The 54,175-nt window shown below is 70.4% G+C and carries 47 protein-coding genes and 1 pseudogene; 15 read left to right on the top strand and 33 right to left on the bottom strand.

From position 1 onward, the window contains the following. The 16 genes from OP79_RS38515 to OP79_RS38445 all read right to left on the bottom strand — a co-directional run. A partial coding sequence (locus tag OP79_RS38515) for a flavodoxin-dependent (E)-4-hydroxy-3-methylbut-2-enyl-diphosphate synthase (protein WP_033327216.1) occupies positions 1-384 on the bottom strand: 384 nt, incomplete at its 3' end. A 4-nt stretch (positions 385-388) separates the two neighbouring features. Continuing rightward, positions 389-1,411 carry an adenosyl-hopene transferase HpnH gene (hpnH, locus tag OP79_RS38510; RefSeq protein ID WP_033327214.1) on the bottom strand — a complete coding sequence of 341 codons (1,023 nt, stop codon included), beginning with the start codon at positions 1,409-1,411 and terminating at the stop codon, positions 389-391. Positions 1,412-1,416: 5 nt separating this feature from the next. After that, positions 1,417-2,061, bottom strand: a complete 645-nt coding sequence (locus tag OP79_RS38505; RefSeq protein WP_033327212.1) for a 5'-methylthioadenosine/S-adenosylhomocysteine nucleosidase family protein — start codon at positions 2,059-2,061, stop codon at positions 1,417-1,419. Beyond that, positions 2,061-4,067, bottom strand: coding sequence for a squalene--hopene cyclase (gene shc, locus OP79_RS38500; RefSeq protein ID WP_033327210.1), 2,007 nt, complete (start codon positions 4,065-4,067; stop codon positions 2,061-2,063). Before shc ends, OP79_RS38505 begins: the two co-directional genes overlap by 1 nt. Before the next feature lie 112 nt (positions 4,068-4,179). Beyond that, entirely contained in the window at positions 4,180-5,253 is a 1,074-nt protein-coding gene (locus OP79_RS38495; protein ID WP_078492273.1) for a polyprenyl synthetase family protein, read from the bottom strand. 59 nt (positions 5,254-5,312) lie between these two features. Further along, positions 5,313-6,749, bottom strand: coding sequence for a hydroxysqualene dehydroxylase HpnE (gene hpnE, locus OP79_RS38490; RefSeq protein WP_033327206.1), 1,437 nt, complete (start codon positions 6,747-6,749; stop codon positions 5,313-5,315). After that, positions 6,746-6,886, bottom strand: a complete 141-nt coding sequence (locus tag OP79_RS58675; RefSeq protein WP_352368468.1) for a DUF6380 family protein — start codon at positions 6,884-6,886, stop codon at positions 6,746-6,748. The genes hpnE and OP79_RS58675 overlap by 4 nt, the downstream gene beginning before the upstream one ends. Then, the gene (hpnD, locus tag OP79_RS38485; protein WP_033327204.1) at positions 6,886-7,836 is read right to left on the bottom strand and encodes a presqualene diphosphate synthase HpnD; all 951 of its coding nucleotides are present in this window, start codon (positions 7,834-7,836) and stop codon (positions 6,886-6,888) included. The genes OP79_RS58675 and hpnD overlap by 1 nt, the downstream gene beginning before the upstream one ends. Further along, on the bottom strand, positions 7,833-8,735 hold the full coding sequence (hpnC, locus tag OP79_RS38480) for a squalene synthase HpnC (RefSeq protein ID WP_033327202.1): 903 nt from the start codon (positions 8,733-8,735) through the stop codon (positions 7,833-7,835). The genes hpnD and hpnC overlap by 4 nt, the downstream gene beginning before the upstream one ends. A 402-nt stretch (positions 8,736-9,137) precedes the next feature. Then, a complete protein-coding gene (locus tag OP79_RS38475; protein WP_033327200.1) occupies positions 9,138-9,920 on the bottom strand; it encodes an ABC transporter ATP-binding protein in 783 nt (260 codons plus the stop codon). Further along, on the bottom strand, positions 9,913-10,851 hold the full coding sequence (locus tag OP79_RS38470) for an ABC transporter permease (protein ID WP_033327198.1): 939 nt from the start codon (positions 10,849-10,851) through the stop codon (positions 9,913-9,915). Before OP79_RS38470 ends, OP79_RS38475 begins: the two co-directional genes overlap by 8 nt. A gap of 96 nt (positions 10,852-10,947) precedes the next feature. Continuing rightward, positions 10,948-11,832 carry a glycosyltransferase family 2 protein gene (locus OP79_RS38465; protein WP_078492272.1) on the bottom strand — a complete coding sequence of 295 codons (885 nt, stop codon included), beginning with the start codon at positions 11,830-11,832 and terminating at the stop codon, positions 10,948-10,950. Then, entirely contained in the window at positions 11,829-12,608 is a 780-nt protein-coding gene (locus tag OP79_RS38460; RefSeq protein ID WP_211270940.1) for a CDP-alcohol phosphatidyltransferase family protein, read from the bottom strand. Before OP79_RS38460 ends, OP79_RS38465 begins: the two co-directional genes overlap by 4 nt. Beyond that, entirely contained in the window at positions 12,586-13,647 is a 1,062-nt protein-coding gene (locus tag OP79_RS38455; protein WP_033327192.1) for an iron-containing alcohol dehydrogenase family protein, read from the bottom strand. Before OP79_RS38455 ends, OP79_RS38460 begins: the two co-directional genes overlap by 23 nt. Next, positions 13,635-14,387, bottom strand: coding sequence for a phosphocholine cytidylyltransferase family protein (locus OP79_RS38450; RefSeq protein WP_033327190.1), 753 nt, complete (start codon positions 14,385-14,387; stop codon positions 13,635-13,637). Before OP79_RS38450 ends, OP79_RS38455 begins: the two co-directional genes overlap by 13 nt. Beyond that, positions 14,384-16,192: a DUF5941 domain-containing protein gene (locus OP79_RS38445; RefSeq protein ID WP_033327188.1), complete on the bottom strand. Its 1,809-nt coding sequence runs from the start codon at positions 16,190-16,192 to the stop codon at positions 14,384-14,386. Before OP79_RS38445 ends, OP79_RS38450 begins: the two co-directional genes overlap by 4 nt. A gap of 291 nt (positions 16,193-16,483) precedes the next feature. Here OP79_RS38445 and galE point away from each other — a divergent pair, with 291 nt between their 5' ends. Next, positions 16,484-17,455 carry a UDP-glucose 4-epimerase GalE gene (galE, locus tag OP79_RS38440; RefSeq protein ID WP_033327186.1) on the top strand — a complete coding sequence of 324 codons (972 nt, stop codon included), beginning with the start codon at positions 16,484-16,486 and terminating at the stop codon, positions 17,453-17,455. 282 nt (positions 17,456-17,737) lie between these two features. Beyond that, positions 17,738-18,331: an isopentenyl-diphosphate Delta-isomerase gene (idi, locus tag OP79_RS38435; protein WP_033327184.1), complete on the top strand. Its 594-nt coding sequence runs from the start codon at positions 17,738-17,740 to the stop codon at positions 18,329-18,331. Here idi and OP79_RS38430 read toward each other — a convergent pair whose 3' ends face one another. Next, a complete protein-coding gene (locus tag OP79_RS38430; RefSeq protein WP_051745278.1) occupies positions 18,332-18,835 on the bottom strand; it encodes an ATP-binding protein in 504 nt (167 codons plus the stop codon). Positions 18,836-19,047: 212 nt separating this feature from the next. On the opposite strand from OP79_RS38430, the gene OP79_RS38425 reads away from it, so the two are divergent. Further along, complete coding sequence (locus OP79_RS38425; protein ID WP_033327180.1) at positions 19,048-19,797, top strand: enoyl-CoA hydratase/isomerase family protein; 750 nt, start codon at positions 19,048-19,050, stop codon at positions 19,795-19,797. A 1-nt stretch (position 19,798) separates the two neighbouring features. Here the strand turns inward: OP79_RS38425 and OP79_RS38420 are convergent, their stop codons facing one another. Together OP79_RS38420 and OP79_RS38415 are read right to left on the bottom strand one after the other, a co-directional pair. Then, positions 19,799-20,434: a DJ-1/PfpI family protein gene (locus tag OP79_RS38420; protein ID WP_033327178.1), complete on the bottom strand. Its 636-nt coding sequence runs from the start codon at positions 20,432-20,434 to the stop codon at positions 19,799-19,801. A gap of 112 nt (positions 20,435-20,546) precedes the next feature. Continuing rightward, on the bottom strand, positions 20,547-21,506 hold the full coding sequence (locus OP79_RS38415) for a GlxA family transcriptional regulator (RefSeq protein ID WP_033327176.1): 960 nt from the start codon (positions 21,504-21,506) through the stop codon (positions 20,547-20,549). A 150-nt stretch (positions 21,507-21,656) separates the two neighbouring features. Here OP79_RS38415 and OP79_RS38410 point away from each other — a divergent pair, with 150 nt between their 5' ends. From OP79_RS38410 to OP79_RS38405, 3 genes are all read left to right on the top strand, one after another. Then, positions 21,657-22,523: an SCO6745 family protein gene (locus OP79_RS38410; RefSeq protein ID WP_033327174.1), complete on the top strand. Its 867-nt coding sequence runs from the start codon at positions 21,657-21,659 to the stop codon at positions 22,521-22,523. A gap of 101 nt (positions 22,524-22,624) precedes the next feature. Further along, the gene (locus OP79_RS56195; protein WP_169786241.1) at positions 22,625-22,768 is read left to right on the top strand and encodes an LPFR motif small protein; all 144 of its coding nucleotides are present in this window, start codon (positions 22,625-22,627) and stop codon (positions 22,766-22,768) included. Between the two features lie 139 nt (positions 22,769-22,907). Then, the gene (locus OP79_RS38405) at positions 22,908-25,298 is read left to right on the top strand and encodes a Tex family protein (protein ID WP_033327173.1); all 2,391 of its coding nucleotides are present in this window, start codon (positions 22,908-22,910) and stop codon (positions 25,296-25,298) included. A gap of 70 nt (positions 25,299-25,368) precedes the next feature. Here OP79_RS38405 and OP79_RS38400 read toward each other — a convergent pair whose 3' ends face one another. The 3 genes from OP79_RS38400 to OP79_RS38390 all read right to left on the bottom strand — a co-directional run bounded on the left by OP79_RS38400 (position 25,369) and on the right by OP79_RS38390 (position 28,675). After that, entirely contained in the window at positions 25,369-25,761 is a 393-nt protein-coding gene (locus OP79_RS38400; protein WP_051745276.1) for a hypothetical protein, read from the bottom strand. A gap of 146 nt (positions 25,762-25,907) precedes the next feature. Continuing rightward, on the bottom strand, positions 25,908-27,548 hold the full coding sequence (locus OP79_RS38395; RefSeq protein WP_033327171.1) for an ABC-F family ATP-binding cassette domain-containing protein: 1,641 nt from the start codon (positions 27,546-27,548) through the stop codon (positions 25,908-25,910). A 107-nt stretch (positions 27,549-27,655) separates the two neighbouring features. Further along, on the bottom strand, positions 27,656-28,675 hold the full coding sequence (locus OP79_RS38390; protein WP_033327168.1) for a hypothetical protein: 1,020 nt from the start codon (positions 28,673-28,675) through the stop codon (positions 27,656-27,658). 66 nt (positions 28,676-28,741) lie between these two features. On the opposite strand from OP79_RS38390, the gene OP79_RS38385 reads away from it, so the two are divergent. Next, positions 28,742-29,689, top strand: coding sequence for an FAD-dependent oxidoreductase (locus OP79_RS38385; protein WP_033327166.1), 948 nt, complete (start codon positions 28,742-28,744; stop codon positions 29,687-29,689). Between the two features lie 140 nt (positions 29,690-29,829). Here OP79_RS38385 and OP79_RS38380 read toward each other — a convergent pair whose 3' ends face one another. Together OP79_RS38380 and OP79_RS38375 are read right to left on the bottom strand one after the other, a co-directional pair. Beyond that, the gene (locus tag OP79_RS38380; RefSeq protein WP_033327225.1) at positions 29,830-31,539 is read right to left on the bottom strand and encodes a BCCT family transporter; all 1,710 of its coding nucleotides are present in this window, start codon (positions 31,537-31,539) and stop codon (positions 29,830-29,832) included. A gap of 91 nt (positions 31,540-31,630) precedes the next feature. Beyond that, the gene (locus tag OP79_RS38375; protein WP_033327164.1) at positions 31,631-33,592 is read right to left on the bottom strand and encodes a Xaa-Pro dipeptidyl-peptidase; all 1,962 of its coding nucleotides are present in this window, start codon (positions 33,590-33,592) and stop codon (positions 31,631-31,633) included. 81 nt (positions 33,593-33,673) lie between these two features. Between OP79_RS38375 and OP79_RS38370 the strand changes: the two are divergent. Then, positions 33,674-34,490: pseudogene (locus OP79_RS38370) on the top strand (MerR family transcriptional regulator). A 51-nt stretch (positions 34,491-34,541) separates the two neighbouring features. On the opposite strand, the gene OP79_RS38365 reads toward OP79_RS38370, so the two are convergent. From OP79_RS38365 to OP79_RS38350, 4 genes are all read right to left on the bottom strand, one after another. Further along, positions 34,542-36,710, bottom strand: coding sequence for a 3-hydroxyacyl-CoA dehydrogenase NAD-binding domain-containing protein (locus OP79_RS38365; RefSeq protein WP_033327160.1), 2,169 nt, complete (start codon positions 36,708-36,710; stop codon positions 34,542-34,544). 58 nt (positions 36,711-36,768) lie between these two features. Beyond that, the gene (locus OP79_RS38360; RefSeq protein WP_033327158.1) at positions 36,769-37,983 is read right to left on the bottom strand and encodes an acetyl-CoA C-acetyltransferase; all 1,215 of its coding nucleotides are present in this window, start codon (positions 37,981-37,983) and stop codon (positions 36,769-36,771) included. A 75-nt stretch (positions 37,984-38,058) separates the two neighbouring features. Beyond that, the gene (locus OP79_RS38355) at positions 38,059-39,198 is read right to left on the bottom strand and encodes a CaiB/BaiF CoA transferase family protein (RefSeq protein ID WP_033327156.1); all 1,140 of its coding nucleotides are present in this window, start codon (positions 39,196-39,198) and stop codon (positions 38,059-38,061) included. A 137-nt stretch (positions 39,199-39,335) separates the two neighbouring features. Beyond that, positions 39,336-39,758, bottom strand: a complete 423-nt coding sequence (locus OP79_RS38350; protein WP_033327154.1) for an MmcQ/YjbR family DNA-binding protein — start codon at positions 39,756-39,758, stop codon at positions 39,336-39,338. 72 nt (positions 39,759-39,830) lie between these two features. On the opposite strand from OP79_RS38350, the gene OP79_RS38345 reads away from it, so the two are divergent. Next, positions 39,831-41,021 (top strand): saccharopine dehydrogenase family protein, encoded by a 1,191-nt coding sequence (locus OP79_RS38345; RefSeq protein ID WP_033327152.1) that lies wholly within the window; start codon positions 39,831-39,833, stop codon positions 41,019-41,021. A gap of 5 nt (positions 41,022-41,026) precedes the next feature. Here OP79_RS38345 and mmpA read toward each other — a convergent pair whose 3' ends face one another. The 4 genes from mmpA to OP79_RS38325 all read right to left on the bottom strand — a co-directional run bounded on the left by mmpA (position 41,027) and on the right by OP79_RS38325 (position 43,436). Then, positions 41,027-41,167: a morphogenic membrane protein MmpA gene (gene mmpA / locus OP79_RS56190; protein WP_169786240.1), complete on the bottom strand. Its 141-nt coding sequence runs from the start codon at positions 41,165-41,167 to the stop codon at positions 41,027-41,029. Between the two features lie 62 nt (positions 41,168-41,229). Then, the gene (locus OP79_RS38335) at positions 41,230-41,925 is read right to left on the bottom strand and encodes an endonuclease V (protein WP_033327148.1); all 696 of its coding nucleotides are present in this window, start codon (positions 41,923-41,925) and stop codon (positions 41,230-41,232) included. Positions 41,926-41,983: 58 nt separating this feature from the next. Beyond that, entirely contained in the window at positions 41,984-42,298 is a 315-nt protein-coding gene (locus OP79_RS38330) for a hypothetical protein (protein WP_033327146.1), read from the bottom strand. A gap of 76 nt (positions 42,299-42,374) precedes the next feature. Beyond that, on the bottom strand, positions 42,375-43,436 hold the full coding sequence (locus OP79_RS38325) for a WD40/YVTN/BNR-like repeat-containing protein (protein WP_106972585.1): 1,062 nt from the start codon (positions 43,434-43,436) through the stop codon (positions 42,375-42,377). Between the two features lie 239 nt (positions 43,437-43,675). Here OP79_RS38325 and ssgD point away from each other — a divergent pair, with 239 nt between their 5' ends. From ssgD to OP79_RS38300, 5 genes are all read left to right on the top strand, one after another. Then, positions 43,676-44,086 carry a spore wall synthesis regulator SsgD gene (ssgD, locus tag OP79_RS38320; protein ID WP_033327144.1) on the top strand — a complete coding sequence of 137 codons (411 nt, stop codon included), beginning with the start codon at positions 43,676-43,678 and terminating at the stop codon, positions 44,084-44,086. Positions 44,087-44,450: 364 nt separating this feature from the next. After that, positions 44,451-46,082 (top strand): ABC-F family ATP-binding cassette domain-containing protein, encoded by a 1,632-nt coding sequence (locus OP79_RS38315; protein WP_033327142.1) that lies wholly within the window; start codon positions 44,451-44,453, stop codon positions 46,080-46,082. Positions 46,083-46,092: 10 nt separating this feature from the next. Further along, positions 46,093-48,390 (top strand): ATP-binding cassette domain-containing protein, encoded by a 2,298-nt coding sequence (locus OP79_RS38310; protein WP_033327140.1) that lies wholly within the window; start codon positions 46,093-46,095, stop codon positions 48,388-48,390. 123 nt (positions 48,391-48,513) lie between these two features. Next, the gene (gene ddaH, locus OP79_RS38305) at positions 48,514-49,290 is read left to right on the top strand and encodes a dimethylargininase (protein ID WP_033327139.1); all 777 of its coding nucleotides are present in this window, start codon (positions 48,514-48,516) and stop codon (positions 49,288-49,290) included. Between the two features lie 206 nt (positions 49,291-49,496). Beyond that, complete coding sequence (locus tag OP79_RS38300; RefSeq protein WP_033327137.1) at positions 49,497-50,477, top strand: acyl-ACP desaturase; 981 nt, start codon at positions 49,497-49,499, stop codon at positions 50,475-50,477. Positions 50,478-50,523: 46 nt separating this feature from the next. On the opposite strand, the gene OP79_RS57410 is transcribed toward OP79_RS38300, so the two are convergent. After that, positions 50,524-52,275: a hypothetical protein gene (locus OP79_RS57410; RefSeq protein WP_051745274.1), complete on the bottom strand. Its 1,752-nt coding sequence runs from the start codon at positions 52,273-52,275 to the stop codon at positions 50,524-50,526. Positions 52,276-52,470: 195 nt separating this feature from the next. Here OP79_RS57410 and OP79_RS38290 point away from each other — a divergent pair. Further along, a partial coding sequence (locus tag OP79_RS38290) for a zinc ribbon domain-containing protein (protein WP_051745272.1) occupies positions 52,471-54,175 on the top strand: 1,705 nt, incomplete at its 3' end.

Raw genomic sequence — 54,175 nt, 5'->3', positions numbered from 1 at the left:
CTTGTCGTCGAACTGCTTGATGTTGCCGGGGTTGACGCGGACGGCCGCACAGCCCGCCTCGATCGCCGCGAACACGTACTTCGGCTGGAAATGGATGTCCGCGATCACCGGGATCTGCGACTTCCGCGCGATGGTCGCGAGGGCGTCCGCGTCATCCTGCGTCGGACAGGCCACCCGGACGATCTGGCAGCCCGACGCCGTCAGCTCGGCGATCTGCTGCAACGTGGCACCGATGTCCGAGGTACGCGTCGTCGTCATCGACTGCACCGACACCGGCGCGCTTCCCCCGACCGCCACCGGCCCGACCTGGATCTGCCGCGAGACACGGCGCTTCGCGATCGGTCGGACCGGCAACTCGGGGACCCCCAAGGAAATGGCGGTCATGGCGTCACCCGCGGTTTCCGGAGACGGTCTCACGGGCGGCCCGCAGCGACTCCTTGAGGGAGCCCATGGTGGCCATGACGGCGGTCGGCTCGTAGCCGCAGTGCGCCATGCAGTTGGCGCAGCGCGGGTCCTTGCCCCGGCCGTAGGCGTCCCAGTCGGTGTCCTCGATGAGTTGCTTGTACGTCGTGACGTACCCGTCGGCCATCAGATAGCAGGGCTTCTGCCAGCCGAACAGCGAGTAGTTGGGGATCGCCCACGCCGTGCACGGGAAGTCGACCTTGCCCTCGAGGAAGTCGAGGAACAGGGGCGAGTGGTTGAGCCGCCAGCGCAGCCGGTTGCCGCCCGCGAAGGCCTTCTTGAACAGTTCGCGGGTCTGCTCGACGCCGAGGAAGTGCTCCTGGTCGGGCGCCTTCTCGTAGGCGTACGCGGGCGAGATCATCATCTCGTCGACCTTCAGGTCGTCGTTGAGGAAGTTGAGCACCTCGATGATGGTCTGCGGGGTGTCGGTGTTGAAGAAGGTCGAGTTGGTGGTGACCCGGAAGCCGCGCTTCTTGGCCTCCTTTATGGCCGCCACGGCCTCGTCGAACACACCCTCCTTCGCGACGGACTCGTCGTGCCGCTCGCGCAGACCGTCGATGTGCACGGCGAACGCGAAGAACGGCGAGGGCTTGAACTTGTCCATCTTCTTGCGCAGCAGCATGGCGTTGGTGCACAAGAAGACGTACTTCTTCCTGGCCACCAGTTGCCGCACGATCTCGTCGATGTGCGGGTGCATCAGGGGTTCGCCGCCGGCGATGGACACCATCGGCGCCCCGGATTCGAGCACCGCCCCCACGGCCTGCGCCACCGGCATGCGCTGCTTGAGCACTCCGGCCGGGTGCTGGATCTTGCCGCAGCCCTCGCACTTCAGATTGCAGGCGTACAGCGGTTCCAGCTCGACGATCAGCGGAAACTTGTCCCGCTTGCGCAGCTTCTGTTCGAAGAGATATGTCGCGACCTTGATGGTCTGGCGGAGTGGCATGGCCATCTGGCTCACCTCCTGGGGAGCAGCAAAGAACGGTGCCATTCGAAAAAAGCGGGAAGGACGGCACGAAGTACGCGGAAAGCTGATATTCCACCGCGTACCGTGCCGATCCGGACGAGTTCATGTTCTGGAGCGTCCACGACCACCCGGACGGCCGCAACCGGGCGTGCGCCCGCGCGGAGGGCGCTGTGGAGTGTGGCCGCCGACTCCATGTCGACCGCGATTGCGCCAATCGTGAGCAGTTCCGACCGTTCGTGTCCGCGGACGACGTGGTCGGAGCCGGTGAGCGGTCCGGTATGGACGGTGCGCCCGGGCACGGCACGCACCAGTTCCTTGACGAGCAGGTCGGTGCCCACGCACGGGGTGCGGCCCCGCGCGTCCCGGGTCTCCTCGGCGACGACCAGGTCACCGGGGTGCATCCCGGGGGCGAGTCCGGCACAGAAGCCCGTGGCCAGGACGGCCGCGTCCCTCAGCGCCGGGTCGGCGAGCGCCCGGTCGACCGCCCGGTCGGCGGCCAGGGGCCCCATGCCGGTACGCAGCACGGTGACCGGGCCTGCCGCACCGCCGCGCTTACCCTTGCGCAGCGCGAGGCGCTCGATGCCGAGCGCGCAGGCGATCAGCAACGGGGCGGCGACGGGTGGTGTCGTGGCCATCAACTCCCCTTCGCCTGTGGGCCGGTGAACGGCTCGCCGTGGACGTACCGGCCGAGGGCGGTCAGCGGGAAGACCTGCCGGTAGAGGTGGTAGTTGATCGAGAAGTCCCACGGGAACCCGGTGCCGGTGAAGTACGGCTCGTCCCAGGTGCCGTCCTCCCGCTGGGTCTGGGCGAGCCAGGCGATCCCGCGCTCCACGGCCTTGGACTCCCGCTCCCCCGCCGAGAGCAGCGCGAGCAGGGCCCAGGCGGTCTGCGAGGCGGTGGAGGTGCCCCGGCCGCTCCACTCGGCGACGTAGCGGTAGGAGCGCAGGTCCTCGCCCCAGCCGCCGTCCTCGTTCTGCACCAGCTCCAGCCAGTCGACGGCACGGCGGATCGCCGGATGCGAGCCGGGCAGTCCGGCGGCGACCAGCGCGGGCACCACCGACCCAGTGCCGTATACGTAGTTGACGCCCCAGCGGCCGAACCAGGAGCCGTTCGCTTCCTGCTCGGCGAGCAGCCACTCGACGCCCCGCCGGGTGCGGGGATCGTGGGACAGCCCCTCGACCGCGAGCATCTCCACGACGTGCGCGGTGACGTCGGCGGACGGTGGGTCGATGACCTCGCCGAAGTCGCAGAACGGCAGCCGGTTGGGGAAGGAGCTGGTGTTGTCGACGTCGAAGGCGCCCCACGCGCCATTCTTCGACTGCATGCCGAGGTTCCAGCGCACCCCGCGTCCGATGGCCTTCTCGACGCGCTCCGGGTCGTGGTGCTTGACGCGGCGCAGCGCGAGGACGACCTCGGCGGTGTCGTCGATGTCGGGGTAGTTGTCGTTGTGGAACTCGAACGCCCAGCCTCCGGGCGGCAGTTGGGGCCTGCGTACGGACCAGTCGCCGGGCCGTACGATCTCCTCGCCGAGCATCCAGTCCGCGGCCTTCACCAGCTGCGGATGGTCGGCGGGCAGTCCCGCGTCGGCGAGTGCGATGGTCGCGAGGCAGGTGTCCCACACCGGTGACTGGCAGGCCTCGATCATCCGGGCTCCGTCCTCGCGCCATACGGCGAAACGGTCCAGCGACGCCAATCCCTCGCGCATCACCGGGTGTTCGAGGTCGTAGCCCAGCAGGTGCAGCGCGATGACCGAGTACACGGCGGGTGGCTGGATGCCTCCCCAGCAGCCGTCGTTCTCCTGCCGCTCGATGATCCAGCGGGCGGCGCTGTTCATGGCGGCCTTGCGCAGCCGGCGCGACGCGACCTTCCGATAGACGTGCAGCGCCTTGTCGAGCCGCTGGAAGACGCCGTCCCAACTCGCCACCGGAGCAAGCGGCTTGGCGGGGTTCGGGTTGGCCGGGTCGGCGTGCAGCTCGTCCAGCGGGAACGGCGCGGGCCGTACCGGGCGCTTCGCCGAGACGATGGTGAGGGGAACGATGGTCTGCCGGGCCCAGCACCCGAAGTCGTAGATGTTGAGCGGCATCCACTTGGGGAAGTAGATGAGCTCCGGCGGGAGTTCGGGCAGGTCGTCCCACTTCCACCAGCCGAACAGGGCCAGCCAGATCCGGGTGAAGACCCGGGCCGCGGCGATGCCGCCCTGTGCACGGATCCATGCCGAGGCCTTCGCCATGTGCGGCGCGTCCGGGCTGTCACCGGCCAGCCGCAGCGCGACGTACGCCTCGATGGTGGTGGAGAGTTCGCCGGGCCCGCCGTAGAACGTGGCCCAGGTGCCGTCCTCGTGCTGCTCGCCGCGGATGAACAGTCCGGCGGCGTGCGTCGTCTTCTCGTCGAGGATGCCCAGGAACTGGCGGAGCAGCAGGTCCTCGGCGTCCATCGTGACGTTCGTCTCGAGGTCGCCCTTCCACCAGCCCCGGGCGTCCTGCGTGGCGAGCAGGAAATCGGTGGCGCGCTGTATCGCGCGCTGGGCGGCGTCCGATACGTCCAGGCTCCCGGCCGCCACGGGAGTCGTCTTGAATGTTTCGCTGGCCGAGGCTGCGCGGGGCGGCAGTGCCCCGGTGCTTCCGTCGGTCGTCGCTGTCATGGCTTCCCCTTCGTGCAGTGCTACGTCTCTGCTGTGGGTCCGCCGTCGGCCGGTGCTCGTTCTCCCGCGGCACCGGCCGGCGACTACGCGAGGCTTGTTCGACCGATAGTGATCATCTCTTTCGTACGACGACGAAGTCGGCGAGCGCCACCAGCTCGGCCCGTACCCGGTCCGGCATCCGCACCGAATCCAGGGCCTCGATGGCGGTCGTGTGCTGGCGGCGGGCCTCCTGGGCGGTCCACTCGCGGCCGCCCGCCTCCTCGATGAGCGCGGCGCGCGTGGCGAACTCCTCCTCGGAGAAGTTCTCGAAGTCGCTGGCCTTGGCGTCCTCGGCGAGCAGCTCGCCGAGCCGCTCGGAGGACGGTCCGCCCGCCGCGAGAGCGGCCACGACCGGCAGGGACTTCTTGCGCTGGCGCAGATCGCTCCAGGGCCGCTTGCCGGTGGCCTCCGGGTCGCCCCAGATGCCCAGCAGGTCGTCCACGGCCTGGAAGGCGAGGCCGAGGTGGTAGCCGTACTTCTCCAGCGTGTCAGCCGTGTGGTCGTCGGCGCCGCCGAGCACGGCGCCGATGGAGCAGGCACAGGCGAGCAGGGCGCCCGTCTTGTTGCCCTCCATCTCCAGGCACTCCTCGACGGTGACCCGCTCCCGGTGCTCGTAGGAGATGTCCTGCGCCTGGCCGTCGATCAGTGCGCGGGTGGCGGTGGTGAGGCGGCGGGTGGCGCGGCCCGCCTCGGCCGTGCCGAGCTCCAGGAGGATCTCGTTGGCCAGCGCGAACAGGGCGTCGCCGACGAGGATGGCCTGGGCGGGGCCGTGCACCTTCCATACGGTGTCGCGGTGGCGGCGCTGTTCGTCGCCGTCCATCAGGTCGTCGTGCAGCAGCGAGAAGTTGTGCACCAGTTCAACGGCGACGGCACCCGGTACGCCCACCTCGGGGTCGGCCCCGGCGGCCTGCGCGGACAGGACGGCGAGCGCGGGGCGTACGGCCTTGCCGCCGTCGCCGTCCGCGGGGTTGCCCTCGGCGTCGATCCAGCCGAAGTGGTAGGCGGCGACAGTGTCCATGGGAGGGGCCAGGCGGTCGATGGCCGCCCGCAGTACCGGTGTGGCCAGGGTCCGGCCGCGCTCCAGGAGCGCGGTCACGTCCACCGAGGTCCCTCGAGCGGGCGTTGGTGCCGGGGGCACAGTGGGCACAGTCTCTCCTCTGGTTGCGATACGGGGGGTGCGGGAGCCTGCTCTGCTCGGATAAAGCGTCACGCCGCCTCCTCGAATAGCTCGAAGAGGTGATCGCGAGGCCGGCCCAGGGCGCTCAGCGCGGCACCGGCCGCACTCACGCCGCTGCGGACCGCACTCTCCATGGTCGCGGGCCACCCTGTGGCGGTCCACGCTCCGGCCAGGTAGAGGCCGGGTGCCTTGGTGCGGGCGCCGGGCCGCAGCCGCCCGACGCCGGGGGTCGGAGCGAACGTCGCGGTGCGCTCCCTGGTCACGAAGAAGTCCCGTACCTCGGCGCCGCGTGTGCCTGGCAGCAGCCGCTCCAGTTCCGGCAGGTAGCGCTCGCGCAGCTGGGAGACGGGGGCGTCGATCTCGTCGTGTGCGGCCGACTGCGACAGGGCGAGGTACTGGCCCTCGCTGAGGCCGGATGCCTCGGTCCGGTCGAAGACCCACTGCACAGGGGTGCCGAGCGCGGCGAAGAACGGCTTGCCGAGCACCTTGCGGTCGTACACGACATGGATGTTGAGGATGGGCGCGGTGCCGATCTCGAGCAGCCGCCCGGGGGCGTCGAGCGCGCCCTCGGGCAGCAGATCGTGGGTCTCGCGCTGGGGTACGGCGAGGACGACCGCGTCGGCGTGGAGCGTCTCGCCGGGAACCTGAACCCTCCAGCGTCCGTTCTCGTGTTGGGAGATGGAGGTGACCCGTGTTCTCAGTTCGGTACGGACGCCCGCGGAGTCGAGCGCCTTGCGCGCCCTCAGGTCATGCAGTTCGCCCAGCGGGACGCGCGCCCAGCCGATGTCGGCCGCGCCCGGGTCGGACAGCAGACCGGTCTTGAACACCATCGCGGCGAGCCCGAGCGAGGCTTCGCCGGCCACCGCGTTGAGGGTGGCGACCCCGACGAGGTCCCACAGTGCTTCGACGGCACGCGCCGACTGACCGTGCCGGGTCAGCCAGCTGCCGAAGTCCTCGGTGTCGAGGGCCGGGTCGGCGAGGTCGAGTGCCTTGAGCGCGAGCGCGGCACGTCCGACCTTGGCGCGCTCGGCGAGCGAGAGATGCGGGTAGGTCGCGAGGCTGCGTCCGAGATGCAGCGGTACGGGCAGCGCGTCGCGTCGTAGTCTGCCGAGCCGGCTGCCCGCCCGTTTCGCCAGATCGAGTACGGGCACGTCGAGCCGGTCCTGGAGCGGTGCGAGTTCGGCTCCGTCGACACGGTCGAGAAACCAGCGGTATGCGGTGCAGCAGCGCAGGTACACATGCTGGCCGTTGTCCACGGTGAGCTTGCCGCGCTGGAAGGAGAAGGCGAGTCCGCCGAGCCGTGGCCGGCCTTCGAGCAGCGTGACACGTACGCCCGCGTCGGCGAGCGCCAGCGCGGCGGTGATGCCGGCGAGCCCGCCGCCGACCACAACCGTCTCCCTCTCCGGGCCGCCCGGGCGGCCCGGTCGGTCCCCGTCGAACCCCTCGCCCTGTGTGGTGTCGCTCATCGTGCACCCTCCCCCGCGGCCGTGCCGTGGCGATGGAGCGGTGCACGGCAGGCCGTTGAAGTCAGGGACGCCGTCGCCGACCGGAGGGTTGCGCACCGTTTTCCGGGAGTTGTGTCACCTTGGCCCAGAGTGTCCATCAGACGCGCCTCCTGACGGTCCGGCGGGAGACATGCCGGGCGTCCAGGCCGGAGAGGCCGCGCATGGCGACGTACGCCTTCTCGCGTCCGGGCAGCGAGACACGGCCGCGCAGGACCGCCTCCGGATCGTGCTCGATGCGGTCGAGCAGTCGGCGGTAGATGCCGGCCATCGCGGCGACGCAGGCGCCGCTGCGTCGGTCCAGCATGGGCAGCAGACGGTAGCCCTCCGCGAAGAGTGTGCGGGCCCTGCGCACCTCGAAGTGCACCAGGCCCGCGAAGTCGGAGCCGTCCGGCGGCGTGGCTCCCTTGAACCCGTCCGAGCAGCCGAACTTCGCGAGGTCGTCCGCGGGCAGATAGGTCCGCCCGCCCTCGGCGTCCTCGCGAACGTCCCTGAGAATGTTGGTGAGTTGGAGTGCGAGGCCGAGTGTGTCGGCGTACTCGGGCGCGCGCTCGGCTCCCCGCGCCCCTGGTTCGGTGCCGAACACGCCGAGCGAGAGCCGCCCGATCGCCCCGGCCACACAGCGGCAGTAGACCTTGAGGTCGTCCCAGGTCTCGTAGGTCTCGCCGCGTACGTCCATCAGGACGCCGTCGATGAGTTCGTCGAGGCCGCCGAGCGGAATGGGGAAGTGGTCCGCGGTGTGGCTGAGGGCGACCGCGACCGGGTCGGTGTCGTCCTCGGCCACGGAGCGGTCCCGGACCCGGGCGAGCAGCGCCCGGGTGTCCTCCAGGCGGGCCGCCTTGACCTCGGGCGCGAGCGCGCCGTCGCCGATGTCGTCGACACGCCGCGAAAACGCGTAGAGCGCCGACATCGCTCGGCGCTTGTGCGTCGGCAGGAGTCTGATGCCGTACGCGAAGTTACGGGCCTGCTGTCCGGTCACTGCCTCGCAGTAGCTGTATGCGGCGAGTACCGGTGCGGACACGTGCGTGGGAGACTCCACGGTCCGGATCACCCCTCTCCTCGCAGAGTCATGCCCGCCTCGCGCAGCAGCCGGAGCTTGCCGGGTCTGGGCGGGCCGGGAAGTACGTCGTATTCGGCGGCGACCATCGCGTGGATGGCCGCCTTCCCCCCTGCCACGAACCCTGCGAGCAGCAGCCTCAGCCTGCCGTGGACGCTACCCACGAGGGGGGTGCCTTCATTCAGGAGGTTCCGGGCGCGTTCTGCTTCGTACGCGACCAGTGCGCGCACTGATGCGCCTGCTGTGGCCTTGGCGAGGTCCGCCTCCTGGACATGGAAGCGCTTCATGTCCTCGGCGGGCAGATAGATGCGGTCGCGGCCGAAGTCCTCGCTGACGTCCTGGAGGTGCTCGACGATCTGGAGCGCGGTGCAGACGGCGTCGGAGCGGCGCACCCGCTCAGGCGTCGAGGTGCCGGTGACGGCGAGGACGAGGCGGCCGACGGGGTTGGCGGACAGCTCGCAGTAGGCGAGCAGGTCGTCGTACGTCTCGTACCGCTTGACGAGCTGGTCCTGGCGGTTGGCCGCGATCAGGCCGAGGAACGGCTCGGGGCTGAGGCCGGCGCGGCGGACCGTCGGCTGGAGGCGGCGCAGGAGCGGGTGGCGCGGGGTCGCGTCGAAGACCCTGCGGAGGTCGGCCTCGAAGGCGTCGAGGAGGACCAGGCGGTCCTCGGCCTGTTCGGGGGACACACCGAGGAGGCGGGCGTCGGCTCCGCCGGGGGCCAGGTCGCCGTCGCCGATGTCGTCGACGAGACGGGCGAAGCCGTACACGGCCATGAGGTCGGCGCGCCAGGCCCTGGGCAGGAAGAAAGGGGCCACGGGGAAGTTCTCGTCCGCGGCCTTGTCGAGGGTGGTGCGCTCCGAGTCGGAGGCGCGCGCCGTGCCGGCTGCCGTCACCGCTCGCTGCCCGGTACGGGGACGGCACACGCTTCGGGGAGCTGGAGAGTTTCCGTAGCCATTGCCGTCACGTCTCCCGTTCTACACCGCTGACCCAATATGCGCCCATTTCGGACACGCCGCCCGGACGTCCGCGCCTTCGCGGGGCGCCGGTCTCGCGCATTATCGCCCTACTTGCCGCGAATAAGCACCGGTACAGCTTACGTTGTACAACGTTCCGTGCTTCGCCTGGGTGTCCTGCACATCACAACAACGCACCGATTGGCGTCAAGCTTCCTGCGGCGAACCAGAGTTGGCTTCCTCTTTGCCCGGCTTGATCACCCCTTGCACAAGCCGTGCCCGAGCTCCGCACGCGAGACCCCGCCGAAGCGTTCCGGCGGGGTCAGGAGGGTGTGGCGGGGCCTACTTGCCGGTGAACTTCTCGTACTCCTTGAGGACCTCGTCGGTCGGGCCGTCCATACGCAGCTCGCCGCGCTCCAGCCACAGGACGCGGTCGCAGGTGTCACGGATCGACTTGTTGTTGTGGCTGACCAGGAACACCGTGCCTGCGTGCTTGCGCAGCTCGCGGATGCGGGCCTCGGAGCGCTTCTGGAAGGAGCGGTCGCCGGTCGCGAGCGCCTCGTCGATCATCAGGACGTCGTGATCCTTGGCGGCGGCGATGGAAAACCGCAGGCGGGCAGCCATGCCGGAGGAGTACGTCCGCATGGGCAGCGTAATGAAGTCGCCCTTCTCGTTGATGCCGGAGAAGTCGACGATCTCCTGGTAGCGCTCGCGGATCTGCTCGCGGGACATGCCCATCGCGAGGCCGCCGAGGATGATGTTCCGCTCGCCGGTCAGGTCGTTCATCAGGGCCGCGTTCACGCCGAGCAGCGAGGGCTGGCCGTCGGTGTAGACCTTGCCCTCCTCGGCGGGCAGCAGTCCGGCGATGGCGCGCAGCAGCGTGGACTTGCCGGAGCCGTTGGAGCCGATCAGGCCGACGGCCTCGCCGCGGTAGGCGACGAAGGAGACACCGCGCACGGCGTGCACCTTGCGGACGCCGCGCTCCTCGCCGCCTCGCTTGAGTATGCGGCTGAGGGCGGCGGTGGCGCTGCCCTTGCCGGTCTTGGCGCCGTTGACGCGGTAGACGATGTGCAGCTCGTCCGCGATGACGGTGGGGATCCGGGTGTCGGTGATCTGTTCAGCCACGGCCGTACCGCTCCTCAGCCTTCCAGAAGTACACGAACCCGCTCGCGGCAACGAGTACGGCCCAGCCGACGGCGACCAGCCAGGCGAACGGCGGCAGATTGACGTCCCACTCGTAGCCGTCGATCAGCGTCCAGCGCATCAGGTCCATGTAGATGGCGGCCGGATTCCACTGCAGGACGTCCGTGATCCAGAGCGGCAGGTCGCGGCCTTCGAGCATGAGCGGGATCGAGAACATCACGCCGGACGCGTACATCCACGTACGCAGCACGAACGGCATCAGCTGCGCGAGGTCCGGCGTCTTGCTGCCCAGCCTCGCCATGATCATCGCGAGACCCATGTTGAACAGGAACTGCAGGGCCAGGATCGGGAGGATCGCCAGCCACTTGAGCGAGGGGTAGCTGCCGAAGCCGATCGTGACGCAGAACAGCACGAGCATCGAGAACAGCAGCTGCTGGAGCTGCTGCAGCGAGAACGAGATCGGCAGCGAGGCGCGCGGGAAGTGCAGCGCGCGCACCAGGCCGAGGTTGCCGGAGATCGCCCGGACGCCGGCCATCACCGAGCTCTGCGTGAAGGTGAAGACGAAGACACCTGTCACGAGGAACGGGATGTAGACCTTGATGCCCATGCCCCGGTCGGCCTGGAGGATCAGGCCGAAGATGAGGAAGTAGACCGCCGCGTTCAGCAGCGGCGTCGCCACCTGCCACAGCTGCCCGAGCTTCGCCTGACTGTACTGGGCGGTGAGCTTCGCCTGGGAGAAGGCGAGGATGAAGTGACGCCGTCCCCAGAGCTGGCGGACGTACTCGACGAGTCCGGGCCGGGCACCGCTCACGGAGAGCCCGTACTTGGCGGCGAGGTCCGCCGCGGAGAGCCCGTCATCGGGCGACGGGGGGACGCTCACCGCGACTGACCCGTCATGCGTTGTCTCACTCACAGATGGAAACTTTCGTCCTCAATGTGCGCAGCCTGGTCGGGCCTAGGCAGGAGCCAGGGACCGGGTACCGCCGAATGCTCTCAGATACCGAGCTTGTCAGATGACGGGTGGGCGGCCCAGTCGAGTCAGGCGCCATACCGTACGCCACTTCATGGGGCGCCGGGGGCCGCAGGCGGTGGTCCAGCCCTCCTTGAAGCCGCCGAACCAGGCCTTCAGCGCAGGTCGCGAGGGGCGGCGGGCGAGGGTGAGCAGCATCCAGACGCCGAGGTACACGGGGACCAGCGGGGCGGGCAGATTGCGGCGGGCGAGCCAGACGCGGTTGCGGGCCACCATGCGGTGATAGACGGCATGCCGGGAAGGGGCGGTCGTGGGGTGGTTGAGCACCATGTCCGCGCGGTAGTCGATCATCCAGCCGGCGTCGAGGGCGCGCCAGGCGAGGTCGGTCTCCTCGTGGGCGTAGAAGAACTCGTCGGGCAGTCCGCCGACCTCGGCGAAGACCTTCGTACGGACCGCGTTGGCGCCGCCGAGGAAGGTGGTGACGCGGGAGTTGCGCATCGGGTCGGCGGCGCGCAGGCGCGGGACGTGGCGGCGCTGGGTGGAACCGGTGTCGGGGTCGGCGATGCGGAAGCTGATGATCCCGAGCTTCGGGTCGGCCTCGAAGGCCTGGCGGCACAGTTCGGCGGTGTCGTTGCGGGCGAGCAGGCCGTCGTCGTCCAGGAAGAGGAGGATGTCGACGTCGGTGCCGCCGGGGCCGAAGGCCTCGATGCCGACGTTGCGGCCTCCGGGGATGCCGAGGTTCTCGGGCAGCTCGATGGTCCGTACGCCCTCGGGGACGTCCGGGACCGGGGAGCCGTTGCCCACCACGACCGCCTCGACCGGGTCGCCGTCCTGCTTGGCGACCGAGTCGAGGAGGGCGCGGAGTTCGTCGGGGCGGTTGCCCATGGTGATGATCACCGCGCCGACCTTCATGGCAGACGTCACTTCAGCCTGCTCGACGCCAGGATGGACACCAGGTGCAGCAGGGTCTGCAGGAGCGCGATACCGGCCAGCACGGCGACGCCGAGCCGCGAGAAGAACAGGTCGTCCCTGACCGTGTCCAGAATCGCCAGGACCAGGATCAGCAGCGAGGCCTCGACGCCGAGGACGAGCCGGTGGAACTTCAGCGCGGCGGCGGCCTTGCGGGCCAGCGCCATCCCGGAGGTGCGCGGCTCGGAGGCCGACTCCTGGACCGGCGGCTTGCCGGTCTGGTGACGGGCGACGCCTACGAGGTCGGTCTCGGCCTTGATCAGGATCGCGCCGAGAGCGGCGAGGGTGCCGAGGAAGGCCCACAGCCAGTCGATCCGTCCGGAGCCCCACAGGTCGGCGGCGCGCAGCCCGAAGCCGACGAGGACCGCGGCGTCGCACAGGTAGGCGCCGACCCGGTCCACGTAGACGCCGGCGAGCGAGTACTGCTTCCGCCAGCGGGCGAGTTCGCCGTCGACGCAGTCGAACAGCAGGTAGAGCTGGACCATCAGCACGCCGAGCACGGCGCCCGGGATCCCCGGCACCAGCAGGGCCGGGGCGGCGAGGACGCCGAAGACGGTCATCAGGTAGGTCAGCTGGTTGGGCGTGACCTTCGTGTTCACCAGGTGCCGGTCGATACGCAGCGACAGCTCGCGCATATAGAGCCGGCCGGCCCAGTGCTCGCCGCTCCGCCGGTCCTTCACACCCGGGGGGTGCACGACCGGGCGGAGCTCAGCTACCGATGGCTTTTGCATAGTCGGCGTATGCGTCCCTGATCTGGTCGGCGGACAGGTCGAGGTGCTCGAGGATCGTGTAGCGGCCGGGCCGGGTCTTCGGGGCGAACTTCACCACCTGGACGAACTCGTCCACGCTGAAGCCGATCTCCTCCGGGAGGACGGGCAGCCCGTGGCGGTGCAGCACCTCGGCCATGTACGCCGACTCCTCGTGGGCCCCGCGCAGATACATCGCGAAGGCCGCGCCCAGGCCGCACTGCTCGCCGTGGCTGGCCGCACGCTTGGGGTGGAGGAGGTCGAAGGCGTGGTTGATTTCGTGGCAGGCACCGGAGGCGGGGCGGGAGTCGCCCGCGACCGACATGGAGATACCGGTGAGCACCAGGCCCTCGGCAAGCACCTGGAGGAAGCCGTCGTCACCGACGCCGCCGGGGTGCCGCAGCACGGCCTCGCCCGCCTGGCGCGCCATGGCGGCGGCCAGACCGTCGATCGCCTCGCCCTTCTCACGGTTGGCGAGCTCCCAGTCCGCGACCGCGGAGATGTTGGACAGGGCGTCGCCGATGCCGGAACGCACGAAACGGACCGGCGCCTCCCTGATCACATCGAGGTCGATGACGACCGCGATCGGATTCGGTACGCCGTACGAGCCGCGCCCCGCGTCGTTGTCGAGGGTCGCGACCGGCGAGCACAGTCCGTCGTGCGAGAGGTTCGTGGCGACGGCGACGAGCGGGAGGCCGATCCGCGCCGCGGCGAACTTCGCACAGTCGATGATCTTGCCGCCGCCGAGGCCCACGACGGCGTCGTAGTGCCCCGACTTCATTTCGTCGGCGAGCCGGATCGCGTCGTCGAGGGTGCCGCCGCCGACCTCGTACCAGCTCGCGCCGGGCAGGGCGGGGGCGAGCCGCTCGCGCAGCTTGGCCCCCGAGCCGCCGCTGATCGCGACGGCCAGTTTGCCGGAGTGTGAGATGCGCTGGTCGGCGAGAACGCCCGCCAGGTCGTCCAGGGCGCCCGGGCGGATGTCGACGACGACCGGCGAGGGGATGAGCCTCGTCAGTACTGGCACGCGATCACACGTCCCTTGGCGAGGTCGTCGTGGTTGTCGATCTCGACCCAGCTGACGTCGCCGATGGGCGCCACGTCGATGCGGAAGCCGCGGTTCACGAGCTCCTGGTAGCCGTGCTCGTAGAACTGCTGCGGGTCGGTCTCGAAGACCGTCTTCAGGGCGTCGGCCAGCTCGTCGGCGGCCTCGCCCTCGATGAGGGTGACGCCGATGTACTCACCGGTCGCCTCGGCCGGGTCCATCAGCTTGGTGATCTTCGTCATGCCGCCCTCGGGGCCGACGACGACCTTCATCTCCTCGTCGGCGAGGGACTTCACCGTGTCGAGGGCCAGGATGATCTTCTTGCCGTCGCCGCGGGCGGCGAGCAGGGTCTTCTCGACGGAGACGGGGTGCACGGTGTCGCCGTTGGCGAGGATCACCGAGTGCTTGATGGCGTCACGCCCGCACCACAGGGAGTAGGCGTTGTTCCACTCCTCGGCCTTGTCGTTGTCGATGAGGGTGATCTTGACGCCGTACTTCTGCTCGAGGGCCTCGCGGCGCTCGTAGACGGCCTCCTTGCGGTAGCCGACGATGATCGCGACCTCGGTCAGGCCGATCTCGGCGAAGTTGCCGAGGGTGAGGTCGAGCACGGTGATGCTGTCCTCGTTGCCTTCGGGTCCCACCGGCACCAGTGCCTTGGGCAGGGTGTCGGTATAGGGGCGCAGACGCCGTCCGGCGCCGGCCGCCAGCACGAGGCCGATCATGCGGGTTCTCCTTCATCGTGTACGGCGGGTGCGCCAAGTTTGTGAGCGGTCACCCAGAAGCGGATGCTCTCCACGAGCACCACGAGGGCCACAGCCACGGCGAGTGCCGTGAGCGCGACCTTGAAATCAGTGGCGGCGAGCAGCGCGGCCAGAACGGTGACCAGCAGCGTCCTGCCTTCGTGCCCGCCGATCGCCCGCACCAGCCAGTTCGGCGGCGCGCCGGCGTTGCCGCGGATGCGGTACACCGTGTCGTAGTGATGGTAGGCGACGGCGCCCACCAGGCCGAAAGCCGCGGGCAAGGCTCCGTTTACGTCCGCTTTGGCTGCCAGGACCAGGACGGTGACGTATTCGGCGGTGCGGAACAGCGGGGGAATCAGCCAGTCGAGGGCGCCCTTGAGGGGCAGGGCGACGGCCGCGGCCGAGGTCAGCGTGTAGAGCACGGCGGCGAGGACAGGCAGCCAACTGCCGTACGGCTCAAGCCAGGCGGCGGCTACGAGGATCACAGCGCCGGACAGTGCGACGAGAACGCGCGCTCCGAACGGGGGCTTGGCGGGCAGCTTCTTCAACAGCCGCGCCAGTGCCTGAGCGATCGCGCCGCTGTCCGCGAGATCCGCCAGCGCCCGCGCCGCCCGGTCGGTACGCCGGGCCTTGCGGGTCAGGGACCGCAGGACGCGCCCTGCCGTGGTGTAGGTCGCCGCGAACGCGCACCCGATGAGCAGCGCGTAGAAGGTGATCCGCGGCGTCGTGACCGCCGTGAGCACGGCGATCATCGCCCAGCGTTCGCCGATCGGCAGGACGATCATCCTGCGCAGCCAGACGGTCCAGCCGACGCTGTCGAGCCGCCCCGAAAGGGCCGCTGTGGGGCTGGTGTTGGCGGTGGCGTCGTGATTCGCCTCGTTGAAGGAGAAGTCGACGACATGTCGACAGGTCTGCAAAACCATCGCACCGAGGGCGAGGGCCCATACGTCGTCACCGCTGCGGGCCGCGCCGAGCGCGAGGCCCGCGTAGTAGGCGTACTCCTTGGCGCGGTCGAAGGTCGCGTCGAGCCAGGCGCCGAGCGTGGAGTACTGCAGCGAGTAGCGGGCGAGCTGTCCGTCCGTGCAGTCCAGGACGAAGGAGAAGAGGAGCAGCAGCCCGGCGGCCACGAAACCGGCGCGGGTGCCGGTCGCCGCACAGCCCGCCGCGATCAGCGCGGTGAACAGCGAGGCCGTGGTGACCTGGTTCGGGGTCAGACCGCGGCGGGCGCACCAGCGGGCGAGATAGCGGGAGTACGGGCTGATGCAGTACGTCGTGAAGAAGCCGTCGCGGGACTTCACGGCCGTACGCAGCCTGATCGCCTCGTCGTCGACGGCCGCCACGGCCTGCCGGGCTTCGTTGCGGGCCTGCGGGTCACGGGGGACTTCGGCGACGAGTTCGCCGAGTTCGGGGCGGTGCAGTTCGGTGTCGAGCAGTTCGGCGACGCGGTCGGCGACGATGCCGACGACCACGGAGCCGTTCGAGGCGTCGCCGGCGGCCGTGCGCAGCGCGCGGTCCAGCGCGGGACGGGCGGCGGGACGGACGGTCACGGCGCCGGGGATCGCGGCGGCGTCGAAGCGGGGGTCGGTGAGCCCGAGGCGCAGCGCGTGGACGTGGCCCACGAAGCGGGCGTCGACGACGGCGACCCGCTGGTCAGCGGGTACGGCGGCGAGGAGCGTCTCGGTGTCGGCCGCGTCGGAGGCGACCCGCACGTCGAAGCCGAGCGACCGCAGATCGCCCTCGAGCGACGATCCGGGGACCGGCTGACCGGTGAGGATGGCGGTCGACAGACGAACTCACTCCCTGGGTTCCGACGCATCCGCGGCGCCGGGCATGTACGCGATGGGGGGCGCCCCGGGCGGGGCCCAGGGCGGCGTGTCGGCAGAGGCTATCGGATGATGGGAAGCTGCCGTTCACCGCCTGTTCACGGCCCGATCAGCATGATCTGTGAGCCGCGTCCGCTGCGATCATCATCAAGGATCGGGGCCCCGCGCCCAAATCGCGGTCCCAGAACGGTGCTTTTCAGGGCAAGAATCCCGGCCCGCACCGGAGCCGATCCGTCCGGCATAGGGTGAAGGACCATGACATGGCTGATTACCGGCGGAGCCGGCTATATCGGTGCGCATGTGGCGCGGATCATGGCCGATGCGGGAGAGCGGGTCATCGCGCTCGACGATCTCTCGGCCGGCGTCCCCCACCGGCTGCCGACGGACATCCCTCTCATTCAGGGCTCATCGCTCGACGGAGAGCTACTGAAGCGGACGTTCGCTGAACACACGGTGACGGGAGTGGTGCATCTCGCCGCCCGCAAGCAGGTCGGCGAGTCCATGGCCCAGCCCACGCACTACTACCAGGAGAACGTGGGAGGACTCGCCACGCTCCTCGAAGCGGTCGCCGAGGCGGGCATCGAGCGCTTCCTCTTCTCCTCGTCCGCGGCCGTCTACGGCAACCCGGATGTGGACCTCATCACGGAGGACACCCCCTGTGCCCCGATGAGCCCGTACGGCGAGACAAAGCTCACCGGTGAGTGGCTGGTGCGCGCGGCGGGCCGGGCGCACGGCATCGCGACCGTGTGCCTGCGCTACTTCAACGTGGCGGGCGCGGCGGCACCCGAACTGGCCGACACCGGCGTCTTCAACGTCGTCCCGATGGTCTTCGACCGGCTCACCCGCGACGAGGCCCCGCGGATCTTCGGCGACGACTATCCGACCCCGGACGGCACCTGCGTACGCGACTACATCCATGTCGCCGATCTCGCCGAGGCGCACCTCGCGGCGGCCCGGCGGCTGACCGCGGCCGGCGCGGCGGGCGATCTGACGGTGAACATCGGCCGCGGTGAGGGCGTTTCGGTACGCGAGCTCGTGACGCTCATCGGCGAGGTCACCGGCGACACCCGCCCCGCGATCGTGGAGCCGCGCCGCCCTGGCGACGCCCCGCGCGCGGTGGCCTCGGCCGCGCTGGCCGCCGAGGAACTGGGCTGGACGGCGCGGCGCGGGGTGCGCGAGATGGTGGAGTCGGCATGGCGGGGCTGGCGGCTCCGCCACGGCGGTTGATCGCGCATTCCGGCTACTCGCGCAGCAGGGCGCCGGAGCAGCCGTCGTACGTGCCGTGCTGGAGACGGCACGCGCGCGTGGGGCGCGGGGCTGTGTCAATTTGCGGCTCCACCGCGCGGGCGCGACCAGCCACAACGGACCCGCAGCTTCGTACCGCATTCCCAGCGGAGCGCTCCGGTTCGGCCGCGCGGCGGAACCGGACAAGCGGGACACCGCGTGGTGTCAGGAGTGCCGGTTCAGTACGGCAGACTTGGGGCTCGTAGACCGATGCGAAGGATGGGTATGCCGATCACACGTGGCACCGCGACGCACACCTCGTCGAACGGCTCCGCCGAAGCGATCCTGCTGGAACTGGTCGACGAGGACGGCACGACGATCGGTACCGCGGAGAAGCTCGCCGCGCATCAGCCGCCCGGACAACTGCACCGGGCGTTCTCGGTGTTCCTGTTCGACGAGCGGGGCCGGCTGCTGTTGCAGCAGCGCGCGCTCGGCAAGTACCACTCCCCCGGCGTCTGGTCCAACACCTGCTGCGGCCACCCCTACCCCGGTGAGGCGCCCTTCGCGGCGGCTGCGCGACGCACGTACGAGGAGCTCGGGGTCTCGCCGTCGCTGCTCGCCGAGGCGGGCACAGTCCGCTACAACCACCCGGACCCGCACTCCGGTCTGGTGGAGCAGGAGTTCAACCACCTCTTCGTCGGCATGACCCAGTCGCCGCTGCGGCCGGACCCGGAGGAGGTCGGCACGACGGCCTTCGTGACGGCAGCCGAGCTGACAGAGCGGCACGCCAGGGACCCGTTCTCCGCATGGTTCATGACGGTCCTGGACGCGGCCCGCCCGGCGGTCAGGGAGATGACGGGCCCGACCGCGGGCTGGTGACTAGGGCGCGGGTTTGAGGGGCAGGGCGGCCCAGATGACCTTGCCGCCGGTCGCGGTGTGTTCGACGTCGTATACGCCGCCCGCCTCCTTGGTGATCTCGGTCACCAGGAGCAGGCCGCGGCCGCCGGTCTGGGCGTGGTCGGCCTCCAGGGCGGTCGGGCGGTAGGGGTGGTTGTCCTCGACGGAGACCCGCACCCACTCGGCTCCGACGGCGACCTCCACGGCGAGCATCGGCGAGAGCAGCGCCGCGTGCCGCACCACGTTGGTCACCAGCTCGGAGACGATCAGCAGCAGCCCCTGGACGAGGTCGTCCGAGGCGGGCACGCCCTGGCGGGCCAGCAGATCGCGGACGGCGTGCCGCGCCTGTGGCACCGAGGCGTCGACGGAGGGAGCGGTGAACCGCCAGACTCCCTCGTACGGCAGCGGCTCGGGCGGTCTTCTGTCGGCGTTCGCGTCCCCGCCGCCTTCAGGGCGTGGGCCGGGCCCCCGCCCATCGTCGTCCATCGTCCGGTCGCCACCCTTGCGCTCGATTGTCACCACATGTCAAGTGTTGGTAACGCAGCGGTGCATACCCAAGAGCTGCACAGAAGTCGGCGAATATCGGCGTTTTCTGACCGACCTCGTATGACATCGAGGGCCCGCGCGACAACTCCCTGTCCCCCTTGTACCGAATTCGGAACTCTTCGGGTTGTACGCGTACGGATAGCATCCGGCGTATGGAGCCGCAGTTGTTGCACAGCGTCACCGACGGGGTCGCCACCGTCGTGATCCACCATCCGGCGAAGCGCAATGCCATGACGGCCGGCATGTGGGCGGCGTTGCCGCCGCTGCTCGACGCGCTGGCCGCCGACCCCGCCGTACGGGCGCTGGTGCTCACCGGTGAGGGCGGGACCTTCTGCGCCGGGGCCGACATCTCGACCCTGCGGGGCTCCGCCGACGAGGCGCAGGGTCTTGCGGTACGCGCCGAGGACGCGCTCGCCGCCTTTCCCAAGCCGACGCTCGCCGCGGTGCGCGGCCACTGCGTGGGCGGCGGATGCCAGCTCGCGGCGGCGTGCGATCTGCGGTTCGTGGACGAGGGCGCGCTGTTCGGGATCACCCCGGCGAAGCTGGGGATCGTGTACGCGGCTTCCTCCACGCGGCGGTTGGTGTCGCTGGTGGGGCCCGCCACCGCCAAGTACCTGCTGTTCTCGGGCGAGTTGATCGACGCGGAGCGCGCGCTGCGGACCGGCCTGGTGGACGAGGTACTGCCGGAGGGCGAACTCGGCAAGCGGGTCGCGGAGTTCACGCGCGTACTGGCCACACGCTCGCAGCTGACACAGGCGGCGGCGAAGGAGTTCGCGGACGGCCGCATGGACCGGGACGCGTACTGGGCCGAGCAGGCGCGCGGGAGCGGCGACACCGCGGAGGGTGTCGCCGCTTTTCTGGAGCGCCGGCAGCCACGCTTCACGTGGACTGCCTCAGGCTGAACTACACCAGGCTGAAGCGGCTGTTGGTGCGGAACTCCTCGACGAGATGCGCGGGCGCCTTCTGCGGGGCCCCCGCGTCGTAGGGCGGCTGTGGGTCGTACTCCGTCATCAGCTGTACGGCTTGGGCGTGTTCGTCCCCTGCGATCCTGCCGACCAGGGTGAGCCCCATGTCGATGCCGGAGGAGACACCGGCCGCGGTGACGTACTTGCCGTCGGTCACGACCCGCTCCCCCGTCGGCTCGGCGCCGAACTGCTTGAGGAAGTCGAGGGCCAGCCAGTGTGAGGTGGCGCGGCGGCCGTCCAGCAGTCCGGCCGCGGCGAGCAGCAGGGAGCCGGTGCACACGGAGGTCGTCCAGGTGCTGGTGGCGTCGGTGGCGCGCAGCCAGTCGAGGAGCGTCTCGTTCTCCATCTGCGCGAACTGGCCGGGCCCTCCGGGAACCACGACGATGTCGGGGCTCGGGACCTCGGCGAGGGTCTTGTCGGCGGTGATCGCGAGGAAGCCGGTGTCGGTGCGGACGGGGCCCGTCTGCTCGGCCACGAAGACGGTCTCCGCGTCGGGGAGGCGGCCGAGGGTTTCGTACGGGCCGACGGCGTCCAGGGCGGTGAAGCGGTCGAAGAGAACGATGGCGATCTGCATCGGGAGTCCTTTCGGTCGGGTCGGTCGGGGCGGTCGGGTTCGACGGGTTGGCCGGTGAGTTCGGTGAGTCAGCTCAGCCGGTGAGTTCAATCGGCGGCTTCGGTCGGTGGCTTCAGTCGGCGGGCACAGGGCGGAAGCGACGGCGGTACTCCGCCGGGGCCGCACCGAGGGTCCGTAGGAAGGCGCGGCGCATCGACTCCGGGGTGCCGTAGCCGCAGGCGCGGGAGATCTCCTCGATGCCGTCGGGGGTGTCCTCCAACAGACGCCGGGCGTGTTCGAGGCGGACGCGGTCGACGTACCGGCCCGGGGTCATGCCCGTCTCCGTCTGGAAGGCGCGGGCGAAGTGGCGCGGGGAGAGGTTGGCGCGGGCGGCGAGCGACTCGACGGTCAGGTGCTCGCCGGGGTGCTCGCTGATCCACTGCTGGACATCGCGGAGCGGCTGGCGCTGGGCGGTCTGCGCGGCGAGCTGGGCGCTGAACTGCGCCTGGTTTCCCGGGCGTCGGAGGAACACGACCAGATGGCGGGCGATGGCGAGGGCGGTCTTGCGGCCGAGGTCCTCCTCGACGAGCGCGAGGGCGAGGTCGATGCCGGAGGTGACTCCCGCCGAGGTGGCCACGTTCCCGTCGCGTACGAAGATGGGGTCCGGGTCGACGTCGATCGCCGGGTGGTCGCGGGCGAGCATGTCGCAGGACGCCCAGTGGGTCGTCGCCCGGCGGCCGTCCAGGAGGCCCGCGGCGGCGAGCAGGAGCGCGCCGGTACAGACGGACACCAGGCGCTCCGCGCGCGGGCCGTACTCACGCAGCCAGTCGACGAGGGCCGGGTCCGGGTTCCGGGTGCCGTTGCCGCCCGGGACGAGCAGGGTGTGCGGGGCGGGAGCGTCGGCGAGGGCGTGGTCCGGGACCAGGGTGAGGCCGCTGGTGGCGCGCGCAGGGGCGCCGTCCAGGGTGGCCGTGCGGATGCGGTACGTGCCGGGGTGGCCGGTCTCGGCGCCCGCGAAGACCTCCACGGGGCCCGTGACATCGAGACTCTGGATGCCCTCGAAGAGGACGACGAGAACGGTTCGGGGTGCCATGTGCTCGATTCTTGGCCCGCGGTGTGACGGCCGCAATGACGAGCACCCCACCTTTCCTGCCACGCCGACGACCCGGCCGAGGGAGCCTGCCAAGAGGGATCGACGGTCCGGCATTCCGCTCGTACTGAGCAGTCGGTTAGCCTGCGGCTCATGACCAGTGCTCTGCAGGAGCGCGCCGGACGGCGCTGCCACAACGTCCTCAATCCGCTTCACTCCGCGCACTACTTCTCGCCGGACCTGGGGCGGGAACTGGCCGATCTCGGGGTCACCGACCGCGATGCCGCGTACTTCGCGGCGCGGGCCGCGGCCATGGGGGCGGTGGGTGCGGGTGTGGTGACCGCGACGTTCTACAACTTCCGCCATGAGCTGGTGGCGAAGCACGTACCCGAGGTGTGGCGGACCGCGTCGCCGCAGGCGGTGCTCGCGGCACGCGCGCGTGCCGCCGACGCGACGTTGCGGCGGCTGCTCGGTGACGAGGTGATCGGGTCCCGGGAGATGGCCGAGGCGGCGGAGCTGGCGCTGCGGGCGACCGAGGCCTGCGTACGGACCGCGCGCCCGCTGTACGCGGCGCATGCGGACCTGCCCGTACCCGACGAACCGCACCTCGCCCTGTGGCACGCGGCCACGCTGCTGCGCGAGCACCGCGGAGACGGGCACCTCACGGTGCTGCTCGGCGCGGAACTCGACCCCGTGGAGGCGCTGGTGAGCCACACCGCGACCGGCAAGGGCATGTCGCCGAGGTGGGTCCTCGCCACGCGTGGCTGGCGGCGGGCGGACTGGGATGCCGCGGCCGACCGGCTCCGGGAGCGCGGACTGCTCGACGCCGAGGGCGAGTTGACGACAGCCGGCGTCGAACTGCGCCGGGCCATCGAGTCGGACACGGACCGTCTGGACCGGGCCCCGTACGAGCACTTGGGCGCGGAGCGCGTGGAGCGCCTGCGGGAGCTGGCGACAGGGTTCCTCATGACGTCGCTCGCGGCGGGGGCGTTCCCCGAGGACATGATCGGCAAGGGCTGAGGAACCCAACCGCCGGAGACCCGCGCATCAGAAGTGTTCTCCGAGGTACCCGGACGTTCCCGGCCGCGACCGAACGGGCCGGGAGACGAAAGGAGAAGCACGTGCTCCGTGCGATCGCTGACGTGTTGCGACAGATTGGTGGGGCGCTCGCCACAGTGGTGACGCTGCCGTTCCGGGCCCTTGCCCGGCTGTTCGGCGGCGCCTCGCACTCGACGCGACGCACCGGGCGGGCCCACAGGGTCTGACCGCGGACCGCCTTCGGAGCCGGACTCGCCGAGCGCGTGTCCGGCTCACTTGGTGCTCTGGCGCCGCCCTGATCCCCCGTTGTCGGTGCCACCTGCCACAATTGCCGCGCAACCTCAGCGAAGAAGGCGGTACGGGATCGTGACGACACCCCTCGTAGGGTCCATCGAAGGCAGGATCGCCGAGGAGCTCGGCGTACGGGAGCGGCAGGTCAGGGCTGCCGTGGAGCTGCTCGACGGCGGTTCGACGGTGCCCTTCATCGCCCGCTACCGCAAGGAAGCGACCGAGATGCTCGACGACGCGCAGCTGCGCGCGCTCGAGGAGCGGCTGCGCTATCTGCGGGAGCTGGAGGAGCGGCGGACGGCGATCCTCGAGTCGGTGCGCGAGCAGGGCAAGCTCACCGACGAACTGGAGGCGCGGATCCGCGGCGCCGAGACGAAGGCGCGCCTGGAGGACATCTATCTGCCGTTCAAGCCGAAGCGGCGGACGAAGGCGCAGATCGCGCGCGAGGCGGGTCTTGAGCCGCTGGCCGAGGGCCTGCTCGGCGATCCGACTGTCGATCCTCTGGCCGCGGCAGCGGCGTTCGTGGACGCCGACAAGGGCGTGGCCGATCCGCAGGCGGCCCTCGACGGTGCCCGCGCGATCCTCACCGAGCGGTTCTCGGAGGACGCCGACCTGATCGGCGAGCTGCGCGAGCGCATGTGGGTGCGCGGGCGGCTCGCGGCCAAGGTGCGGGAGGGCAAGGAGGAGGCGGGCGCCAAGTTCGCCGACTACTTCGACTTCGCCGAGCCCTTCACGGAGCTGCCCTCGCACCGCATCCTCGCCATGCTGCGCGGGGAGAAGGAGGAGGTCCTCGACCTCGTTCTGGAGCCCGAGGAGCCGACGGACGGTCCTTCGTCGTACGAGGGGATGGTCGCGCACCGCTTCGGGATCACCGACCGGGGCCGCCCCGCCGACAAGTGGCTGCAGGACACGGTCCGTTGGGCCTGGCGCACCCGCATCCTCGTGCACCTCGGCATCGACATGCGGATGCGGCTGCGGACGGCCGCCGAGGACGAGGCGGTCAACGTCTTCGCGGCGAACCTGCGCGACCTGCTGCTCGCCGCCCCCGCGGGCACGCGCACGACGCTGGGGCTCGACCCCGGTTTCCGTACGGGCGTGAAGGTGGCCGTCGTCGACGCGACCGGCAAGGTCGTCGCCACGGACGTCATCTACCCGCACGTTCCGCAGAACAAGTGGGACGAGGCCGTCGCCAAGCTCGCGCGGCTCGCCAAGGAGCACGCGGTCGAGCTGGTCTCGATCGGCAACGGCACGGCGTCCCGGGAGACGGACAAGCTCGCCGGTGAACTCATCGCCAAGCACCCGGAGTTGAAGCTCACGAAGGTGATGGTGTCCGAGGCCGGCGCCTCCGTCTATTCGGCCTCGGCCTTCGCCTCGCAGGAGCTGCCCGGCATGGACGTGTCGCTGCGCGGCGCCGTCTCCATCGCGCGGCGCCTGCAGGACCCGCTCGCCGAGCTGGTGAAGATCGACCCGAAGTCGATCGGCGTCGGGCAGTACCAGCACGACCTGTCCGAGGTGAAGCTGTCACGGTCGCTGGACGCGGTGGTCGAGGACTGTGTGAACGGCGTCGGGGTGGACGTGAACACCGCCTCCACGCCGCTGCTCTCCCGGGTCTCCGGCATCACCTCCGGACTCGCGGAGAACATCGTGGCGCACCGCGACGCGAACGGCCCGTTCAAGTCGCGGTCGGAGCTGAAGAGCGTGGCGCGGCTGGGTCCGAAGGCGTACGAGCAGTGCGCGGGCTTCCTCCGGATCCGGGGCGGTGACGACCCGCTGGACGCGTCGAGCGTGCACCCGGAGGCGTATCCCGTGGTGCGGCGGATGGTGAAGACGGCGGGCAGTGAGGTGGCCTCGCTGGTCGGCAACACGAGTGTGCTGCGCTCGCTGAAGCCGACCGACTTCGTGGACGAGACGTTCGGTCTGCCGACGGTGACGGACATTCTGAAGGAGCTGGAGAAGCCGGGGCGTGACCCTCGCCCGGCCTTCAAGACGGCGACCTTCAAGGAGGGCGTGGAGAAGATCTCCGACCTGACGTCCGGGATGATCCTTGAGGGCGTTGTGACGAACGTGGCGGCGTTCGGGGCGTTCGTGGACGTCGGTGTCCACCAGGACGGCTTGGTGCACGTCTCCGCGATGTCCAAGACGTTCGTCAAGGATCCGCGTGACGTCGTGAAGTCCGGCGACATCGTCAAGGTGAAGGTCCTCGAGGTCGACATTCCGCGCAAGCGGATCTCGCTGACGCTGCGGCTGGAGGACGAGGCCGCCGCGAAGGACCAGCAGGGTGGCGAGGGCCGGCCGCAGCGGGGCGGCGGACGGTCGCCGCAGCAGCGGGACCGACAGCAGCGGCAGGGCGGTCGTACTGGTGGGGGCGGCGGCGGGGGTTCGCGTCAGGCGCCGCCGCCCGCCAACAGCGCGATGGCGGACGCGCTGCGGCGTGCGGGTCTGGTCGACCCGGGCAAGGGCAAGCGCTGATCGTGCGGTCCGGGCCTTCCGGCAGCGCCGGAAGGCCCGGACCCGGCTCGCGCGACAGCGCGGCCGGTGCCTACGCCCTGCCGTCCTTCCACACCGGGTGGTGGTGGCCGTCGGCGTTGGACTTGTAGACGTACATGCGGATGGGGGTGCCCTCGGGCAGGTTGAGGTACTTCCACGGCGTGCAGTAGAACGCGGAGTGCCCCGCGGTGGTGGCCGAGGAGTCGAAGTCGCCGTCCCGGCCTATGTCGATGCGGACATAGATGGCGTAGCCGTCGCCGGCCTTGGAGTCGCAGGCCTGGAACGAGTCACCCTTGACGTCGCCGGAAGGGTCCTCCTGCCAAGCGCCCCAGCCTCCCCCTTCGTACGCGCCCCAGCTCCAGGCGCTCGCGGGGCTCGATAGTGAGAACATGAGGCCCAGTGACGCGAGCATGACAGCCGCGGCCTTGGTCTTGCGCAGACGCATGGAACAGTCCCTCCGTTTGAGCGGCAACGCCCGGCGCCGGTGCGGCGATCCGGCGCGTTGCCGTTGATCACCGTGCACCCTAATACGCCGGTCGCGCATACCGCTTGGTCATTTTCCGGAGCGGTCGACCGTGCGCCAACTGGAGGTCAGCGTTCCGTGATCTTCCCCGATGCCACCTCTACCCGGCGCGTCGTGTGGACCGCGTTCAGCATGCGGCGGTCGTGGGTGACTAGGAGGAGGGTGCCCTCGTACGCGTCGAGGGCCGATTCCAGCTGCTCGATGGCCGGCAGGTCGAGGTGGTTGGTGGGCTCGTCGAGGACCAGGAGGTTGACGCCTCGGCCCTGGAGGAGGGCCAGGGCGGAGCGGGTGCGTTCGCCGGGCGACAGGGTGGCTGCCGGTCGCAGGACGTGGTGCGAGGTGAGGCCGAACTTGGCCAGGAGGGTGCGGACTTCGGCCGGTTCGGTGTCCGGGACCGCCGTGCAGAACGCGTCCAGGACGGACTCGGAGCCGTAGAACAGTTGGCGGGCCTGGTCGACCTCACCGACCAGGACGCCGGAGCCCAGGGAGGCATGGCCCGCGTCCACGGGTACGCGTCCCAGCAGGGCGCCCAGCAGCGTGGACTTGCCCGCGCCGTTGGCGCCGGTGACGGCCACCCGGTCCGCCCAGTCGATCTGCAACGACACCGGGCCGAGCACGAAGTCGCCTCGTCGTACCTCCGCGTCGCGCAGGGTGGCGACCACGGCGCCCGATCGGGGGGCCGCCGCGATCTCCATGCGCAGCTCCCACTCCTTGCGCGGCTCCTCGACGACGTCGAGCCGTTCGATCATGCGCTGGGTCTGCCGGGCCTTCGCGGCCTGCTTCTCACTGGCCTCGCTACGGAACTTGCGGCCGATCTTGTCGTTGTCGTTGCTCGCCTTGCGCCGGGCGTTCTTGACGCCCTTGTCCATCCAGGAGCGCTGCATCTGGGCCCGCCCTTCGAGCGCGGACCGCTTGTCGGCATACTCCTCGTAGTCCTCGCGGGCGTGCCGGCGCGCGACGTCCCGTTCCTCCAGATACGCCTCGTATCCGCCGCCGTACAGCCTGATCTCCTGCTGCGCGAGATCGAGTTCGAGGACCTTGGTGACCGTACGGGTCAGGAACTCGCGGTCGTGGCTGACGACGACCGTGCCTGCGCGGAGACCGGAGACGAAGCGTTCCAGGCGTTCGAGGCCATCCAGGTCGAGGTCGTTGGTGGGCTCGTCGAGGAGGAAGACGTCGTAGCGGGAGAGGAGGAGGGAGGCGAGTCCGGCGCGGGCCGCCTGGCCGCCTGAGAGCGCGGTCATGGGCTGGTTCAGGTCGACGCCGAGGCCGAGCGAGTCCGCGACCTGGTCGGCTCGTTCGTCCAGGTCGGCGCCGCCGAGGTCGAGCCAGCGCTCCAGGCTCGTCGCATACGCGTCGTCCGCGCCCGGTGCCCCGTCGACGAGCGCCTGCGTCGCCTCGTCCATCACACGCTGGGCCTCTGCCACACCGGTGCGGCGGGCGAGGAACTCCCGTACGGTCTCGCCCGGTCGGCGTTCCGGTTCCTGCGGCAGATGCCCGACGGCGGCGGTCGGCGGGGAGAGACGCAGCTCGCCCTGCTCGGGTTTCAGCAGCCCGGCGAGCATGCGCAGCAGCGTGGACTTGCCCGCGCCGTTGGCACCGACAAGACCGATCACATCGCCGGGCGCGACAACGAGATCGAGCCCGGAGAAGAGCGAGCGGTCACCGTGACCGGCGGCGAGGTTCTTTGCGACGAGGGTGGCAGTCATCAGGCGCTGATCCTAATCGCCCGCCTAGGAGACGGGCGCCAGGTTTTCCGTGCCCATGGCCGCCTCCGAGACAGCGCGTCCCACGGACCACCGCACCACCCCGCCCCTCAGCCCCCCATCGCCTCCACCAGCACACCCCCCGAAGTCCGCGCCACGATGAAGGACTCCCCCTTCGTCGCCTTCGCGTCCAGCGCGAGCCGGTGCTCCCCCGCTTCCAGCACCCCGTCGAAGACCTCGTACGCGTGCGTGCGGTACAGCCGGTCCAGGCGGTACGCGGTCAGCTGGACCCGGCACGGGGACGTGACCTCGACGCCCGCCGCGCCGTCCGCGGCGACGAGGCGGGTGAGGCGGCGCTGCTCCCGGGGGCTGCGGTCCAGGGCGTGCTCGATCTGGGCGACGAGGAGCGGGACGATCGGGGCGAGTCCGTCGACATACGAGACGTCGACACCGGCGCGCTCGAAGGACTGGCGTACGGCGGCACGTTCCTGCTCGCTGACATCGCGGCCGAAGGCGACGGCGCCGTACGTGCGCAGCTCTTCGGCGGAGACTTCGGCGGCGTCCCGGGTGATCTCGGCGCCGATACCGATGATGCGCAGGGCGGCGGCGAGCTTGGCGAGGACGGCGACACGGGCGCCGATCAGCAGCACCCGGCGGCGCTCGCCACCGGCGTCGCTGAGCAGGGAACCCAGCGCGGCGCGGTACTCGGCGCCGTGGAAACGGAACGGGCCGATGCCGTGGTAACCGTTGAGCTCCAGATCCGCCCGCTCGTCGGTCTGCCAGGCGAAGTCGCGCCACACATAGTCGTCGCCGAGCTTCTCGATCACGGCGGTGACGGCACCGCAGGCGAGGTCCTCGCACTCGGGGCAGCCGTAGATGACGTACCGGCCGCCCGCCAAGGGGGCGTCGGCTTCCAGGAGGAGACTGCGTACCTGCGCGCTGAAGATCGCGGGTGGTATGTCGGAGGCGAGCGGGGAGACGGCATCGAGGTCGGAGAGCTGGAACAGCAGCGGCCGCCCGTCGACGATGAAGTCCACGAAATCCCGGTGCACTTGGTAGTCACCGTTGGCAAGGACTCCACCGGCGCGCATGGCCGGTGCCAGGCCGAAGGTCGCGTACTCGGCAGACATGCTGTGAGTATCCCCAGACTGCGGGTGTTCTGAGCACGGCATGGCAGATTCCGTTAGCGTCCGGCTGTGAACAGTGAGCTGAACGATGACGTGATCGTGGTCGGCTGCGGTGTCGTGGGACTCACGACGGCCGTCGTCCTCGCGGAGAGCGGCAGGCGGGTCCTGATCTGGGCGCGGGAGCCCGCCGAGCGGACCACCTCGGCCGTTGCGGGCGCGCTGTGGTGGCCGTACCGGATCGAGCCGGAGGTGCTCGTCGGTGAGTGGGCGCTGCAATCACTGTCCGTGTACGAGGAGTTGGCGGCGCGGCCCGAGGAGACGGGCGTACGCATGGTCGAGGGCGTACACGGTGAGACGGTGCTGGACGGGCTCGGGTCGTGGGCCGCACGGGTGCCGGGACTGCGGCCGGCGACGGCGGGCGAGTACGCGGGGGTGGGGTTGTGGGCACGGCTGCCGCTGATCGACATGCCCGTGCATCTGGCCTGGCTGCGCGAGCGGTTCGTGCGGGCCGGCGGGACGGTCGAGGAGCGGTACGTCACGGATCTCGCGGAGGTCCCGGCTCCGGTCGTCGTCAACTGCACGGGACTTGGCGCACGGGAACTCGTACCGGATCCGGGGATGCGGCCCGTGCGGGGGCAGTTGGTCGTCGTGGAGAACCCCGGAGTGACCACATGGCTGACCTCGGGAGAATCCGACACCAAGGCGACGTACTTCTTTCCGCAGCCGGGCGGACTGGTCCTGGGCGGGACCACGGAAGAGGACGACTGGTCCCTGACACCCGATCCGGCCGTGGCCGAAGCGATCGTGCGGCGGTGCGCCGCGCTGCGGCCGGAGATCGCCGGGGCTCGGATCATCGAGCATCGTGTGGGCCTGAGGCCGGCGCGCGACGCGGTGCGGCTGGAACGTGAACTCCTGCCCGGCGGCCGGGTGTTGGTGCACAACTACGGGCACGGCGGGGCGGGTATCACCGTGGCGTGGGGCTGCGCACGGGAGGCAACCGAACTCGCCTCCCGCTGACGCGTGTTACGCCCCGCGCCCCTAGAGGAGGCCGCAGGCCCTCCTCTAGGGGCGCGGGGCTGTGTCAATGTGCGGCTCCGCCGCGCGGGCGCGACCAGCCACAACGGACCCGCAGCTTAAAACCGCCCAACCCAGCGGAGCTAACGGTGCTCGTGCCCGAGCGGGTCCCCTTCCGTGTCGGTGCCGGGTCCGGGACCGACACGGATCCCGAAGTCGCCGTCGTACTGCTTGTGGCCCTCGATCACCGCGAGTTCGACGGCCTCGGAACCCATCGCGCTGCGCACGATGACCGGGTCCTGGCGCAGATCGCGCATCAGGGCGAAACACATCCCGATCATGACGAGGACGAAGGGCGCGGCGGCGAGGATCGTGAGGTTCTGCAGGCCGGCGAGCGCATCGCCCTTGCCGCTGCCGATGAGCAGCATGATCGCGGCGACGGCCCCGGTCACGACACCCCAGAACACCACGACGAGACGGCCGGGTTCGAGGGCGCCCTTCTGGGAGAGCGTGCCCATCACGATGGACGCGGCGTCGGCTCCGGAGACGAAGAAGATGCCGACCAGGATCATCACGAGCAGGCTGGTGACCGTCGCGATGGGGTACTCCTGCAGGACGCCGAAGAGCTGGCCCTCGGGCGTCGCCTCTTCGCCGAGCCGGCCGGCCTCCTGCAGCTTCATCGCCGAACCGCCGAAGACCGCGAACCAGACGAGAGAGACGGTGCTCGGTACGAGGATGACGCCGCCGACGAACTGCCGGATGGTCCGGCCACGGCTGATGCGGGCGATGAACATGCCGACGAACGGCGTCCAGGAGATCCACCACGCCCAGTAGAAGACCGTCCAGCCGCTCAGCCAGTCCGCGACTCCCTCGCCGCCGCTGGCCTCGGTGCGCCCTGCGAGCTGCGGCAGGTCACCCACGAAGGAGAAGACCGAGGTGGGCAGCAGATCGAGGACGATGACGGTCGGGCCTGCGATGAACACGAACACGGCGAGCACCAGCGCCAGCACCATATTGGTGTTGGACAGCCACTGGATGCCGCGCTCGACGCCCGAGACGGCCGAAGCGACGAAGGCCAGCGTCAGTACGGCGATGATGGTGACGAGCAGTGCGGTGCTCGCCTTGTCCAACCAGTCCAGCTCTGTGAGTCCGGAGCCGATCTGGAGCGCGCCGAGGCCCAGCGAGGTCGCGGAGCCGAAGACGGTGGCGATGATCGCGAGGCTGTCGATCGCCCGGCCCGGGTGGCCGTTCGCGTGCTTCTCACCGATGAGCGGGGTGAACACCGCGCTGATCGTCTGGCGCCGGCGTTTACGGAAGGTGCTGTAGGCGATGGCGAGGCCGACCACCGCGTAGATCGCCCACGGGTGCAGGGTCCAGTGGAAGAGGGTGGTGGCCATCGCCGTCTCCATGCGCTCCGCGGAGTCGGCGGGGCTGGTGCCCGGCGGGGGTGTGCTGTAGTGCGACAACGGCTCGCTCACACCGTAGAACATCAGGCCGATGCCCATACCGGCGCTGAACATCATCGCGACCCAGGACACGGTGCGGAACTCGGGCTCCTCACCCTCGGTGCCCAGGTGGATCCTGCCGTAGCGGCTGGCCGCCAGCCAGAGCGCGAAAACGACGAAACCGGAGGCGGCGAGCACGAAGGCCCAACCGCCGTTGTGCATCAGGCCGTCGAGCATCTTGGTCGAGGCGCTCTCCAGCGAGTCGGTGGCGACCGCGCCCCAGATCACGAAGGCCACAGTGAGCGCGGCGGTGACGCCGAACACCACGCGGTCGGTTTCGTGGCCGGAGCCGCCCGGGACGTCCGAAGGACTTCCCGAGCCTCCCCTCTTCTTCAGGTCTTCTGTCATCGGCGGCACCTTCCCCTGGAGGCCGAACGGAAACACTTGTTCCTGGTTGCGCCCCTAGGAACTACCACAGGTGCCGCCGATCTCAACCCTTTCAGCGGTTGTCCCCCGGCACACGCTGCGGCATCTCGGGCTCGTCGACCCCGTCGAGAGTGGCATCCGGCCTGACGTGCGCGGATCCCGAGGTGGCGCCCGAGAAGGCCTTGGCGCCTCCGACGAACGGGACGCGGGCCCACGTACGGGACAGGTCGAGCTTCAGCGTCGGGGTGGTGGACGGCGGGTCGATGAGGTCCTTGTCGGTGCCCGCGACGATCAGCGCGAGACGGTGCCCGGCCGGGACGACGTGGTCACTCGCGTGCAGGTCGAGGCTGATGGTGTAGGGCTTGCCCGGCGTGAGCGGGACGCCCTTCAGGTCCGAGGCATGGTTGCCGAGGTCGGCCCAGCCTCGGCTGAACACCGTGTAGTCGACGTCCGCGGTCTTGGCCCGCGTCTCCTTGTAGCAGGAGCTGTCACCCGTGGTGCTCGGGCCCCAGCAGCTGCGGTCGGTGAGCGTGGTGATGCCCTCGGCGGCGTCCGCGTAGTCACGGATGGTGTCCGGGCCGAGGTCGACAAGTACCGCCGACAGATGGGCCGTTGTGGTGCTCGGCGTGGCGGTGACGGTCACCTTGGAGGAGCCGGACAGCCGGAGGTCGCGGGTGAGCGGTTTGGTGATGAATCCGGCCTTGCCTGCCGTGGACTGGTCGATCTGGGCGGCCCAGTCGGTCTCGTCCTGGCTCGGGTCGTCGGTGAAGGTCTCGGTGCCCGATCCGGTACGCAGTCCAAGGGTGCCGACGCCCGCCTGCTCGCCCTTGCCGGGTCGCAGGCTCACGGTGTCCGTGCCGCGCGGCGGCCAGACGCTCGACGTCTCCCACTTGTCGGGGGCGCGCTCGATGTCGGCCATCGGCTCATCGTCGATGCCGTTGTCGTAGCCGAGGAGTTCATGGTCGAACCAGCGGTGCAGGGTGTCCACCCACTCGGCGCGGCGGAAGTCGAAGGGGTCGACATGGCCGGTCTGCGACAGCCAGATCTTGCGCTCGACACCGTTCTTCGCGAGGGCGTCCCACCACTGGCCGAAGTGCTTGGCACGAACGTTGAGGTCCTGCATGCCATGGATGACGAACACGCTCGCGTCGACCTTGTGGGCGTCCTTCACGTGGTCGCGCTCGGTCCACAGCTTCGTCCAGTCGCCGGTGCGCGGAGCTCCTTCGACGAGCTTCTGCTGCACGGCGGCGCACTTGGTGCGGGCGTCGGGGCTCTCCACGTAGTTGGACAGCCAGTCGGGTCCGGAGTCGTACAGCGGGGCGCCCTTGGCGAAGTAGTAGTCGTACCAGGAGGAGATGGCCCCGATCGGGACGATCGTCTCCAGGCCCTCGACTCCCGTCGCGGCGACGCCGTTTGCGACGGTGCCGTCATAACTCTTGCCGATCATGCCGGTCTTGCCGTTGGTCCAGTCCGCCTTGGCCTTCGTGCTCCCAGTCCGGGAGGTGTAGCCCTTGGCCCGGCCGTTCAACCAGTCGACGACGGCCTTCGCGGACTGGACGTCGGAGCGCCCGCCTACGTCCACGCAGCCGTCGGAGCGGTTGGTGCCGGCGAAGTCGACGCCGACGAAGGCGTAGCCGCGTGGCACGAAGTAGTTGTCGTAGAACAGCGGCATCTGGACGACGTTGCCGCCCGCGTCGTACGTCTTCTTCTGGCTCTCGTTGCCGCGTCCGCAGCAGGAGTAGTACGGGCTGGCGTCCATGATCACGGGTATTTTCCGGCCCTGCCGGGCGAGTTCGCGGGGCCGGACGATGTCGACGGCGACGCGGTCTCTCTTCCCGTCCTTGTCGCCGTCGAGTCCGGTGTCCACCCACACGGACTCGCGTATCGCGTTGTCGTACGAGTACACGGGTTTACTCTCCCGCGGGGCGCTCTGTGCGGCGGCCGGGGTGAGGAGTGTGGCCATCAGGGCGGCGGTGGCCGCCGTCGCGAGCGTTCTCCAGGTCCTGAAGCGCATGACGCGCGCACGTGTCGGCATGCGCGGAAGGTACCCCGGTCAACTCCTGGGCAAAAGAGGGCCGTTCGGGATCCGGAGGGGCGAACGCGTCCTGCGGGAAGGATGGTCAGGAGACCGTCTCTGAACGGTCCGTGCTTTCCCACCGCTGGTGAGACAGCAATACTGTTGCACCGCACCCGGGCGTTACCGCAGTACGCGAAGGAGCAGCGCCATGGCGACGGATATCGAGGAGCCGAAGCTCACCGTCGACGAGCTGGCCGCGCGTGCGGGTGTCACGGTGCGTACGGTGCGCTTCTACAGCACCAAGGGCCTGCTGCCGCCGCCCGTGATCGGTCCGCGTCGCGTCGGGCACTACGGGTCGGCGCATCTGTCCAGGCTGGCGCTGATCGAGGAGTTGCGGCATCAGGGGATGACGCTGGCCGCGATCGAGCGGTATCTGGAGCAGTTGCCGGCCGACCTGAGTGCCCATGACCTGGCGATCCACCGTGCCGTGGTGGCCTCGTGGGCGCCCGAGTCGACCGAGGAGATGAGCCGCGCCGAGCTGGAGCGCCGGGCGGGGCGCCCGCTGGGCGAGGAGGACCTGGACCGGCTCGCCGCGATGAACGTCGTCGTACGGACTCCCGACGCGGGGACCTGTCAGGTGGACCCGGGGCTGCTGCGGCTGGGCCTACAGCTGCTCGACGTGCCGATCGCGCACGAGACGATCCTCGCCGCGCGTGCGGTCCTGCTGGAGCACACGCGCGCGGCGGCCCGGGAACTCTCCCGGCTGCTGCGCGACGAGGTGTCCGAGACCGGGTCGGTGGCAGAGGTGAAGTCCCTGTCGGCGCATCTGCAACCGCTGGTGGTGCAGGCACTGCTGACCACGTTCCAGCGCTCCCTCAACGAGGAGTTGCGGGAGTGGCTCAAGAGCCCACGCTGAACGGGGCCGTTCCGGGTCTCCCGAACGGCCCCCGCCCGCACCGCACTTACCTCACGCGTCGCTGAACCGCTCCCCCTTCTCCGCCTTCTGGACGAGCAGCGCCGGTGGCGTGAACCGCTCCCCGTAGCGCTCGGCGAGCTCACGCGCGCGGGCCACGAATCCGGGCAGGCCACCCTCGTAGCCGTTGATGTACTGCAGGACGCCACCGGTCCAGCCGGGGAAGCCGATCCCGAGGATGGACCCGATGTTGGCGTCGGCGACGGACGTCAGTACGCCCTCCTCCAGGAGCCTGACCGTGTCCAGGGCCTCGGAGAAGAGCATGCGCTCCTGCATGTCCCTGAAGGGGATCTCGGCGCCTTCGCGCGTGAAGTGCTCGCGCAGTCCGGGCCAGAGCCCCGCGCGCTTCCCGTCGACGTATTCGTAGAAGCCCGCGCCACCGCTGCGGCCCGTACGGCCGAACTCGTCGATCATGCGGTCGATGACGGCCTCGGCGGGGTGCGTCGCCCAGGTGCCACCGGACTCCTCGACGGCCCGCTTGGTCTCGGTGCGGATCTTGCGCGGCAGGGTGAGCGTCAGCTCGTCCATGAGCGAGAGGACCTTGGCCGGATAGCCCGCCTGGGCCGCGGCCTGCTCGACGGAGGCGGGCTCGATGCCCTCGCCGACCATCGCCACGCCCTCGTTGATGAAGTGCCCGATGACCCGGGAGGTGAAGAAGCCGCGCGAGTCGTTGACGACGATCGGGGTCTTCTTGATCTGCCGCACGAGGTCGAAGGCGCGCGCCAGGGCTTCGTCGCCGGTCCGCTCGCCCTTGATGATCTCGACGAGCGGCATTTTGTCGACGGGCGAGAAGAAGTGCAGCCCGACGAAGTCGGCCTGCCGCTCGACGCCTTCGGCGAGCGCGGTGATCGGCAGCGTCGAGGTGTTGGAGCACAGCAGTGCGTCCGGCTCGACGATGTGCTGGATCTCCTGGAACACCTTGTGCTTGAGCGCCGGGTCCTCGAAGACGGCCTCGATCACGGCGTCGCAGCCCGCGAGGTCCTGCGGGTCGGCGGTGGGCGTGATGCGGGCGAGCAGTTCGTCGGCCTTCTCCTGCGTCGTACGTCCCCGGGAGACGGCTTTGGCGCAGAGCTTCTCGGAGTAGCCCTTGCCCTTGGCCGCGGCCTCGGCCGACACGTCCTTGAGGACGACGTCGATACCCGCGCGTGCGCACGAGTAGGCGATGCCCGCGCCCATCATCCCCGCGCCCAGGACGGCGACCTTGCGGACCTGGCGCGGCTCGATGCCCTTGGGGCGGTTGGCACCGGAGTTGACGGCCTGGAGGTCGAAGAAGAAGGCCTGGATCATGTTCTTGGAGGTCTGGCCCGCGGCCAGCTCCACGAAGTAGCGCGACTCGATGACCTGCGCGGTCTCGAAGTCCACCTGGGAGCCCTCGACCGCCGCCGCGAGGATGTTGCGCGGGGCCGGGTAGGGCGCGCCACCCGTCTGCTTGCGCAGGCTCGCCGGGAAGGCGGGCAGGTTCGCCGCGAACCTGGGGCTGGACGGCGTGCCGCCCGGGATGCGGTAGCCGGGCTTGTCCCAGGGCTGCGAGGACTCGGGGTTGGCCTCGATGAAGGCGCGGGCCTTGGCGAGCAACTCCTCTTGCGTGGTGGCCACTTCGTGGACGAGGCCGTTCTCCAGCGCGCGCCGCGGACTGTACTGGGTGCCCTGGAGAAGCACCTTCAGCAGGGCGTCGGCGATGCCCAGGAGGCGTACGGTCCTGACGACGCCGCCGCCTCCGGGCAACAGGCCGAGCGTGACCTCCGGGCAGCCGATCTTGGAACCGGGGGCGTCGAGGGCGACACGGTGGTGACAGGCCAGGGCGATCTCGTAACCGCCGCCCAGGGCCGCGCCGTTCATCGCGGCGACGACGGGCTTGCCCAGCGTCTCGATACGGCGGAGGTCACGCTTGATGGCGAGGCCCCGCTCGAAGGCGTACTGGGCGTTCTCGGGGGTGACCGCGATCAGTTCACGCAGGTCACCGCCCGCGAAGAAGGTCTTCTTGGCGGAGGTGAAGATGATGCCGCGGATGGAGTCCTTCTCGGCTTCCAGGCGGTCGGCGATCGCGGTGAGCGACTCCCGGAACCCCTGGTTCATGGTGTTCGTGGACTGGTTCGGGTCGTCGAGGACGAGGGTGACGAGGCCTGTCCTGTCCTGTTCCCAGCGGATGGTGCTCTCGGTCATGGCTGTTTCTCTCCGTAAGGGGACGCCGCAAAGGCCGTAAGGGGGACGGACAGGACGTTCAGAGACGCTCGACGATCGTGGCGATGCCCATGCCGCCGCCGACGCAGAGTGTGGCGAGGCCGAACCGCTTGTCCTGGCGCTCCAGCTCGTCGACGAGGGTGCCGAGGATCATCGCTCCGGTGGCGCCCAGGGGGTGACCGAGTGCGATCGCCCCGCCGTTGACGTTCACCTTGTCCAGCGACAGGCCCATGTCCCGCACGAAGCGGAGGACCACGGCGGCGAAGGCTTCGTTGATCTCGACCAGGTCGATGTCGTCGATGGTCAGCCCGGCCTTGGCCAGCGCCTTGCGGGTCGCGGGCGCGGGCCCCGTGAGCATGATCGTGGGCTCGGAGCCGGAGACGGCGGCGGAGACGATCCGGGCGCGCGGCCTCAGCCCGTACCGCTCCCCCACCTCGCGCGAACCGATCGCCACCAGCGACGCGCCGTCCACGATGCCGGAGGAGTTGCCCGCGTGGTGCACGTGGTCGATCTTCTCCACCCAGTGGTACTTCTGCAGCGCCACGGCGTCGAAGCCGCCCAGGTCGCCGATGTCCGCGAACGACGGCTTGAGGCCGGCCAGCGAGTCGGCGGTGGTGCCCGGACGCAGGTGCTCGTCGTGGTCCAGGACGACGAGTCCGCTGCGGTCCTTCACCGGCACGACGGACCGCTCGAAGCGGCCGTCCTTCCAGGCCGCGGCGGCACGCTCCTGGGACAGGGCCGCGTACTCGTCGACGTCCCGGCGCGTAAAGCCCTCGATGGTGGCGATGAGGTCGGCGCCGATGCCCTGGGGGACGAAGTTGGTGGCGATGTTCGTCATCGGGTCGGCGAACCAGGCGCCGCCGTCGGAGGCCATCGGCACCCGCGACATCGACTCGACACCGCCCGCGAGCACCAGGTCCTCCCAGCCCGAACGGACCTTCATCGCGGCCAGGTTGACGGCTTCCAGGCCGGAGGCACAGAAGCGGTTCTCCTGGACACCCGCCACCGTGTCGGGCAGTCCGGACGCGATGGCGGCGATCCGCGCGATGTCCGAGCCCTGGTCGCCGACCGGGCCGACGACACCGAGCACGATGTCGTCGATCGCCGCCGGGTCGAGGTCCGGGAAGCGGCCCCGGATCTCGTGGATGAGCCCGACGACGAGGTCGATGGGCTTGGTGCCGTGCAGGGCGCCGTTCGCCTTGCCGCGCCCGCGCGGGGTGCGGATCGCGTCGTACACGTACGCTTCGGTGCTCACTGGTCAGCCTTTCGAGGAGGGTTGCTCAGGCGCGGAGGGTTGCTCAGGCGCGAGGATCCGTCGCTTCATCCGGGTTCATTCGGGGCCGCCCTTCAGGAGGCCGGGTACGTCCCAGTCGCGGGCCACGTCCTCGGTGTCGGCGCCCGGCTGCGCGGGCCCGCCGCGGATCGAGGTGTGGGTGGCGGAGAAGCGTGGGGCGGGGGCGGGCTGGGTGATACCGCCGTGGTCGGTGAAGGTGCCGCGGGCGGCGAGGTGCGGGTGGTGCGGCGCCTCGCTCAGGGAGAGAACCGGCGCCACGCACGCGTCGGAGCCCTCGAAGACCGCGGTCCACTCCTCGCGCGTACGGGTCTTGAAGCGGGCCGCGACCGCCTCGCGCAGCTCGCCCCAGCGCGCCGGGTCCTTGTGGGCCGAGGCGTGTTCCGGGATGCCGAGGACATCCACGAACTCCGCGTAGAACTGCTTCTCGAGCGCGCCCACCGCCATGTACTGGCTGTCGGCCGTCTCGTACGTGCCGTAGTACGGGCAGCCTCCGTCGAGGAGGTTGGCGCCGCGCCGGTCCTGCCAGCGGCCGGCGGCCAGCATGCCGTGGATCATCACGGCCAGGTTCGCGGAACCGTCGACGATGGCCGCGTCCACGATCTGTCCGGTGCCGGTCGAGCGGGCGTGGTGGAGGGCGGCGAGGACGCCGACGACGAGATAGAGCGAGCCGCCCGCGTAGTCGCCGAGCAGGTTCGCGGGGACGGCGGGCGGTGCGTCCGGGTCGCCGATCATGCCGAGGGTGCCGGTCAGCGCGATGTACGCGATGTCGTGGCCCGCGCGCTGGGCGAGCGGGCCCTGCTGGCCCCAGCCGGTCATCCGTCCGTAGACGAGCTTCGGGTTGCGGGCGTGGCAGGTCTCGGGGCCGACGCCGAGGCGCTCGGCGACGCCCGGGCGGTAGCCCTCGATGAGAATGTCGGCGCGTTCGACCAGGTCGAGGACGCCGGCCGGGCCGTCATCGGCCTTCAGGTCGACGAGCACGGAGCGCTTGTTGCGGTTGGTGATGTCGTAGTCCGGGTTGATGACGAGGCCCGCGCCGCCGGGCCGGTCCACGCGGACGACGTCGGCGCCCAGGTCGGCGAGGAGCATGGCCGCGAACGGTCCGGGCCCGATACCCGCCAGCTCGACCACGCGCACCCCGGCGAGCGGGCCGTGCCCTGCCGTCCCTGTCGCTGTCATCAAGCCCCCAACACTGTGACACTACTGATGTAACACCCGTGATGCTAAGAACGCGTTCCACGCCGCACAAGACTCTGGCGAGCAAGCGCTTAGCCACTTCACTCAATCATTCTCAACGCCCGGCGCCGCCAAGGGAATCAGGGCGCCTCGAGCTCCGCTATGAGCTTCTTCGGAGCGATCGTGCGGTAACTCTCCTCGACCCAGTCGCACAGCAGCTCAGCGTCCGGGGAGCCCTCCTCATCCAGCGGGATGCTCACCCAGCCCGCCTTCCCGAGCCCGTACCCGGCGGGCTCGGCGCCCGGCGAGATCATCGCGTGGGCGTGCGCCGCCTCGTCCTTGAGCTTCACCGTCATGCCCATGGGATGGCTGCCGTCGGTCACACCGAGGAAGACGAACACCTTCTTGTTGACCTTCGCGACGGTCTCGCCCCAGGGAAACTCCTCGGTCGCGCCCGGCAGTCCGAGGGCGAACTCGCGCACTTTCTCCCATTTCTTCAGGGCGTTCTCGGTCACGGCCACGGCTGCCTCCGGTTCTTGGTGCGGCTCCTCGCACGGGGCCATGGTTCGGCTCCTCGCACTTCACGCTAACCTCAGCCACCGACAACGGCGCGGGGTGCAGGGCAGAGAGGTGCCATGAGCAGCCAGAACAGGACGGAGCGGGCGTATGACGTCGTGCTCTTCGGGGCCACGGGTTTCGTCGGAAGGCTCACCGCGGAGTACCTCGCCGCGCACACGCCCAAGGGACTGCGCTGGGCGATCGCGGCGCGCGACATGGCGAAGCTGGAGAGGCTGCGCGAGCGGCTGGCCTCGATCGACCCGGACTGCGCTCAGCTGCCCCTGCTCCGGGCGGACGTAGCCGATCCGGCCTCCCTGCGCGAACTCGCGGCCCACGCGCGCGTGGTGGCCACGACCGTCGGGCCGTATCTGACGTACGGCGAGGAACTGCTCGCCGCCTGCGCGGACGCCGGCACCGACTATGTCGACCTCTGCGGAGAGCCCGAGTTCGTGGACCTCATGTATGTGCGGCACGACGCACGCGCGCGTGAGACCGGCGCGCGGCTGGTGCATGCATGCGGCTTCGACTCCATTCCGCACGACCTGGGCGCGTACTTCACGGTCCGTCAGCTGCCCGAAGGGGTGCCACTGACCGTTGACGGGTTCGTACGCGCCGACGGGATGTTCTCGGGCGGTACGTTCGGCTCGGCCCTGAACCAGTTCTCGCGCGGGCCACAGATGGCTGCCGCGGCGCGGGACCGCGCGCGGCACGAGCCACGGCCGACGGGCCGACGGGCGTACGCACCGCTGAGCGCGCCCCGCTATGCCAAGGAGGTGGGGGCGTGGGCGGTGCCGCTGCCCACGATCGACGCGCAGATCGTGCAGCGTTCGGCCCGGGCCCTGGAGCGGTACGGGCCCGACTTCCGCTACCGGCACTACGCGGCGGCCAAGCGGCTGCCGTTCGCGGTGGGCGGGGTGGCCGCGGCCGGTGCGGCCTTCGCGGCGGCGCAGCTGCCGCCGGCCCGGCGCTGGCTGTCGGACCGGCTCAAGCCCGGGGAGGGGCCGAGCGAGGAGAAGCGGGCGAGGAGCTGGTTCTCGGTGCGGTTCGTGGGCGAGGGCGGCGGGCGCCGCGTCTTCACGGAGGTCGCGGGCGGCGATCCCGGTTACGGCGAGACCGCCAAGATGCTCGCCGAGTCCGCCCTGTGCCTGGCCTTCGACGAACTGCCCCCGGTATCGGGCCAGGTCACCACCGCGGTGGCGATGGGCGACCGGCTCATCGAGCGCCTGCGGGAGGCGGGGATCAGCTTCCGGGTCGCGGCTTCCCGCTAGCTGACCTACCAGCCCATGACCGTGTAGATCATCCCCACTATCCAGCCGACCCCGGCGAGGACCGCGAGGATCAGGCCCGCCATCAGGGCGCGCTCGACGGGCTGGCTGGGAGTGGCGGTGGGCTTCGTGGCGCGGTGTGTCGTCATGCGGGCCAGCCTGCCGAGCGCGACGGGGCCCCGGCATCCGTACAAGTACTCAGAACAAGTACTCAGACGACGTACTCAGTCGCCTTCAGGGCCTTGCGGCACAGCGCGTCCGCGCGGCGGGTCGTCTCCGGGAGGCGGAAGCGCGGCGCGAGTCGCAGCGTGTGGGCGCAGGCGTTGTCCAGGCTCACCCGGTGGCCGACCGAGACGAAGACCGGCTTGACGCCCTGCTGGGTACGCAGCGCCCGGCCGACCTCCTCCTCGCCCGCGAGCAGCGGGGACGAGGATCCGCGCGGGGCGTCCGGCTCCTCGTACGCGAAGGTGAACGGGTTCTTGGCGACGCCGATCGCCGACAGGCCCGTGAGGACGCCGAGATGGGCGGCCAGTCCGAAGCGGCGGGGGTGGGCGAGACCGTAGCCGTCGCAGACGACGAGGCCCGGCTCGCAGGGCAGGGCGTCGAGGGCGGCCAGGACGGCCGGGAGCTCGCGGAAGGCGAGCAGCCCGGGGACATAGGGGAAGGGCACCCGCCCCACGGCCGTGGACTCGGCCACGACATCGAGAGTCGCCGCCTCCAGGACGACGGCCGCGGCCACGACGACGTCACGCTCGTCGTCGTACGCCACGTCCACCCCCGTCACCCGGCCGGTGCCCGGCGGCGGCCCCGGCTCGTCGAGTGCGACGCGACCGCGCAACTCGTCCTGCACGGCGCGGGCTTGCTCTTCGGTGGCGGGCCAGCCCGCCGGGATGCGTACGGTCGTCATGGTGCAATCGAGCGTACGCGGCCGGGCGACGAGGACGGCGTTCAGACGAGCACGGCGTTCAGCGGCCGAGGGCCCGGGACAGCTCTTCCTTGTTCATCTTGGAGCGGCCCTCGATGTTGCGGCTCTTCGCCTCCTCGTAGAGCTGGTCGTACGTGGCCCCTCCGCGGGACTCACGGCTGCCGCGACGTCCGGCCGAGGTGTCCTGGGCGGACGTACGGCTCGTGGTCTTCGACTCGCCGCGCTGAGCGCGTTCCTTGTCGGTGGTCCGGGAGGCGATCTCCTCGGCGCGCCGCTCGCTCGCGCCGCGTTCGCGTTCGCTTTCCCTGATGTGTTCCTGCTGGCGTTCCCGCTTGGAACTCGAGCCACGTGCCATGGCCGGACTCCTTGCTGCTAGAAGACTGCTGGAAGCCGCCCCTGTCCAAGCCAAGCACGGCCCGCGCCCGCTCGCATCAGCGCTCGAGGCGGGCCACCCGGCCCTTCTCGCCGGACGCCCAGCAGCCCAGGTCAGGGGTGCAGTCGACGGTGTCGTACGAGCCCGTGTCCAGGGTGCGCCAGGTCCGGCCGCCGTCCGTGGTGAGGTCGGTTCCGGTGGGGCCGACGGCGAGGGCGGTCGAGCGGCTGTGCGGGAGCCAGGTGACGCCGGAGCGGTAGGCGGGCGGCGGCTGCGCGGCGGGTGTCCAGGTGCGGCCGGCGTTGCCGCTGACGGCGGCGGCCTGCGGTGACGCCTGGTCCGCGCGGTAGTCGCCGCCGACCGCGATGCCGTGCGTACGGTCGCGGAAAGCGAGGGCGAAGACTCCGCGCGCCGGGTCGCCCGCGGGAATCGGGGTGTCGGCGGCCCTCCAGGTCAGGCCGCGGTCGGAGGAGTGCAGCACGCGCGCGCGTGCGGCCCCGCCCGTGGCCAGCCATACATCGCGCGGCCCCGAACTGACCAGGCACTGCCCACTGGCCGCGAAGCCCGCCTCGCCCTCCTGCGCCGCGGGCATCCCGTCGCTGGGCAGCACCTTCCAGGAGCGTCCGCCGTCGCTGGTCGACAGGATCCGGAACTTGCCGTCCACGGGGTCGCTCATCGCCAGGCCGTGACGCCGGTCGAAGAAGGTGACACAGTCGTAGAAAGCCTTCGCGTCGGTGTTGCGGAAGGACTCGGTCCAGTTCTCGCCGCCGTCGTCGGTGCGGAAGATCCGGGAGGCCTCGCCCTCGCCGATGGCCAGGACCACGGCACGTCGGCTGTCGAATGCCTCGATGTCGCGGAACTCCAACTCGGCGGCGCCGGGCGGCGATACATTCCGCCAGCTCGCGCCGCCGTCGGAGGTGCGCAGCACGGTGCCCTGCGATCCGGCCAGCCAGGCGGTGTTCCGGCTGACGGCGGAGAGCCCGCGGAAGCGTACGTCGGTGCCGGTGTCCTTGAGTTCCCAGTGCGGAGCCTGCCGGTCCGGTTCTTCTGCCTGTGCGGGCGCCGTGAGTACGGCGGCGAGCGCGGCCCCGCACACCCCCGCTGCCAGCAGTCGCCTCATGAATCTCTTCGGTCGCGTTTTCCCCAAGCCCCTCATGGCGGGCGAAGCTAGCCCACTACCCCGGTGGCGTCCAGATGCCCCAAATGACAACGGTGGCCACTTCGGTGATTGAAGGCGGTGACACAGGTCACTCGAACTTAATGCGTCTTCGTGAGCACGGAATGGCTGATTCTGTCGTCTCTTCAAGTGACCGGCGTCATCCGTGCACCGTTCGTCAAGCCGTCACAAGGGAGCAGGCGTTGTCCACTGTCATCGAGCAGCCTGTCGAGGCCCGCCTCGTCGCCGCCGCGCCGCGGATGCCGAGCATTCCCGCGGCGCTCCACTACGACCCTCGTGAGCCGTTCGCCGTCCGTATGACCTTCCCGGCCCCGGCCACCCTCGAAGGCGTGGACGTGTGCTGGACCTTCGCCCGCGAGCTGCTCGTCTCGGGTCTGGAGGAGCCGGTGGGTGACGGCGACGTACGGGTCCGGCCGTACGGATACGACCGCCTCGTCCTGGAGTTCCACGCTCCCGAGGGCACCGCTGTGATCCACGTCCGCGCGGGCGAAGTACGGCGCTTCCTTCAGAGCACGGCGGAGCTGGTGCCCGTCGGCCTGGAGCACCAGGACCTGGACCACGCCCTCGCCGAACTGCTGCGGGACGCCGGCTGATCCCTCGTCCCCGCGTCCAGCAGCTCCCGCGCGACGCGGCGGACGAGCGTGTGCACGGCTCGGCTCCGTTAATTCGTTGACACGAACCGAGCCCCCTCCTACGGTGTACAGCGGTTCTGTTGCCGTTGATTGGAGAAGGACGTTGCTCGTCTGAGGTCCTGAGACACCGCGCCACACCTGTCTGCGTGTGTGCGCCGCGTGCGACCTCGGCATACGAGCCGTCCTCCGGAGCGGGACCTTCCCCCGGACCTCCAGGACTCCTGCCCGTCTTTTCGGCCGTCGTCGCCGCCCCGGTGCCCTGCCCGGTGCCTGCCGGTGTCTCGATACGCGTTGCCCTGACCGCATCAAGCAACCGCGAGGCCCCATGTCAACCTCCCCCACCGCCATCACCTGCACCTCCCTCCGCTTCGCCTGGCCGGACGGCAGCACCGTCTTCGACGATCTGCAGGTGGCCTTCGGACCCGGCAGAACCGGGCTCGTCGGCGTCAACGGATCAGGAAAATCAACCCTGTTGAAGCTGATCGCCGGACAGCTCACACCGACCGACGGCACCGTCCGGGTGGCGGGCGAGGTCGGCTACCTGCCGCAGAACGTCACCCTCGACACCTCACTGCGCGTCGACGAGGCGCTCGACATCGCCGCCAAGCGCGCCGCGCTGCACGCCATCGAGGCGGGCGACGTCGCCGAGCACCACTTCGACGTCGTCGGCGACGACTGGGACGTCGAGGAACGCGCTGTCGCGACACTCGGCGAACTCGGCCTGGACCACATCGAGTTGGACCGCACGATCGGCGAGGTCTCGGGCGGCGAGTCCGTCCTGCTGCGCCTGGCCGCGCTGCTCCTGCGCCGGCCCGACGTACTCCTGCTGGACGAGCCCACCAACAACCTCGACCTGTACGCGCGTCGGCGTCTGTACGCGGCGGTCGAGGCCTGGTCGGGAGTGATGGTCGTGGTCAGCCACGACCGTGAACTCCTCGAACTGGTCGACCAGATCGCGGATCTTCACTCCGGTGAGGTCACCTGGTACGGAGGCAACTTCTCCGCGTACGAGGAGGCGCTCGCCACCGAGCAGGAGGCGGCCGAGCGCATGGTGCGCGTCGCCGAGGCCGACATGAAGAAGCAGAAGCGCGAACTGGTCGACGCCCAGGTCAAGTTGGCGCGTCGCAAGAGGTACGCGCAGAAGATGTACGACACCAAGCGCGAACCCCGGGCCGTGATGAAACTGAAGAGCCGCTCGGCTCAGGTGTCCGCCGGCAAGCACCGCATCATGCACGAGGACAAGCTCGCCGAGGCCAAGGAACGCCTCGACGAGGCGGTCGACGCCGTACGGGACGAAGACGAGATCCGCGTAGAGCTCCCGTACACGGCCGTGCCGCCCGGCCGCACCGTACTCACGCTCTTGGACCTGGAGTTGAGGTACGGCGCCCGCGTGGCCGGCGGCTTCGACCTCCGCGGCCCCGAGCGGATCGCGCTGATCGGACGCAACGGCGCGGGCAAGACGACGCTGCTGCGGACGATCGCCGGGGAACTCGACGCGGCCTCCGGGGAGGCTCAGGCCCACGTACCCCTACGTTTCCTGCCGCAGCGCCTCGACGTACTGGACGACGACCTGACCGTCGCCGAGAACGTGGCGCGCTTCGCGCCGAGCGCCACCAACAACCGGATCCGGGCCCGCCTCGCCCGCTTCCTGTTCAAGGGCGCCCGCGCCGACCAGCGCGCCGCGACGCTCTCCGGCGGCGAACGCTTCCGGGCGACGCTGGCCGCCCTGATCCTGGCCGAGCCCGCACCCCAGCTGCTGATGCTCGACGAGCCGACGAACAACCTCGACATGGCGAGCGTGCGGCAGCTGACCTCGGCCCTGGAGTCGTACGAGGGCGCGCTGATCGTGGCCAGCCACGACGTGCCGTTCCTGGAGTCGATCGGGATCACACGCTGGCTGCTGCTGGAAGGAGAACTCAAGGAAATCACGCCAGAAGCTGTCGGGTATCCCGGCTAGCTTCGCCGGTATGAGCCAACTGACCACCGGTACTCATCATCAGTTCATCCAGGTCAAAGGAGCCCGGGAGAACAACCTCCGCGACGTCACTCTCCGTATCCCGAAAGGCCGGCTGACCGTCTTCACCGGCGTTTCGGGATCGGGGAAGTCGTCCGTCGTCTTCGACACGATCGCGGTCGAGTCGCAGCGCCAGCTGAACGAGACCTTCACCTGGTTCATCCGCAACCGGCTGCCGAAGTACGAGCGGCCGCACGCTGAGGCCATCGACGATCTCTCACCGGCGATCGTCGTCGACCAGCGGCCGGTCGGCGGTCACTCCCGGTCCACCGTGGGCACGATGACGGACGTCTACTCGGTGATCCGCGTGCTGTTCTCGCGGTACGGCACACCGAGCGCGGGTCCGGCGACCGCGTACTCGTTCAACGATCCCTCGGGCATGTGCCCCGAGTGCGACGGCCTCGGGCGCACGGTCCGGCCCGACTGGGACCGCATCCTGGACCCGGACCGCTCGCTCGCGGACGGCGCGATCCGCTTCCCGCCGTTCGCCGCGGGGACCTGGCAGGGGCAGGCGTACACGAACACCACCGAGCTGGACCCACACAAGCCGGTACGCCGATTCACCGCCGCCGAGCGGGAGTTCCTGCTGCGCGGGCGTCCCGACAGCAAAGTCACCATCAGTGGCTCCGGCGGCACCTGGAACACCGACTACGAAGGGCTCGCCGACCGTTTCGAGCGGCTGTACCTCAAGCGGGACCTGTCGGCGCTCAGCCAGAAGACCCGCGACCAGGTGCAGGGTTTTCTGACGGAGGACACCTGCCCGGTGTGCCACGGGGCACGGCTGAACGCGGCGGCGCTCGCCACCCGCGTCGGCGGACTGTCCATCGCCGACTGCACCCGGATGCAGGTCAGCGACCTGATCGCGGTACTGAAGAACATCGACGAATCCGTCGACCCCGTCGCCGGGCCGATCGCGGGCGCGGCCGTGGCCTCGCTCGAGCGGATCGAGGCGATCGGGCTCGGCTACCTCAGCCTCGACCGGGAGACCGCCACGCTGTCCGGTGGAGAGGGCCAGCGGCTGAAGACGGTGCGGCATCTCGGATCGAGCCTGACCGGGATGACGTACATCTTCGACGAACCGAGCGTCGGGCTGCACCCGCGCGATGTGGGGCGCCTCGGCGATCTGCTGCTGCGACTGCGCGACAGGGGGAACACCGTGCTGGTCGTCGAGCACGACCCGGACGTCATCGCCCTCGCCGACCATGTCGTCGACCTGGGGCCCGGCGCGGGGGCCGACGGCGGGCGGGTGGTGTTCGAGGGAACGCCGCGCGCTCTGGCCGCGGCCGACACCCTCACGGGCCGCTGTCTGCGCCGCCGCACCCAGCTCAAGGAGCGGACCCGGCAGGCCACCGGCGGGCTGTGGGTGAAGGGCGCGGATCTGCACAACCTGCGGGACGTCACGGTGGAGTTCCCCACCGGTGTGCTGACCGTGGTGACCGGTGTCGCGGGCTCCGGCAAGAGCACGCTCGTCTCCCAGGCGTTCACGGCCGCCCACCCGGACGCGGTCGTCGTCGACCAGTCGTCCATCGGCATCTCGGCGCGGTCCACCCCGGCGACGTACGTCGGCATCATGGACACCGTACGGAAGATCTTCGCGCGGGAGACGGGAACCGAGCCGGGGTTGTTCAGCTTCAACTCGGAAGGCGCGTGCGGGACTTGTCAGGGGCGCGGGGTCAGCTACACGGATCTCGCGTTCATGGACCCGGTGACCACGACCTGCCCCGACTGCGAGGGCCGGCGCTTCAAGGACGAGGTGCTGCGGCTGACCGTGGGCGGCAACTCCATCGTCGACGTACTGGAGATGACGGCCGATCAGGCGCTGGAGTTCTTCACGGACACGGGCGTACGCCGCCGCCTGCGCGCCCTGCGGGACGTCGGACTCACGTACCTGACGCTGGGTCAGCCTCTGTCCACGCTCTCCGGTGGGGAGCGGCAGCGGATCAAACTGGCGACCCGGTTGCATCGAACGGGCGCCGTGTACGTACTGGACGAGCCGACGACCGGGCTGCACATGTCCGACGTCGACGGACTGCTCGCCCTCCTCGACCGGCTGGTCGACACCGGCAACACCGTCCTGGTGGTCGAGCACAACCTGGACGTCGTGGCGCACGCCGACTGGGTCATCGACCTCGGGCCGGACGGAGGCAAGGACGGCGGCCAGGTGATCTTCGAAGGACCGCCGCGCCGGCTGCTCGACGCGGAGGAGTCGTTCACGGCCGAACATCTGCGGCGGGTGGTCGGCATGGGCTGAGACGCAGGGGTATGCGGGCCCGGGCGCCCAAGCGCTGACCATGAGGGCTGTCGCCGGGCGGGGAACGGGCTGCATGATGTGCGGATACACCCCTGCGAACCCCTTCGATTCGGAGATCCGCGCGTGCCCAGCCAGAAGGCCCTCATCCGCCGACCCAGCCCCCGACTGGCCGAAGGACTGGTCACGTACATCGAGCGGGAACCGGTCGACGCCGAGCTCGCGATACGGCAGTGGGAGGCGTACGTCGAGGTGCTGGGCGCGCACGGCTGGGAGACCATCGAGGTGGAGCCCGAGGACGACTGTCCCGACTCGGTGTTCGTGGAGGACACTGTGGTCGTCTTCCGTAACGTGGCGCTCATCGCGCGCCCGGGCGCCGAGTCGCGGCGTGAGGAGACCGCCGGGGTCGAGGAGGCCGTGGCCCGGCTCGGCTGCTCGGTGAACTGGGTGTGGGAGCCGGGCACACTCGAGGGCGGCGACGTCCTGAAGATCGGCGACACCGTGTACGTGGGACGCGGCGGGCGCACCAACGCGGCGGGCATCCAGCAGCTGCGGGCCACCTTCGAACCGCTCGGCGCCCGTGTGGTCGCCGTACCAGTGAGCAAGGTGCTGCATCTGAAGTCGGCGGTCACCGCGCTGCCGGACGGCACGGTTGTCGGGCACGGGCCGCTGGTGGACACGCCTTCGCTGTTCCCGCGCTTCCTGTCGGTGCCGGAGGAGTCCGGTTCGCATGTCGTGCTCCTGGGCGGCGGGAAGCTGCTGATGGCGGCGAGCGCTCCCAAGACCGCCGAGTTGTTCGCCGATCTCGGTCATGAACCGGTCCTCGTGGACATCAGCGAGTTCGAGAAGCTCGAGGGCTGTGTGACATGCCTCTCGGTCCGGCTACGGGAGCTCTATGCCTGACCGGCCTGCCGGGGCGCCCACCCCGCCGGGGACCTGCGGGTCCGTGTGAGGCAGGCTTGCAGTCGAAGATCCCGCTGTTCAGGGGCCGTTCACCCATGTGACGGCCCCTTATAGCGCACTTAACCTACGGTGTCGTAACCTACGGTTTCGTAGCCTACGATGCCGTAGGTTCGTGCCCTTTGCTCGTACGTCCCCCTGGAGCACCCATGACGATCACTTCCCCTCACCTCGGCAGCCCGTCCTCCGCCTGGACCGACGCTCGTCTGCTGTACGCGCTGGAGGAAGTTGTCGAGCAGGAGCTCAACCGGCATCTGAAGGTCGCCAAGGACTGGATGCCGCACGAGTACGTGCCGTTCAGCGACGGCCGGAACTTCCCGGGCATCTTCGAGGACGGCGAGGCCTGGGAGAAGGAGCAGTCCAAGGTCACCGAGATCGGCCGTATCGCGCTGGTGGTGAACCTGCTCACCGAGGACAACCTCCCCAGCTACCACCACGAGATCGCCAGCCTCTTCGGCCGCGATGGCGCCTGGGGCACCTGGGTGCACCGCTGGACGGCCGAGGAGGGCCGGCACGGCATCGTGATGCGGGACTACCTGCTCACCTCGCGCGCAGTGGACCCGGACAAGCTGGAGCAGTTCCGCATGGCCCACATGAGCGAGGGCTTCGAGTCGGACAACCGCCACTCGATGCTGCACTCGGTGGCCTACGTCGCCTTCCAGGAGCTGGCGACCCGCGTCTCGCACCGCAACACCGGCCACCAGTCGGGTGACCCGGTCTGCGACCGCATGCTGGCGCGCATCGCGACCGACGAGAACCTCCACATGGTCTTCTACCGCAATCTGCTGAAGGCGGCCTTCGACCTCGCGCCCGACCTGACGATGCAGGCGGTGCGCGACGTGATCGTGAACTTCCGCATGCCCGGTCACGGCATGCCCGGCTTCGAGCGGGCCGCCGCGCAGATGGCGATCGGCGAGGTCTACAACATGCGCATCCACCACGACGACGTCATCCAGCCCGTGCTGCGCTTCCTGAGGGTCCTGGAGATCGACGGTCTCGGCCCGGAGGGCCTCAAGGCGCAGGAGGAAATCGGCCTGTACATGGGCGGCCTGGACGCGGAGGCGTCCAAGTTCGACGAGAAGCTGGCGGCCCGTAAGGCCAGGATGGCGGCGCGCGCCGCCCAGGCGTAAGCAGCCCGTACGAGCCCCGCAGGCGCCCGGCCCAACCGCCGGGCGCCTATTCGTGCGCCGTGACCACCGCCAGTGCCGCGTCGCGTACGTCGGGCAGTGCGTGACGGCGTAGCAGTCTGAGGTGTTCGCGCCAGGGGGCCGGCCAGGCCGTGCGGCTACCGAGGGCGCCGGTGAGGGCCACGGCGAGCAGACCCTGGGCGTGGCCACCGTGGGCGGTCAGGCGGCGGGCCACGTGCAGCAGGGCCTCGGGGTCGCCCTCATGCACCTGGTGGCGCAACCGGTCGCCGACTTCCTGTGCCATGCGGGCCGCGAGCGCCGGGCGGCTCTCGGTGAGGGCGGCGAGACGGTCCAGCCGCTCCAGGTCCGCGTCCAGGTCCAGGTGGAACGCGGCGATTTCGGTGGCCTGCGGAACGAAGTCGTCGTATCCCGCGAGGAGTTCGCTCGCGGCGAGAGCGGCGGGGCGGATGGGCCGCGGGGCGGTTCTGCCATCAAGGCTGAGCCGGAGGACAAGGCGCTCGATACGGCGGCGGGCGGGGCGGTCGCGACGTTCCTCGGCGTCGTGCAGGGCCTCCACGGCCGGAGGCGCGCCCTCCGACTCCGCCAGCGCCCGCAACGCCCGTAGCAGACCCTCGCCGCCCCGCTCCGATCCCGCCGCGGCCGTCACGAGGCCGTTCGCGGCGGCGTGCCAGGAGACGCGCTCGGCCAGGTTCGCGGTGGCGTCGGCCAGCACCGTCGGCGCGTCCGGCGACCACGGCGCCCAGCGGGCCAGCACGTCGAAGGCCACGGTCGCCGTCTCCGGGTCGTCGGTGTCGCAGACGTCGCGCACCAGGCGGGCGTACCGCTCGCGGTGCGGCTCGGAGAGGTCCAGCGGCGAGACGCGCAGAACAGCCGTGCGCAGGACGGGTTCCGCGCCCGCGGCATCGCCCAGCAGCCCCCACACCGCTTCCTCGGCGAGCAGCGGGCCCGCGAAGGCGACGCAGGCGGCGCGTACGTCGCGATGGGTGCCCGGTCGTGCGTACGCCTCCGTGAGCAGCTGAGCCGCCCGCGGCACCGGGATGCGTACGGCGGCCAGGCGGGCGGCCTCCTTGCGGCTGGTCACCTTGACGTCCGGTCCGAGCAGCATGGCGCGGAGTTGCTCGGCGAGGAGGGACGACGCCGCGTACCGGGACGCCTGCGTGGCCGCGTACACCGCCACGCGCGCGTGCTCGCTGTCCGCGTGCGCGAGCAGTTCGGGCAGCGCTTCGGCAGGCCGGTCGGTGCGGGCGAGGGCGGCCAGGGCCGCCTCGGCGAGGACGACGTCCTCGGAGGCGGTCCAGCGTCGTACGAGATCGGCTCCGATGCCTGGCACGAGCGCACTCTGCTCGATCGCTTCGGCTCGCAACCCCTGCCAGAGCCCGTCGTCCTCGGCGAGGGCCGCCAACTGCCGGGCCACCGCCTGCTGTTGACGCGGCACCCAGCGCCGGATGTTCCGGTCCACCCATACGGACCAAGGGCTGCCCTTGGTCAGGAAGCGGCCGTACGGCGGGGTGTCGGCCAGCAGCGGGTCGAGCAGGTCCGTACGGCACCGGGTGACGATCGCCTGGACCGGTTCCAGCTCACCGGCGGACGGTTCCAGCGCGAGGATCCGGGCCGCGCGCTCGCTCCGGGTCGCGGGCGGCCCCAGCCACAGGCGGACCGCCTCGGGTGCGTTCGTGTCAGCGCCGTAACGGATCGCCTGCCACAGGAATTCCTGCAGCTCGGGCATGCCGGCGGCGCGCCGGCCCACCGCTCGGGTGAGGGCGAAGGCAAGAGTCTTCAACTGTTGGCGGTTTTCCTGCGTTTTCCTGCGTTTTCCTGTGCGATTCGGGCGGTGCCGGCCGGGTGTGTGTCTTTGTGCGGGGGTCGGTCGTTAGGCCGATCGGGTGCACGGATGTGCCCCCGATTCGGGACCGGGCAGGGGGTGGTGGGCGTGGGCCGGTTGATAGCGACGGCGCCGTGTACCGCCTTCGGTGGCATGGTCGAGGCCAGCGGCGAGCATGTCGGCCGAGCCCTGCTGTATGAACGGGTGGGGTTTCTGGCCCAGTTGAGCCGCGAGCTGACCTCCGCGCTGGTGGCTTCCCGGTGGGACGAGGCCTCGCTGAAGGTGCTGGCCGCCGGGGTCGACGAGCAGGGTGAGAAGCTGCCCTCCAAAGGGTGGATGGCGATGCGCCGCCTGGGCTGGGCGGCGGCCACCACGCCTGTCGAGGGGGTGTACGTGTCGGACCGGGTGCGGCGGGCGGCCGAGGAGTATGCGGCGCGCACCCTGCGGCTGGCGCTGCACCGGCGCGCCCTGCTGGCGGCCGTCCTGGCGACCTGGCCCGCCGATCCTTTCCGGCGTACCGGGGCGGAGTGGGCCGCGTTGCGGGCGCTGCTGCCGACCGGGGTCAGCAGTGCGGAGATCCGCAACCGCACCCGGCAGGTGCGTGCGTATGTGGCCGAGCACGGGCGCCTGCCCGCCGGGTTGTGTGAGCTGGAGGAGCCGCCCGAGATCGCCGCGCAGGTACTCCTTGCCGCGATGGACCGCCAGCAGGTCACCCTGGAGCGGATGGATGCGGGGCTGGCCCGGCTGCAGGTGAAGCTTCCGCTGTGCGCGGCTCCCGGCTCGGGACGGGACTGGGCCTGGCACGTGCTCGACCTGCGGCTGCCCGCCACCGTCGCGCCGGAGGCGGTCCTGCATACCCCGACCCTGCGCCCCACCCGGAGCGGCCGGATCGCGGTGGACCTGCCGCACTCGACGCCGGTGGCCGCGACCCCGGCCGCCGGGCACACCGTGGCGGTGGGCTTCGACTGGGGTGTGAACACCCTGCTCACCGGCACGGTGGGCCGCCTGACCGGCCGGGCCGGGCAGGCGCGGGTGGTCACCGACGGCCGCCCTCTGCTCTTCGACGCCACCGCGATCAGCGCGAAACTGCACCGGCTGCGCACCCACCGCGAACACCTCGCCACCCGACGCGACCACTACCGGGCGCTCGCGGACGGCCTCGGTGCCCCCCACCTGGCCTGGGGGCGGCTCCTTGACCGGGCCGCGGTGCTGGAGGTGGAGCATGAGCGGGTGTGTGCCCGCATCCGCCACCTGAACCAGGCGCTGGCCTGGTCGGCGGCCCGCTGGGCCGTCGACCAGAGCGTCGCACTCGGCGCCACCGTCATCTACCTGGAGGACCTGGCCACCCTGGAGGCGCGCGGCAAACGCAAAGGCAACGCCCGGCTGTCCGGGCAGGTGCGCGGCACCCTCGCCGAGGCGATGAGGCATCTGGCCGCCAAGGCGGGCATCGCGGTGGTCACCGTCCCCGCAAGGGGCACCTCCGCCCGCTGCCCGCAATGCCTGGGCCCGCTGGGCCACCACCCCGCCCCGGACCGGCTCCACGTGCGCGGCTGGGCCTGGGCCCATTGTGCAGGGTGCGGGCTGTCGCTGGACCGGGACCAGGCCGCCGCCCGCCGGATCGTCTCCCGCGGCCTGCTCGCCCAGACCCACACCACCACCGACCGCACCACCGGTACCCGGACCATCCGCACCGTGGTGGAGGGCACCGTCACCGCGGTGCGCCGGCCGAAGAAGACGACCCGCCAGCTGCGCCGCGCCCGCCGCGCGCAGGCCCTCCCCGCCCGGCCGCCTGGCCCGAAGGCCACCCCCGGCAAATCCCGCCCCACCCCGGCCCGCCCCACCCCGGCCCGCCCCACCC

Source organism: Streptomyces yerevanensis (assembly GCF_000716805.1).
GTDB classification, from domain to species: domain Bacteria; phylum Actinomycetota; class Actinomycetes; order Streptomycetales; family Streptomycetaceae; genus Streptomyces; species Streptomyces flaveus.
This window is presented reverse-complemented; position numbering and strand designations above follow the sequence as displayed.

Coding starts and splice junctions, on each gene's coding strand:
- hpnH (WP_033327214.1), bottom strand. CDS start 1,411: ATGGCCATGCCACTCCGCCAGACCATCAAGGTCGCGACATATCTCTTC.
- OP79_RS38505 (WP_033327212.1), bottom strand. CDS start 2,061: ATGGCCACGACACCACCCGTCGCCGCCCCGTTGCTGATCGCCTGCGCG.
- shc (WP_033327210.1), bottom strand. CDS start 4,067: ATGACAGCGACGACCGACGGAAGCACCGGGGCACTGCCGCCCCGCGCA.
- hpnE (WP_033327206.1), bottom strand. CDS start 6,749: ATGAGCGACACCACACAGGGCGAGGGGTTCGACGGGGACCGACCGGGC.
- OP79_RS58675 (WP_352368468.1), bottom strand. CDS start 6,886: ATGGACACTCTGGGCCAAGGTGACACAACTCCCGGAAAACGGTGCGCA.
- OP79_RS38460 (WP_211270940.1), bottom strand. CDS start 12,608: ATGCAAAAGCCATCGGTAGCTGAGCTCCGCCCGGTCGTGCACCCCCCG.
- OP79_RS38450 (WP_033327190.1), bottom strand. CDS start 14,387: ATGATCGGCCTCGTGCTGGCGGCCGGCGCCGGACGGCGTCTGCGCCCC.
- galE (WP_033327186.1), top strand. CDS start 16,484: ATGACATGGCTGATTACCGGCGGAGCCGGCTATATCGGTGCGCATGTG.
- idi (WP_033327184.1), top strand. CDS start 17,738: ATGCCGATCACACGTGGCACCGCGACGCACACCTCGTCGAACGGCTCC.
- OP79_RS38430 (WP_051745278.1), bottom strand. CDS start 18,835: ATGGACGACGATGGGCGGGGGCCCGGCCCACGCCCTGAAGGCGGCGGG.
- OP79_RS38425 (WP_033327180.1), top strand. CDS start 19,048: ATGGAGCCGCAGTTGTTGCACAGCGTCACCGACGGGGTCGCCACCGTC.
- OP79_RS38420 (WP_033327178.1), bottom strand. CDS start 20,434: ATGCAGATCGCCATCGTTCTCTTCGACCGCTTCACCGCCCTGGACGCC.
- OP79_RS38415 (WP_033327176.1), bottom strand. CDS start 21,506: ATGGCACCCCGAACCGTTCTCGTCGTCCTCTTCGAGGGCATCCAGAGT.
- OP79_RS38410 (WP_033327174.1), top strand. CDS start 21,657: ATGACCAGTGCTCTGCAGGAGCGCGCCGGACGGCGCTGCCACAACGTC.
- OP79_RS38400 (WP_051745276.1), bottom strand. CDS start 25,761: ATGCGTCTGCGCAAGACCAAGGCCGCGGCTGTCATGCTCGCGTCACTG.
- OP79_RS38395 (WP_033327171.1), bottom strand. CDS start 27,548: ATGACTGCCACCCTCGTCGCAAAGAACCTCGCCGCCGGTCACGGTGAC.
- OP79_RS38390 (WP_033327168.1), bottom strand. CDS start 28,675: ATGTCTGCCGAGTACGCGACCTTCGGCCTGGCACCGGCCATGCGCGCC.
- OP79_RS38380 (WP_033327225.1), bottom strand. CDS start 31,539: ATGACAGAAGACCTGAAGAAGAGGGGAGGCTCGGGAAGTCCTTCGGAC.
- OP79_RS38375 (WP_033327164.1), bottom strand. CDS start 33,592: ATGCCGACACGTGCGCGCGTCATGCGCTTCAGGACCTGGAGAACGCTC.
- OP79_RS38365 (WP_033327160.1), bottom strand. CDS start 36,710: ATGACCGAGAGCACCATCCGCTGGGAACAGGACAGGACAGGCCTCGTC.
- OP79_RS38355 (WP_033327156.1), bottom strand. CDS start 39,198: ATGACAGCGACAGGGACGGCAGGGCACGGCCCGCTCGCCGGGGTGCGC.
- OP79_RS38350 (WP_033327154.1), bottom strand. CDS start 39,758: ATGGCCCCGTGCGAGGAGCCGCACCAAGAACCGGAGGCAGCCGTGGCC.
- OP79_RS38345 (WP_033327152.1), top strand. CDS start 39,831: ATGAGCAGCCAGAACAGGACGGAGCGGGCGTATGACGTCGTGCTCTTC.
- mmpA (WP_169786240.1), bottom strand. CDS start 41,167: ATGACGACACACCGCGCCACGAAGCCCACCGCCACTCCCAGCCAGCCC.
- OP79_RS38335 (WP_033327148.1), bottom strand. CDS start 41,925: ATGACGACCGTACGCATCCCGGCGGGCTGGCCCGCCACCGAAGAGCAA.
- OP79_RS38330 (WP_033327146.1), bottom strand. CDS start 42,298: ATGGCACGTGGCTCGAGTTCCAAGCGGGAACGCCAGCAGGAACACATC.
- OP79_RS38325 (WP_106972585.1), bottom strand. CDS start 43,436: ATGAGGCGACTGCTGGCAGCGGGGGTGTGCGGGGCCGCGCTCGCCGCC.
- OP79_RS38315 (WP_033327142.1), top strand. CDS start 44,451: ATGTCAACCTCCCCCACCGCCATCACCTGCACCTCCCTCCGCTTCGCC.
- OP79_RS38310 (WP_033327140.1), top strand. CDS start 46,093: ATGAGCCAACTGACCACCGGTACTCATCATCAGTTCATCCAGGTCAAA.
- OP79_RS38300 (WP_033327137.1), top strand. CDS start 49,497: ATGACGATCACTTCCCCTCACCTCGGCAGCCCGTCCTCCGCCTGGACC.